Genomic DNA, 57,062 nt, shown 5'->3' with positions numbered 1-57,062 from the left:
AAAGGATTAATTGGACTTTTTGCTAGTACAGGATTAAGCCATTATTTATTAAATTATATATATCCTAATAGTGACAATTTAAAAGATATTAATCCTTTACAAATTATTTTAGGTAATGAAAAAGATTATCTACCTACATATGTTTCATATAAATTGAATTTAAGAGGTCCAAGTCTTGCTGTTCAGACTTCTTGTTCATCGTCGTTAGTATCTGTACATTTAGCTTGTGAATCTTTATTGACCTATGCTTCAGATATGGCATTAGCAGGAGGTGTTAATATCACTGTACCTCAGGCAGAAGGCTATACTTATTTAGATGGAGGTCTATTATCAAGAGATGGTCATTGCCGTTCCTTTGATAATCAGGCTAGTGGTACTGTATACAATGACGGTGTGGGAATTGTGTTATTAAAGAGAATGGAAGATGCACTGAAAGATGGGGATTATATATACGCAACGATTAAAGGGTCAGCCATGAATAATGATGGAGCTGTCCGAGCAGGTTATATGGCACCAAGTGTAGACGGGCAAAGAGAAGTGATATTGCGTGCTTTATCTCATTCAGATGTCCCACCTGAAACCATTAGTTATATTGAAACACATGGGACGGCTACACCATTAGGTGATGCCATTGAATTAGAGGCTCTTTTGCAAGCCTATGGAGCACAATCAAATAAAAAAGGTGTCTGTGCATTAGGTTCTGTTAAACCTAATATTGGACATACAGGTGTTGTATCGGGTGTTGCAGGACTTATAAAAGTTGCACTAGCATTAAAAAACAAAATACTACCACCATCCCTTAATTTTGAAGAACCTAATGAACAAGTTAGGTTGGAAGATAGCTTTTTTTATGTAAATACTCAACTAATACCATGGAATGCTATCCAACCGTTAAGAGCAGGTTTAAGCTCTTTTGGACTTGGTGGTACGAATGTTCATATGGTGTTAGAAGAAGCACCTAGGATAAAATCTGATGACTCTAATAAAAAATGGCATTTAATTCCGTTGTCTGCTAAGTCGCAAACAGCTTTACAGAATAAGATAATCCAATTAAATAAATACATGATAAACCATACTTCATGTAATATAGCTGATATAGCCTATACTTTGCAAGTAGGTAGAGAAAGTTATGATTATCGTTATTATGTTATATGTAATAAAAATTATGTACCATCAAACAAATTAAATAGCATCTATTCGGATACAGAGACAAGAAGCTGTTTAGTGGATAATGAAAAAACAGTTCAATTCGTTTTTCCAAATACCATATATGGTGAAAGGAATATTTACGTAACACTCTACCATGAAGAACCTCTATTTAGAGAATCTATTGATTTATGTGCTGAGAAAATATCAATAGTATTAAATAATGATATGAGAGCTATAGACATGTTGACTAAATGGCAGAGTAAACAAGAAGAAGTCTATGAGAATCTTATGACTATGATGATAACATATAGCTTAGGAAAGTTATGGTGCCAATGGGGAGTTCATTACAAAAGTGTTAGTGGTATTGGTATTGGTGAAATTACTAAAGCTCTTTTTATTAAAGATATAACTTTAGATGAAGCAATAAGATGTATTCTAGACAGTACAACACTAAATGAAAAAGGAATAGTACTAACAAAACAGAAGAATATCTTATCCAAAGAATCAATAGATGATTCAACAATTATACTAATAATAAATTCTGGTGATTACTTAAACTATATAGACGAAGAAATAGTTGAAAAAGTAACTATCATAGGATCCATAGATATTAAGGATATAACATCACATGATATAACATATGCTTTGATACATACATTAGGACAATTATGGTCAATGGGTGTTCCAATAGAATGGGGAAATTATTATAGGCAAGAAAAACGCTTAAGAATATCTCTTCCTACGTATCCTTTTGAAAGAGAGAGATATTGGATAGATAATAAAGTGAGTAAAGAAAAGGTAGTAGAAAAGACAGAAAAAACTGATGTTGCTTCTGGGTCAGTTATCGTATCTCATGATGATGTACAAGAAACATTAGTCAATCTATGGAAACAACAATTTGGCTTATCGTCTATAGCCATAGATGATAATTTTTTTGAGTTAGGTGGTTATTCTCTTATGGGTACATCTCTTGTAAATCAGATAAATAAAATATTTGGTTTAGATATGTATCTTAGAGAATTATTTGAGAATCCAACCATAGAAGAATTAACTGATATAGTTATGAATGCTTATCTTATGAAAATTGATGATAAAACCTTTAAAGAGTTACTTCAGGATATTGAATAGAGTGAAGGAGCAGAGTATGAATAATTTATATCCACCTTTAAGAAGAAGGAAGCAGGATAATAATATATATCCCCTTTCTTTTGGACAGAAACGATTATGGCTTATTAATCAACTGAATATAGAGGGTACAGAGTATAATCTACTAAAAGGAACGATTATAAAAGGTAAAATAGATATATCAATACTTAAAAGAAGTATAGAGATTATTATTAATAGGCATGATATACTTCGTACTATTTTTAGTAATTATGGTGAAGAAGTGAGGCAACATGTTTTACCTGCAATAAAATTACCATTAACTATTATATATAATCAAGGAACTTCAATAGAGGCACATAGTACATTAGATAATATTATAGAAGAAGAAAGACAGCATGTTTTTGATTTATCTCAAGGACCTTTGTTTAACATGCATTTTATCCAAATGCAAGAAAAAGAGTATGTGTTTCTTTTCAATATTCATCATATTGTATCTGATGCATGGTCCATTCAATTGTTTTTAAAAGAAGTTCTAGAAGTTTATCTTATATTGATAAAAGGTAGGAACATAGAAGAGAGTGAAAACAGGCTTCAATATGGTGATTATACTTTGTGGCAGCATGAGTGTTATGAGATGGGGTTATATAATAAGGATATTGATTATTGGTATAAGCAATTAGAACATATACCATTATTAGAGATGCCCTATGAAAGTTCTAAATCAAGTAATAATAGTCATCAAATAACATATACCTTCGAAAAAGAAATTATAGATAAAATGACATCATTATGTAAGAAAAAAAAAGTGACAAGTTTCATATTCTTGCTGACTTGCTTCAATATACTTATTAAGGGGTATACGAGTCAAGAAGATATAGCAATAGCATCACCTGTATTAGGAAGACAAGAATATGAAATGGAGTCTATGATGGGTTTCTTTACTAATACTGTTATTCTTAGAAATAAAATTACTTCTGGTATGTCCTTTTATCAATTACTTAATCAAGTGGCTGCAACTGTATTAGATGCCTACGATTATCAAAAAGTGGATTTAGGATTGATAATGAATAGTCTGTCAAAGGAGCAAAGTAAGTCTGTAAATTCTATATTACAGATTTTCTTTAGCTATTATCATAGACAATTAGAAAATATTCACATAGGACAACTTTCATTAGAATCAATGGATATAGATGTTAAGACATCTAAATTTCCTTTTAGTGTAGAAATAGAAGAGTATAATGGAAACTTGGATATGCATATAGCATACAATGAAGATACATTTACAATGACCACTGTTGATAATATGGCAAAGCAATATAAACATATTATAGAACAAATTGTAGATAATCCAGATACGAACATAGATGAAATTTCACTATTGAATCAAGTGGAGATAGAAGAAATAATAGAAAAATGGAATGATACTTATACACCTATAGATGAGAATAAAATGATATATGAATTGTTTGAGGACAGGGTAAAAGATGACGGAACCAAAATAGCTGTTATACAGGGTGATAAGAAGCTTAACTATAGAGATCTTAATAATCAATCTAATAAAATAGCTTCATTCCTTACAAATCAAGGAACGAAAAATGAGGAACCTATTATCGTTTGTTTAGAATCTAATATAAATCTTATAGCTGTATTAATAGGTATATTAAAAGCAGGATGCTGTTATGTGCCTCTAGATCCTGAGCTGCCTTTTAATAGGATGAATAAAATAATAGAAGATGTATCACCTAGGTTCATTGTCACAAGTAAGGAGCAATATAATATTTTCTCAGATATCCAATCAGCTTCTGTTATCACAGTAGATGAGATGAATAAAAACAATGGTTTTAAATATCTTAACAGAAGTAAGGTTAGTTCTGATTTGGCATATATTATGTATACTTCTGGTACTACAGGACAGCCAAAAGGAGTAGAAATAACCCATCAATCAGTGGTTAATTTTATATATTCCATGTCTCATGAACCAGGTATTCATAGAGAAGATGTTTTACTAGCTGTGACCAGTTATGGTTTTGATATTTCTGTTCTTGAAATGTTCTTACCTTTGGTTAATGGAGCATGCTTAATCATGACAAGTAGGGAAGAGGCGAGAGATGGTTATGAACTAAAAAAAATAATGGATAAATATAAGCCTACAATCATGCAGGGGACACCTGCTACTTGGAGACTACTGATTAACTCCCAATGGACAGGTGATAAGAAAAGATTAAAGATTCTCTGTGGTGGAGAAATATTGGATAAAAAGTTAGCTATGGCATTATGTCATAGGGGAAAAGAAGTATGGAATATGTATGGACCTACTGAAACAACTATCTGGTCTATGATATATAGAGTTAAGGGTTATGAAGATATGATTCCAATTGGAAAGCCTATAGCTAATACAAGGATATATATACTGGATGAACAACTTAATCCAGTACCAGTAGGGGCTATAGGTAATATATATATCAGTGGTAAAGGTGTAGCTAAGGGATATAGGAATAAACTACAGCAATCTCAAAAGCTGTTTATACCCGATAAATTTGTTAATGGATTTAGGATGTATAATACAGGTGATAAAGGTAAATATAGTGAAGATGGTGTGATATATTACTGTGGTAGAACAGATTCCCAATTTAAAATAAGAGGTCATCGTATTGAAGCAAGAGAAATAGAACATACTGTACTAAAATACAATGGTATAAGCTGTTGTATTATTGCTGAATACATGGATATGGCAGGTGAAAAAAACTTAGCTCTCTATATGGAATTAGAACATGATAAGCATATTTCTCTAGAATCATTACAGAACTATTTAAGGCAGCATTTACCATATTATATGTTGCCCTCTTACTATACAATTATGGACAAGTTACCTGTAACAACTAATGGAAAAATTGATAGAAAAAGCTTACCACAACCACAAAAAAGAATGCTGAATGAAGGAGATATATACCAAGCACCTACGAATGATTATGAGAAAAAACTGGTTCAGATATGGGAAGATGTTCTGAAGGTTCAACCTATTAGTGTTAAAGATAATTTTTTCGCACTTGGTGGTCACTCCCTGTTGGGTTCAATTATATTGACCCATATTAATAAAGCCTATGATTGTACTATCACATTAAAAGACATATTTGAAAATCCTACTATAGCACAGCTTGCAGAGGTAATTGTTAAGGAACAAATGAGCCAATTAGGTGACAGCGAATTTGAAGAATTAATCAATGAAATGAATTAATATAAAGGTAATGAAATGAGGTAAAGAGTTGATAGACAATAATCGATTAGAAATAATCAATAAACTTCCAGAAGAAAAAAGAAAAGAGTTCTATAGAAAATTACAAAAAAAAATAGCTAATCAAAAAACCGAGGTTACATTAAGAAAATATGATCGCAGCGAGCTCATACCTTTATCAACAATACAAGAACAGATATGGTTTTATGAGCAGATTATACCTGAAAATGCTGCATATAATGTACCTATCGCCTTACATTTAAAAGGATATATACATAAAGATTTATTGCAGCAAGTTATGGAAGATATAACTAAGAGACATGAAATACTAAGAACTACTTTTAAAATGGTAGAAGGTGTGCCTTACCAATTCATACAAGATGAGATAAAACCAGAAATACAGATTATAAATATAGATGATTATCATGAGGATAAACGTGAATATGCGATGAAATTAGTATCTGAATATGCTAAGTTAAGCTTTGATCTGTCAGTTTGTCCATTGTTTAGAATGGTACTTTTTCAATTAGATGAGAACGACCAAATCTTATTATTTGTTATACATCATCTTTTATGTGATAATTGGTCATTACGGCTCTTGATAAATGAAATAGTAACGTTATACAAAAATAAATTAGATGGGAACACTAAATCTTTAGGTATACCATCTATTCAATATGCTGATTATTGTTTCTGGGAAAGAGATATCATGAAGAATTCAGCATTTATTGAAAAGGCTGACTACATGAAAACTAAATTAAAAGATAAAATAAGAGAATTACCTCTGCCATATGACCATAAACGAGGTGATATCAATAAATGGAAGTCAAAAAGTTTATCTTTCCAATTAGGAGACGTCCAGAGAGAGAAGATAAAAGAATTAACTATAAATGAGAATAAAACAACCTATATGGTACTTTTTAGCGTATATAGTATCTTAATCTATCGTTATACAAGGGTAAGAGATATTTTGATAGGAACATCTTTTTCTAATCGACCTAATGTGAATAGTGAATTTGTTCTGGGACCTTTTATTAATATATTAATGATGGTGACAGAGATAGAGAAAGGTTGTACGTTTAGAGAGGTTCTAAACAAGGTTAGGGATAATGTATTGGATTATCATGAACATAGAAAAATACCTATGTATTCCATCATCAAAGACTTAAATATTGAGAGAAATGCTAATACTTTATCAATGTTTCAAGTTTTTTTTGATTTCCTTAATTTTGATCTTGAAGAATGGGTTATAGAAGCACCAAAGGATCTAAAAATGGAGTTTTATATACATTATGATATACTTAATGACCTTAATACACCAAAATTTGATTTAGATCTTACCATGTGGGAAACCAAGGATAAAATTGGAGGTAATATTGAATATGCTATAGATGTATTCGAGGACGAAACAATTCAAGAAATGGTAAAACATTTTAAAATTCTTCTTGACGCCATGTTAACTAATCTGGATGAAAAAATAGATAATATACCACTTTTTCAAGGTTATAATCAGTCTTATGAAAAGCTTATACAAGAAACAGATTTTAATTTCTAGCCATATGCAAAGTGCTAATGAGAGGAGATAAGAATGAGTACACAAGTAACTAGTATTTTTAACCAAAAAATGTATTGGAGAGAAATGGCAAAAATACCTACAATGGAAACAACAATCTTACTAGATTATAAACGCTCAAATATATGGTCAGATAATTATGATCAGGTGTGCTTAGAGATTAATGGTGAAGAGTATAAGAGGTTATGTGAACTAGTAAAAGAATCAGATTTAAAACTATTTATTACTTTAACAAGTATTGTTACACTTGTACTTCACAAACACACCATGAATAAATATATAGCTGTAGGTATACCCACATATCCCATACGTGCAGATAAAGTTCCATCAATACTTCCAGTTAATATAGGTATAGAAGAAATGGATTCCTTTAAAACGTTATTAGTGAATATGCGTAATCTCATATGTGGTGCTTATAGTAATAATGAATTATCGTTTGATGAGATTATGGAATTATTTGATATTACCAAAGAGACAAATCGTTGTCCTATGATAGATGTTATAGTTGGATTAACTAATCTACATGGAGAAATAAATATCCCACATCATAAAAATGATATAGGTTTCATATTCCATAAATGTGACAATTGTGTAACATTATCTCTAGAATATAATGCATCCCTATATAAGAAATCAACTATAGAAAATCTTAAAAATCATTTTAAGTTTGCTTTAACAACTGTGATGGATAATCTTGAAAATACTATTGAAAAAATTTCGTTACTAAGCCTTAACGAGAAAGCAAAGATATTTACATTTAATAATACACAAAAAAATTTTTCTATAACTGTGAGCACTATAAGATTGTTTGAACAACAAGTAAAAGCTAATCCTAATGCAATAGCTGTTGAACATAGAGGAGATACATTAACTTACTATCAATTGAATCAAGAATCTAATCGCTTAGCAAGATTGCTATATGATCTGAACGTAGAAAAAGGTCAATATGTTGCAATACTAGAAGAGCGTGGAATTAATTTTTTAATAGCTATGTTGGCAGTATTAAAGACAGGTGCTGCATTTGTACCTATTGATTCCATGTATCCAAAAGACAGAATTGATTATGTGTTAAATAATAGCCAAGTAAGTAAAATAATTACATCAAGTTTATTTATACAAGAAATAGATATTAATAAGAGTCAATTAACGACGATTATCTGTTTGGACAATCCTATAGATGAGACATTAAATCTTTTTATAGAGCAGAACCACCATATAACCATATGTAAGAAGGATCAATATATGTGTATGCCTAATGATAATCTAGATGTTCCTATTAGTTTATCAGATCCAATATATATGATGTATACATCTGGCTCAACAGGTCTTCCAAAAGGAGCTATTAATCGTCATGATGGTGTACTTAATCATATATATGCAGAGCTGGATATGATTAATTTACATGGTCCTATTAATTTCTTGCAAAGTGCTCCTACTTCAACAGATATATCTATTTGGCAATTTTTAACAGGTATTTTATTAGGTGGACAGACTACAATAATTGATTATCATGATTTTTGCAGTATTAATATTTTATTGTCTTTTCTAGAACATAGAGCTATTACCATAATGGAAGTAGTTCCATCTTTTATGAATGCAATGATTCATTATCTTAGTCAATTACCTATAGAAAAACGTAGACTAACCAACTTAAAATGCCTTATTGTGACAGGAGAAGTTGTTTCAGTGGATATGATTAACAGTTGGTTAAAGTTATTTCCAGATATACCTGTTGCTAATGCTTATGGACCAACAGAAGCATCTGATGATATAACACAGTACATGATTAGAAAACCTCTATCAGATAATATGATGAGAGTACCTATAGGTAAGCCGTTAGCGAATCTCAATATTTATATATTTGATTCTAAAATGAATTTATTACCTATGGGTGTTCCTGGAGAAATCGGAGTTTCGGGTATAGGAGTTGGTAACGGTTATTGGGAGAATAAGACATTAACTGATAAGGCTTTTGTTCCTAATTGCTTTGCAAAAGAGAGAGGAGATATCATCTATAAAACAGGTGATATTGGTAGATGGTTACCTGATGGTAATATTGAGATTATAGGAAGAAAAGATGACCAGGTCAAGATTAGAGGATACCGTATAGAATTAGACGAAATAAAATGTCGATTGTTAGAATATGAGGGTATTAGTGAAGTAGTACTAATAGCAAAAGAAAATGAAAAAGGTGATAAGTATATCTGTGCATATATTGTCGCTAATTCCAATACCCAAAATACAAAAATTAATCAACAGGATATAAAAAAATGGTTAAAAGACAAATTACCTATTCATATGATTCCACAGCATATTATAGAAGTAGATAAGATTCCTTTATTATTGAATGGAAAAATAGATAAAAAAAATCTGCCAGAACCTGTGAGGAATAAAAAGTTAATACCACCAGAGACGAATGTACAAAAGAAACTTATATCAATATGGTCATCTGTGTTAGCAATAGAAGAAAAATATATCGGTATAGATTCTAATTTCTTTGATCTTGGAGGTACATCCATTAGTACAATTGAGGTAAAGTCAAGGATTAAACAAAAATTTTCTTTAGATATCTCAATAGTTGATTTATTCAGATATGTTTCTATAAGAGAACTTGCAACAGTTATGGCGCAAGAAGATACACCATCTTCAATAATAACCGAAACAATATTGCAAGATTCTGTGGATACAATTGATGAAACATTGCATTTATTGGAGGCGATAGGAGATGAATGATAACGCCTATTCAGGATTAGAAGTAGCTGTCATTGGAATGGCTTGCCGTTTTCCACAAGCACGTAATACGCAAGAGTTCTGGGAGATCATTCAACAGGGAAAAGAAACAGTTACATCTATTTCTCATGATGAATTAATTAAGAATAATGTGGATGAAAGTATTATTAGTGACCCTAATTATGTCACATATGGTAGTTACTTAGAGGATAAACAATATTTTGATGCTTCCTTTTTTAATTATTTACCCAGTGAAGCTAAAATAATGGATCCACAAATGCGTATATTTCATGAATGTGTTTGGGAAGGGCTAGAAGATGCAGGTTGTAATCCATCCACTTATAAGGGTGTTATTGGGTTATTTGCTGGAGCAGGTAATAATTATAATTGGCAATCCTTATCCTTAATTGAACAAGAAAAAGGTGATGTGGATACTTTTAGTGCCAAACACTTAACTAATAGAGATTTCATGAATTCTAAGATTGCTTATAAACTTAATTTAAATGGTCCTGTGGTCAATATCCAGACAGCATGTTCTACTTCTCTTGTGTCGATTCACTTAGCGTCTAGAAGTCTTCTGCTTGGTGAATGTAATGTTGCTGTAGCTGGTGGAGTAACCCTTCTAAGTACACTAAAAACAGGTTATATGTATAGAGAAGGAATGATTCTTTCTTCAGATGGTCATTGTCGGGCTTTTGATGAAAATGCCAATGGTACAGTATTTGGAGAAGGAGCAGGAGTTGTTGTACTTAAGCGTCTAAAGAATGCTATAGCAGATGGTGATGTAATTCATGCCATTATTAAAGGATCAGCTATTAATAATGATGGTACTAGAAAGATTGGTTATACAGCACCAAGCATAGATGGCCAAGTAGAAGTTATGCAGAGAGCTCAGAAAATATCAAAAGTTCTACCAAGTACGATTGGGTATATTGAAGCTCATGGTACCGGAACAGTACTTGGAGATCCTATAGAGTTTGAAGCATTAAAACAAGCCTATGGTAAAGATAGAACTATTACATGCAGTATTGGATCAGTGAAAGCTAATATAGGTCATCTTGATAATGCAGCAGGAGTAGCATCGTTCATTAAAACAGTTTTAATTCTCAAACACAAAAAGATACCACCATTAGTTAACTTTGTAAAACCTAATCCTAAAATGATTGTTCAAGGAAGTGCATTTTATTTTAACAGGGAATTAAAAGATTGGTATGCACAAGAGGTGCCACGAAGAGCGGCAGTAAGCTCTTTAGGTATAGGAGGAACCAATGCACATATGATATTGGAAGAGTATTCTTTGCCTCCAAGCCAACCAAGTTATCGTAAATATCAATTAATAATCTTGTCAGCTATGACAAAGAATGCACTTGAGAATATGATATATAGAATGAGCAGTTGTATGGTCAACATGAACAATAATGATTTAGGTAATACAGCTTATACATTGGCAACTGGAAGAAAAGATTTTGCTTATCGTAGATTTATGGTATGTCAAAATAAAGAGAATGCTGTAGAATCACTGCAAAGTGGTCTAGAAACCTATAGAGATACTATGAATAATAAAAAGATTATTTTCATGTTTCCTGGGCAGGGTTCACAATATAAGGATATGGGACGTGAACTATACAATACTGAAATATTGTTCAGAAAAGAAATAGATAAATGTATTTCATATATTTACAAAATTTATGGTATAACTTCTAATGACAAAATAAGTTCAGAAGAAGCTTTATACCAATTTTTAAATAACCCGCAATATGTACAAATAGCTATATTTACTTTTGAATATGCGCTAGGTAGGTATCTTATCAATTTGGGTATTAAGCCAGATGTAATGATAGGTCATAGTCTTGGTGAGTATGTGGCTGCATGTATAAGTGGTGTATTTACTTTTGAAGATGCTATAAGACTTTTAAAAGAAAGAGTTCGGTTGGTTGAAACTCTACCAAAGGGAAATATGCTTAGTGTAAGTATGACAAGAGATGAAATAGACTCTATTCTAGATAAATTTAATGTTTCTCTAGCTGCTATAAATGGTGAGTGTGCCTACGTCTTTTCAGGTAAACCTGAAGTGATAGCAGCCGTTAAGAAAGATCTAGATGATATGAATATACCCTGTAATATACTACCCATTGACTATGCATACCATTCCCATATTATGAAAGATATATTTATTGGTTTTAGAACAGTATTAAAACAAATTAATTTCAATAATCCTACCATACCCTACCTATCAAACGTAACGGGTGATTATATTCAGTCAGATGAATCATATGAAGATTATTGGTGTAAGCATATGTATTATCCAGTCAATTATTTAGGAGATATTGATAAGTTATTAGAACACAAAGAGAATATATGGATCGAAGTTGGACCAGGAAAGATTCTTAGCCATTTGGTAAAACAACGTATAATCAATAATAAAGAATTAAAAGTAACCAATAAATTAATTAATTTAACAAGACATCCTTATGAAGATATTAATGATCAACAGCATTTATTACATTCTCTTGGAAAGCTTTGGGCTAGTGGAATAGATATAAATTGGGAGATTTTCTATAGTCATGAAACAAGAAAAGTAATATCGTTACCAACTTATTCTTTTGAAAAGATTGCATATCCCGCTTGTGGTGATCCTTATATATGGCTTTCAAAACGTATGAAAATGAAAGAATTAGGCAAGCAACAAGAAATCTCCAAGTGGTTTTATAGGCCTTCTTGGGAAAGTAAAACATTAATTCCACATAGTCAGCAATTATCTAAGAAAGTTAATATGCTTTTTGGGGAAGATAATAGCTTGAGTAAGGGTTTAATAGATAGGCTGAGAAAGAATGGTGAGAAAGTAATTCATATTGTACCTGGTCAAAAATACAAGCGTATATCTCAGGAAAAGTATGCTATTAATACATCCATAAAAGATGACTATTCAAAATTAATAGATGATATGTATTTATCTCAAAATATACCAGACAGAATCATTCATTTAGGCAACACTTATAGTGATACGAATAGAAATATATATGAAAAAATAAGAACAGGGTTCTATTCATTAATAAACTTGGTTCTTGAAATGGATAATAAACATATATTAGCAGGTAGAGAAATAGTCATTGTAACAAGTGACTTGCATAAGGTATGGGGAACTGAACAAGTAAATCCAGTGAAAGGGTTAACACTAGGTTATATAAAAGTACTCGCTCAAGAATATCCCTCTGTCAATACTTATAATGTGGATATCTCACTAGATGATAATCATGAACTTATAGTAAGTAATATTTATCATGAAATTAAGTATAATTTAGATGATAAAGTAATAGCCTACCGATATGGAAAACGCTGGGTACAAAATTATCAACCATTCGTTTTAAATGGAGGAATGAATAAGCCTGGACGTTTGGAAGAAAGAGGTAATTACATCATTATAGGTGGTCTAGGTAGGCTAGGTTTTATATTAGCAAAGCATTTAATGACTTCATATCAGAGTAGAGTTATATTATTTGGGCGTACGCCGTTGAGTGATTTAGATGAAAAGAAGAAAAAGAGGTTAAATCAGTTAAGGGAGCTAGGAAAAGAGAGTGTTATCTACCAGTGTGGTGATATATCTAAAATAGAAGATATTAAAAAATGTATGGATATGGTAACAGATAAGTTTACTACTATTAATGGTATTATCCATGGAGGAGGTGTAGTAGAGGGTCAATCTATAAATAAAATAAATAAACTAGAAGAAGATGCCTATGAAGAACAGTTTAGTGCTAAGTTGTATGGATTAATGAATCTTAGAGAAGCTGTATCCAATAGAGAAGTTGATTTTTGTCTTATTGTTTCTTCTCTTGCTTCTGTATTAGGGGGATTGGGTTATGGTGCATATGCAGCGACTAATACTTTTATTGATTATGCCATGCAAGCTATTGATGAAGATCACTTTATAGGCATTAATCTCGAAGGACTATATTTTGGTATGGATTCAGTAAATTCTGAGGGGTATATGATCAATGAAAATGAAGTCATCAATGTAATGGACATGGTTATGAATAGTGGTATAGGACCTCAAATTATAGTATCGTCAGGAAGTTTAGAAGAAAGAGTCAATAAATGGGTTAAACAGACTGAAGTGTTTCAAAAACCAGACCAACAACCTGAGATGATACAAGAAAGACCAGATTTATCGGTAGATTATAATCCTCCTATTAGTCATTATGAAATAGAATTACATAAGATTTGGAAAAGCTTCTTTGCCATTGAACAAATAGGTATAGATGATGATTTTTTTGAATTAGGTGGAGATTCATTAAAAGCTATGACACTATCTAAGAGTATATATCATCAGCTTGGTATAGAGATTCCATTAGATCAATTTTTTAATCATCCAACAATTAAAGAATTGGCATACTATATTCAACATACTACCATACCAAAAGATATAGTGAAAGTAGAAGAGAGAAAGCTTCAATATTTTAATGCAGATGATGAACAGTATATTCAAGAAATGATACAGAATGATATGAATATTGAAGCTGTCTATCCATTATCCCATATGCAACTAACAGCACTGAACTATAATATGATGTACTCTAATAAAGAAAATAGTCTTCAATTAGTTAGCTGGATAATGGAAGATTTGGACATTGAACGTTTACAAAATGCATGGGATCAAGTTATTGATAAACATGCTATCCTTCGTACACAATTTATATGGCGTAAGGTAACATCTCCTATACAAGTAATATATAAAACAGTTAATTGGACTCTAGATTTACAGGATATTAGAGAAGTAGAGGAGGATATTGAAAAGAAGATAGGAGAATATACACAAAAAATAATTAAAAGAGGATTTAAAAAAATACCTTATATGGATTTAGTCGTTATGCAAGTGAATGACAGAAAATATAAGGTAATATGGTGGTATAAAAACCTATTATTTGATGGATTTAGTAAGAGTATAATTTTAAATGATGTCATGCATTATTATAATAAAGATAACAAGAAGATGTTATATCCAAAAGAAAGCTTAGCTTATGGTCAATACATAGAATGGATGTATAGGCAGCCAGAGGAAGAAGCAGAGGTATATTGGCAGGAACATATGAAAGGCTATAAAGCAACAGAAATAATTAATAAGCAAAATAATCATAAAGTAACACAAGAAGCTAAACTGTATCACTATACATTGACCCAGGAAGAAAAAAACAAGGTACAATTATTTGCAAAAGAGAATAAATTATCTCTTAATACACTATTAACAGCTTCATGGGCTATTCTACATAGCGAACATTTAGCACAACATGATATATTAATTGGCATGTTAACTTCAGGACGTCCACTAACTCTAGAAGGAGCTAATAATATGGTGGGGTTATTTACAAACATATTGCCGATTCGTGTACAAGTACCTGAAAAGATATCTTTGTCATGGTTAAGTGATTTTCAAGAAAAATTACTTCAAAGTAAAAAATATGAATATGTATCTATTCAGAATATTTCAAAATGGGGTGATATTCCTAATCGTGTATTGCAAGAAGCTATTTATGAAAGAACCATTGTATATGTAGATTATCCATCTCTTAATACGGTAGCTGTAAATAACGTAAGTGACTATATATCCTATAGTGGACTCATAGTACCTATTCGCTGTATCTTAGACGGAGAACTAAATATATGCATAAAGTATGATGGAACATTATATACAACAAAAAAAGTAGAATCTATATCACATAAATTAGTTATGATTCTTAAGCAAATAATAAAATTGTAAATTCGACCTTAATAATTAGAAAAGTTAAGAATAGAGGAGAGAAATGATGGATAAAACAATTGAACAACGTTTTAAAGATGTATTAAAAAGTACTCTAGAGGACAGTGCAATAATTGATAACATTAAATTAGAAGATAGCTTAGTTGATTATGATATGAATTCAATTAGTTTTATTAAAATAGTTGTTGCATTAGAGAAGGAGTTTGATATTGAATTCGATGATGAACAACTAAATGCTGAACAGTTTGCAACATTTGAAGATATTGTTAATAACATTGCAAGTAAAATTAATGAGTCATAAATATTAATATTAAGAATGGAGTAAAATTATGAAAATATGTTTAATTGAACCGCCGGTTCCTTTTGCACAACCAGAAGAACAGTCTTATGAACAAAATAAATATTTATTTCCCAATATAAGTATGGGATATATTGGGGCAGTATTAGAAAAAGAAAAATATGATGTAGATATTATTGAATGTCCAGGTCAGAATATTAGTTCCAAGAAATTATATCAAATAATTGAAGAAAAACAATATGATATGATAGGTTTTATTACATATTATTTTGATGCTGAATTTGCTCTTATTAATTTATCAAGGGTTATCCAGAAGATAAAGAAAAGAGCACCTCTTGCTTATATATTCGCAGGAGGTTATCTCGCTTCATTATGCCCAGAAAAACTTCTAAATGAGATAGTTGGTATAGATTGCTGTGTTATAGGAGAAGCTGAGATGACATGTCTTGAACTTGTTCAACATATTGAGCAAGGTAAGAATACTCAGGATGTCTTAGGTATAGCCTATAAAAACCAAGAACAAATAATAATAAATGAACCTAGACATTATATTGAAAATCTAGATGAATTACCTTTTCCAAAACGAGCATTTATTCATGAAAAATATCCAGTAGCTACGATTATATCTTCAAGAGGTTGTTATGGAAAATGTAAGTTCTGTGTAGATAGAGAATTATATTCTAAGAATAATTGTTATAAAATAAGATATAGAAGCCCACAGAATGTTGTAGCTGAAATAGAGTATTTAGTAAAAAATCATCAAATTAAGAAAATACTTTTCTGCGATGATAACTTTTTGGGAAATTCTATCTTGAAGAAACAGTGGCTAAAGGATTTTTGTGATTTAATGAAAGAAAAACAGATGAATATTACATTTAGAATTGATTCAAGAGCTAATGATGTCATTGCATGTAAAGACAATATTAATCTACTGAAGGAAGTTGGTCTTGTATGTATTTATGTTGGTGTGGAAACATTTTTACAAGAACAATTAGATTATTATGGAAAAGGTGTTACTGTAGAACAGAATATTAAGGCTATCGAAATAGTTAGAGATGCTAATTTACAACTCAAATATGGCTTTATCATGCTGCAACCTTATACAACATTAGAAGAAATAAGTAAAAATATACGTATTTTAAAAGAATTAGAAATATACAAGTATTCTCATCCATGTCAAGATTTACATTTGGCAGGTATTAGGCGATTATTTGCACCTCCTGGCATAGAGCTGAATACTCAATTAAAAGAGCAGCAGCTGGAATCTGAAAACAAATTCCATTATGATTTTGTAGATGAGAAAGTAAGCTTATTCTATACAATTGCGCTAGAATGGAAGGAGAGATTCAATAAATATATACCACTATATTATTTATATAATAAGGCAGAATTAAACGGAACAAAAGATGTAGTGAAACAGCTTATTAATGGGAATGAAGAAGTTAAAAAGTTGGATCTTATGTTTACAGAGGAATTGTGTCAAAAGATATTAAATAATGAAATAAGCTCTAAAAATGATAGCTACAACCTATTAGTTACATGGGAAGATATGATAAAAGATATATTTTATAGCTATGATGCAATTAGGTCTCTTGCCATGTAACTCACTATTATAAACATAGGTTTCAGCAAAATATTTAGGCAGAAGGCATATTACTTATTATGTTCCACATATTTAATTGAGTTATTATTCTAAATAGTTATTAAAATGGCAAGAATTGTTAAGTAATTCATGTATTTTTATGATATATTTTATTTGCAGATATAAAACCTTTAGAGCCTAGGAAAGAGGGATATTATACTATGCAGAAAATAGAAAGTGTGATGAGAGCTGTAAAATACATTGATGAACATTATACTGAGGAATTAGATTTTAAAAAAGTCGCATCAAAATTCTATATATCACCCTATTATTTCCACAGAATTTTTTCAAGTATTGTTGGTATGACTGTAACAGAATATATCAAAGAAAGACGATTGTATGAAGCAGGTATATATTTATCTACCACTAATAAATCAATAATAGATATATGTTATGAATGCGGTTTTAGATCATCCCAATCATTTACTAGAACTTTTAAGAATTTCTTTCAAATGTCCCCTAGTAGGTATCGCAAGCTTGGTGATATACCAGTTTTTATATCTGTTAATAATAGAATAAGCCAATTCAAAAAGAATATTGAAGGAGGGATTAATGTGGAACCAAGAATAATTGAATGTGGAGACTTAATAATAGCAGGTGTAACAGGAAATGGTAGCGAAACACATAAACTATGGGAAGAATTTGAGACATTAATAAGTAAAATAGATATTAAAAACAAAAAAACAGAAGATTGCTATGAAATAAGATTTTACGGAGAAAATATTAATCAATGTCATATAGGTTATGAAGTATCATCTATAGATAATACAGATCGTTACTCTTTTATGGAGTTACCCGCTTCAAAATATGCTGCTTTTGAGATCTATGTATCAAAAGGGTATGATAGTAGTAATGAGGCGATAGATAAGTGGTTAGAGGATAATAAAAATAAGTACATTGAAATACTAGCTAAAGATGGATCGAATTATGCAATTGAATTCTATGATGATAGATTTAAAGGTGAAGATGAAGAATCCATTGTTGAGTTATGGATACCTATCAAAGAAATCTCGTAATTTAGTAACTGAGATAACCAGCGTTATAGATCTGTACAGATGGGTAGAATGGTTATATTTTGGGTCTCATCAGCTTAAATGGTAATACGAAAGTAAGTTATGCTCCCGTTGTGATAAAGATAAAATAAAACATTTATCACAAGCAGGAGCATATTTTTATGAAATGAATAGGAAGTAAATCGTTTTGTTAAATTTGGAGGTGAATAAATGCAATTATCATTAACAACCAAAAATATTCAAGGCTATAACTGTTTAGAAAATCTAATTATACCTATTTCTACCTATTGGGATAGAGACCACGAACTCATGTTTCTGGAATCTTGGGATTTTATTTATCGCAAATCAACTGAGTTAGGCAAAATAGGAACTATAGAATATAATGATCCATCTAAAGCTCTATCTTATCTCCAAGAGTATCATGGAATAGGATTTTGTCAACATGAAATGGATACCCCTGAAAACGCTTATAAAATAATTAAACAGGAACTATCAGACAAAAGACCTATTATTATTCATATGGACAGCTATTGGTGTAATTGGTTTACGCCAAATTATCAGAAGATACATAGTAGTCATTTTGGCTTAGTTACAGGCTTTGACTCAATTAATAAAGATTTATTTGTTATAGATTCTCAGTTTGCCACATCTGGTACTACATTAACCTATGATCACTTCTGCAAAGGTCTAGGTTTTGTATTGTCAATACAGATTATGGATAACCAGCAATCAGACTATGATTGGAAAAAGCTTATAATGAATTCTTTGGAAAAGCTTATGGATCCTTCACGTTCATCCAATGCTTTTGATGATATACGTGAATATGCAAAGGATGTTAAGCATGTTAACTTTGAAAATGAAATAGCTAACTTCCATCATAATCCATTTAAAGCACCTATCTTTAATTGTTTAATTAGAATAAAAGAATATAGATATCAATATGCCATTGCCCTAAATTATTTGGCTAAAAAATACAGTATAGATAGTATATTACAGTTTGCAAATAGGATGAAATCTATAGGTGACAATTGGTCCTCTATATTCGGATTACTCTGTAAAGCCTACTATCTACATAACGACTCTCGTCTTCTTGAGAGATTATCAAATAAAATATCAAATTTGGCAGATGTGGAGGAAAAACTCTATAATGATCTACTAACAAGTTGCTGTGTAAAAGAAGAAGTAACACATCATACCATTCAACCCACAATGCAACACCATAATATGGTTATAACAGAATTTACATATATAGATGTACAGTCCCATTTTAATAATAAGGGATTTGGGAGTACTTTGGATTATCAATGTAAAGCTGAGCTATCGAATGAAGGTAAATATTATTACATGGAAGGATTACCAAAAGACGATATATGGCAAGTAGAAAATATGTCGTTTCAAGTCTCCATGCATAAGGACTTACCCTATGATAATATTTCATGTATGGGACAAGTAATTAATATATATGAAACTCCATGTGATTGTATTATGTTTCTTGGTTGTTCTGAACTAGGTAATCACTCAGAAAATATTATGATTGAGTTTTCTGATCTTAGCAAGGAAAAAATTCCTCTTCAATTGACCAATTGGGCACATGAGGATAGCAACTATAATGACATCATAGCTTGGACTGGAAAAGGGGTCAGTCGCAGTTCGGATAGGATAATCATCTATCCATTTCCTACTTTTTTACATGCTAATTGTTATGCCATTAAAACAAAAAAGGCAATAAAAGCATTGTATTTACCATATTGTCCTAACCTTCATATCTTTTCTATTACACTAGGTAATAAATAACAATAGATTAACCATTAAATATATTATGGGCAAATTAGGAGAATAAAAAACGAGCATCAGCTCGTTTTTTTGTGCAACAAATTAAAGAACAAGATTACTCATGTATTTAATAGTATAATCTACTCCTTTGTCTCCTAATTCGCCTTTCCAAGTAGCTGAATGAGGTTCAATACTTAGATTACTATCGTAACCTACTTTGTATAGGATTGCCATGATAGAGTGCCAATCTAGTTGATCCATTCCAGCTGGTGGGTCGTCGTAACGTTTACCATCTACTTTTAGAGCTCCTTTTATATGGAAATGATAAAAACGATTACCCCATTTTGCGATTTCACTTAAATAATTGTCATTATCATCATAATAGCTGTGGGAAGGATCATATTTGATTCCTAATTCATCTAGCTGTCCATGTATAATATTCCAAGCCTTTTCGCTATAAACAAAGTTGTTCCAACGACAATTATAAGTAGCTATCTTAATTCCAAGCTTTTTACCATAAGATAGAAGTTTCTCAAAGAAATTGATGGCTGCTTGACAATTCTCTAGATAACTTAAACTTTCCTGTTCATTACATCCACATACATATACGCCACAGCCTAATTTTTTACAGGCATCAATAAGTTTATATTCTTTTTCTAGTTCATCTTGACATATGTTACCCTTTTCATCAATACGATTAGAGCCCCATCGTCCAATTGAACCAATTTTAATATTATAGATACTAGTCCATTCGATGATTTGATCTACGCTACTTATAAATTCATCTACATCTACATTAATATTAATACATAATTCAATGAAATCAAGTCCCTTGTTTTTAGCCATTATAAAACTTTCTTCTGTAGGATCTGCAATAATTCCTAAGTTCATTTCTATATCCTCCTATAAGTAATAATAAAAATATTTATCTAGGTAAATATTCTTAATAAGAAATAAAATGTAACGGATTACATTTATTGTCGTAATTAAATTATAACATCTTATGAATTAAATTCAACTAAAATAATAAATTTATTATCATTAATGATATAATAGCCAATAAGAAATAAATAACTACAAGTAAGGAGTTAGAATATGGGAGCATTTCGTCAGGAACATATTGTGGACAAAGATTTTCCTTTCTTATTATTTTCTCATGAAGATAATATTACATTTCCTCCCCATTGGCACGATGAAATTGAACTTATATATATGTTGGATGGTGAATGTGAAGTATGGTTGAACAATACGTTATACAAATTGAATAAAGGTAATCTATTAATTATTGGAAGCAGAGAAATACATCATTTCTCAAATAATAAAAAGAGCAGGAAGATATTTATTCAATTCAATCTATGTTTGGTAAGTAACATATATAATGATTTGAATAAGCTAAAGTTCATTAATCCTGTATTTGAAAGTGATAAAATATCAGATGAACATTATAAGATGGAATTAGAACGACAGATTCTAGATCTGAAACAAGAATTCATTCAAAAGAAACCAGCCTATAAATTGAATCTTATGGCTGGGCTTTATAGAATAATAGCAGTACTGCTAAGATTTACACCTATAGAGTATTATTCAAAAGGTGAAAAAACCAAGCAGAATCAACGAATCAATTTGTTGAGGAGAATATATAAGTATGTTGAATATCATTATAATGAGAATATATCCCTTGACCAAATAGCTAAGGTGGCTAATTTTAGTACATATCATTTTACTAGATTTTTTAAAAAGAGTACAGGTATTACATTTCTAAGTTACCTTCACTTATACAGGGTGGAAAAATCCAAGAACCTCTTAGAATCCTCATCCAAAAAAATTATTGAAATAGCTATGCTAAGCGGTTTTGATAACATTAAGACCTATAATAGAGTATTTAAAGATTATACAGGGATGACACCATCGGAATATAGAAAGAATATAGAGAAAATTCAAGATAGCAATATTTGAGAAGTATTAAGCAACTTTTGACAGGACTATCTAAACATGATTATGTAGAATGAAGCTATCATAATGAAATGGAGGTAGTTCTTGTGAAAAAAGCGTTAATTATTTATGGAGGCTGGGAAGGTCATGACCCAGATGGTATTGCTAAGGTATTTGAGAATACTTTGATTGACTGCAATTTTGAAGTAGAGGTTTTTGATACATTAGAGATTCTCCTAGATACTGAAAGATTGAAGACATATCATATAATAATTCCTATATGGACAATGGGATCAATTACTGATAAGCAAATGAAATCCATATCTGAAGCAGTTGCTCATGGAGTTGGACTTGCAGGTTGTCATGGAGGAATGTGTGATGCATTTAGAGATAATGTTGATTGGCAGTTCATGACAGGTGGAAATTGGGTATCTCATCCAGGTGGTGATTTGGTAGAATATGAAGTCAATATCAAGAATAGTTCTAGTAAGATAGTCGAAGGTATTCAGGATTTCAGTGTTAAGAGTGAACAATACTATCTTCATGTAGATCCTGCTATTGAGGTATTAGCTACTACTCGTTTCCCCATTGCTGATGGTTTGCATTTCTTGAATGGATATGTTGATATGCCGGTCGTATGGACAAAAAGATGGGGGGAAGGCAGAGTATTTTACAATTCCTTAGGTCATCAATCAGATATTTTTAATATTCCAGAAGCAATCGAGTTGATGAAAAGAGGTTTCATGTGGGTAGCTGAAGGTAAGGATAAATGTATAAATGAATATAAGGATTGTGGGGTATAGATTATGAGAAAAGTTAAAATCGGTATAGTAGGTTGCGGTAACATAAGTGATATATATCTAAAAAACTGTACAGAAATTTTTGATAATCTAGAAGTTGTTGGCTGTGCAGATTTAATAATAGAACGTGCAAGGGAAAAGGCAAAAAAGTATAATATAAAAACCTACTCAGTCCAAGAACTAATAAATCATGAAGATATAGAGATAATAGTAAATCTAACCATACCTAAGGCTCATAAAGAAGTTTCCATGGCTGCTCTAGAAGCTGGTAAACACACCTACATGGAAAAACCTTTAGCTTTAACAAGAGAAGACGGTAAAGCATTGATAAATAAAGCAAAAGAAAAAGGATTAAAAATAGGTGGTGCACCAGATACTTTTCTAGGTGGTGGCATCCAAACATGTATAGAACTTATTAACAAAGGTGAAATTGGTACTCCTATTGGAGCCACAGCTTTTATGACTTGTCATGGGCATGAGAGTTGGCATCCAGACCCTGAATTTTATTACAAGATAGGCGGGGGACCTATGTTTGATATGGGACCATACTATTTAACCGCACTAATTGCAATGTTAGGCTCTGTCAAACGTGTATCAGGTTCAACCAAAATATCTTTTCCTGAAAGAATGATTACAAGTGAACCTAAAAAAGGTGAAATCATAAAAGTTGATGTACCCACTCATATCTCCGGATTATTGGATTTTGAAAACGGTGCTGTTGGTACAATTATCACTAGTTTTGACGTATGGGGCAGCAATCTACCAATTATTGAAATATACGGTACAGAAGGAACACTGAGTGTCCCCGACCCAAATACATTCGCAGGTCCAGTAAATATTAAAAAAAGTTATGATAAAGAATTCCATGAAGTTGTAATAAATAAAAAATATACTGACAATAGCAGAGGATTAGGCATATCAGATATGGCAAAGGGCATTATACATAATAATGAACATAGAGCCAACGGAGATTTAATATACCATGTCCTAGATATAATGCACGCCTTCCATGATTCATCTATCACAGGTAAACATATTACTCTACAAAGTTCCTACAAAAGTCTTTAAAATGGCTATTAATCACTTATAGGCTAAATTTATTCTTTAACTGTCTTAAACGTGGCAAAAAATAAATAAACCATAGATAGTGATAGTGATAATAACGACTTTTACGGCTTGTTGTATACCTCATACACAGATAAAAACAACAAACGTAACGAGAGTTATTATCACTATCGCTATCTATGGTTCAAATATATAACCGTTGTCTATAATCGTCTTATAACTTGAAGAAATAATCTTACCAATTATCTCTTCTTCCTATTTAAAATAAAATTAACCTCATTTAAATTAATACTACCCGTCAATAGCAGAAGCGGAATACATATTATCATAAATAAACAAATATTAATTAATGTATTTACCAATAATGAAAATGGTAAAGTAATATATCTACTCAGTAAATCAATTGACGAAACAGATGCTAAACAAACTAAAATTGGTTTGACCAACCAGTTCCCTACTTTAAAATTAATAGATGTTATTCGTACAAGATGTATAATATTAAGTGTAGAAACAATAACAAAACTACATAGTAATCCCCAAAGATATCCCTTTAATCCGTACATAGGAATCAATATAAAAATAAAAGCAATTCTAATACTAAGACCTATTACATTATTTCTAAAAACAATCAATTGCTTATTAAGTCCATTCAAGATACTTCCTAGAGTAGTTTGTAGGTAAATAAATGGACATAACCAAGCTAGTATAGTTAATAAAACTCCTACATACTCTTCTTTATATACTATAACTCCCAATGTTTTGCCAAAAGACAAAAATAAAAATGTGCTTAAAATACCAATAAGAATGGTAAATTTCATTGTTTTTGTGGTAGTGAAGTTGATCATTGATTTATTTTTGTTAGCAGAAGCTGCTGATACCGTTGGTAATAACATAAGGGATATGGAGTTAGTAAACACACTAGGAAAAAGGATTAGTGGTAAAGCCATACCAGTTAAAATACCATATGTCCCTAAAGCACTAGAATGAGTTAAGCCGAATAATTGTAATTGTGTTGGAATAAGAATAGTCTCAATGCTAGTCAATATAGTAGTAATCAATCTATTAGAAGTTATTGGTACTGCAATAGCAGATATTTTTTTAAATATTATAAAATAACTTTGAGGTGAACTTGATCTTTCCTTCAATGAATTAAATTTGTAGGCTACTGCTACTATTATGAAAGATACTATTTCTCCACCTACCATCCCAATTATAGCCATCGCACAAGCATAAGTAAGTCCTTTTGGTATGAATAATGATGATAAGAAATATATTATTGTAATTCTAGTAATCTGTTCTATAATCTGAGAAACTGCAGGTACAGTAGGATATTTCAGTCCGTAGAAATAGCCTTTAATACATGATATTATAGCTGTAAAAGGTATTGATATTGCCATGATTTTAATTGCTAGAGCTGTTCGTGGTTCATTGATTAATTTGCTGCTAATTAATTCAGCGTTGAAAATAAGTACTAACATCAAGATAACGGCTAAAGTAAAAGCTATAATTGAAGAGGAACGAATAATCCTTTTTAGGTTAGAATAATTGTTTTTGGCTTTTTCTTCAGCTACAAGTTTTGAAACAGCTGTAAAGATACCTGAACAACATATAGTATAGCATATCATATATATAGGAAACACAAGTTGGTAGAGTCCCATACCTTCAGCACCAATTAAATTACTTAAGTATATTCTATTAGCGAATCCTAATACTCTAGTAATTAGTGCAGCTACAGTCAATATTATGGTTCCTTTTATTACTGAACTTCTTTTCATTATTCTTTCAATCCTTTCATTGTATGTAATAATATATATTTGTTTTTTCTATAGATATGTACTTGTTTTTTTCCAATTAAATATCTCTTCTTGATTAAAAACATATAAGTATGATAGATAATTAGTGATAAGCCTAAAGTAATATATTCTTTTATGCTTTTCAATATTCATCTTATTTGCTATAATAAACAAATGTGGAAAGGAGGTTATAATGAGATATCTAATTATTACGCCATTATGTTTTTTTATTGATCAGATTTGTAAGATGAAAGCAGTTAATGAAATGGATCATACAACTAGTAAACCAATATTAAATAATAATATATTTTTGAAATTTAATTATAATGAAGGTGCTTTTTTAGGTTTTCTTAAAAATAAAAAAAGTTTTTTGTTAGTAGTTAATATTGTTTCCGTGTTAGTATTATTAGGTCTTAGTATAAGTTATGCTTTTATAAAGGGTAATAGTATTTTAAGGATAGGATTAGCTTTTTTAACAGGTGGAGCATTAAGTAATGTATTTGACAGAATACGGATTAAAAAAGTTATAGACTACTTTTCATTTAAATGGAAACCAGATTTGATTTTCAACTTAGCTGATATGTTCGTTTTCATAGGTTGCATTTTATTAATTATAAGTGAAGTGAAAACTAGTTCATAAATATTAACTATTTTATAATTTGAAAATACAAAAATTAATTGCAGAAAATATTATTAGATATTAAATAATTTACTAGATGAGACAGAAATATTGATAAACAATGAGGAGAAATAAATTTTATGAATAAGGTTAAGAGTTTTATTAGTGTAATTGTAGTTGTTATATTATTCCAGAGTTTATTACTAGCTGGTTGTAGCAACAAGGATAAAGATAATAATACAAATAATAACGATACTAATCAGATAAAACAGGAAAGTAATAATGATAAGGTTGACAATGAAACCCAGAATATAATTCAAGATAAAGAAATTGAAATTTCCGAATATAACTTGGGTCAAAGTGAGATTAAACAGAATTCAGGTATAATTATGCCTTATGATATGGTAGGTACTATTGCCGCACCAAAAGAAGGAGATAATTATCCTGTTGTATTTATAATGCATGGTAATCATATGATAGAAGACTATAATAAAGATAGATATGATCTGGGATTTAAATATCTCCTAGAAGCACTAGCAAAGAAAGGGTTTGTTGCTATTGCTTTTAATATTAATGCACAGTATCAATTAGAATTTGGTGAACCTATAGCACATGAGAGATTGATTACTATTTTTAATGAGCACTTTGGCAAACTAGAATCAGCAATAAAAGGTGAGAGCAATGATTTCGGTATACAATTGAAGAATAAAGGGGATTTATCCAAGATTGGTATGATAGGTCATTCAAGAGGTGGCGGAAGCTTGGATGCCATAATTAATGACCAAAAGGATAAAGGCAATAATAATGTTTTTGGTATTATTAAAGTAGCCCCATCAAATTTAATATTAATAGAAAATAATAATCCAGATATTCCAACAGGTATAATATTACCTCAATATGATGGAGATGTATCTTTTCAGGATGGACAATCAACTTTTGATGAATTAAAGGGAAATCCGTTAAGAAAATCTTTTGCTTCTGTAGTATTTTTAAAAGGAGCAGGTCATAATTTATTTAACGATAATGTTAAACAGGATGATAGAGAAAATAATAGAAATCTAACAGATGATGATAGAAAGATATTTTTAACAAGAGAACAACAAAAACAGTTTTTAATAGATTATTCTGTAGATTTTCTTAATAAAGCATTAGGCAAAGAAGTTGATACCAATTTATTTGATGCTAGTAAGCCTACAACTAATACAGCATATGGTTTACAAGCGAAAACTTCTTTAATTACAGGAAATAGAACAGAGATATTATTAGCCGACAGTGAAGACAAGGTTAATAAGAATGAATTTGGTGGCAATAATAAATCTGAGGATTTGGAAGTAAAATATTTGATTGAAAGTTATATTCCAAACAATGACCAACTATTAAACTTTGATCATCCGACTAAATATGAAAAGTATGGAGTATTTAGAATTAATTATACTAATAAAAATGCAAAATTTACAATGGAAATACCTAAGGATAAGCAAGATATAAGTAACTATGAAGCTTTATCTTTATATTTAGCTTTATATCCAGGTAGTGATTTGAATAAAGCAAGAGAAAACCAAGCATTATCTATTGTTATTAGGGATAGTAATGGTAAAGAAGCTAAAGTTATTCTGGATGACAAAACTGCAGCATTAGAATTTCCAGAAGGAAAATCTGTAACTAATGAATTTACTACTTTCTGGTCTTTAAAGACTCCTTTGTCAGAAGCAAGGATTCCTTTTAAAGAATTCAAAGATATTAACTTTAGCGATATATCTAGTATAACACTCCAATTCGATCAAAAAGAAAGTGGAAGCATATTGTTAAGAGATATATCATTAATGAAATAAATACAAGGATTGTAAGGTTGATATATTAATTATATAAACCTATAAGTGCATATTTTGAAATAAAAACAGTGGATTAGTAACTTGATTCACTGTTTTTTATTGGTGTGCCCAGCATGGGCACAATCTAATGGGTTAGAGTCCCTAACGCGAACTAGTAGTGGTAAGCGTATAGCCAATGACAAGGGTGTCCTTGGTGACAAGAAATCTGAAGGAAGTCGGAGAGCAAATCTCTGGTCTGACGAACAGAAATCATATCAGGCAGTTGCTATGGATAAGGCTGCCAAACAAGTCAAATTCCAATAACTACTCGGAGATAGTAACTGTATATATGGCAGATATATGGAGAGGAAGATTGTGTTCTTACCAGGGGAGATCTTACGGACATAAGACAAACGATATAACATTCGTAGTTATGGTTGAAACAAGATTTACCGTAAGAAGTCAGCAGAAATCATAGTACTTTAACAGTTGCAAATGTTAGAGGAAGGATGGAACTTTAGGAGAGATGAGTAAATGAAAGTAACTAATCATGGAGCTAAAAACAGAAAACTTCATAAGAAAGACTATCTACAAATGGTATCGACGGAATCGAAAGAGTATGTAGAAGTGTTGATTCATGAGAAGATTGCTGAAAACAACCATCTTATCACAGATTTTCAAGACGCGGAATTGCTAGAGAAGATTTTAGAACGAAATAACCTAAATAAGGCATATAAGAAAGTGAAATCAAATAAAGGTAGTGGAGGAATTGATAAGATGAGCGTAGATGAACTTCTAACGTTTCTTAAAGATAACAAAACAGCCTTAATCAAGCAAATAAGAGAAGGTAAATATAAGCCTAATCCAGTCCGTAGAGTAGAAATACCAAAAGAAGAAAAGGGTAAAGTAAGAAAACTAGGAATACCAACAGTAGTAGATAGAGTAATACAACAAGCAATAACAGGGGTATTATCACCAATCTATGAAAAGCAGTTTTCAGAAAACAGCTATGGATTCAGACCTAATAAAAGTGCTCATGGAGCACTAAAGAAATGCTGTAAAAATGTAGATGAGGGATACACATACGTGGTAGACATGGACTTAGAGAAATTTTTTGACATGGTATGCCAAAGTAAACTAATTGAAATATTATCAAGAACAATAAAAGATAATAAGATAATATCGCTTATACATAAATATCTAAATGCAGGAGTAATAAATAATGGAATGTTTGAGAAAACAGAAAAAGGAGTACCACAAGGTGGACCACTCAGTCCATTACTAAGTAATATAATGCTAAATGAGTTGGATAAAGAATTAACTAAAAGAGGGCATCGATACGTAAGATATGCAGATGACCTAATGATATTTTGTAAAAGTAAACGAGGAGCTACGAGAGTACTAAAATCGATAATAGTATTTATAGAAAAGAAGCTATTCTTGAAAGTAAATACAGATAAAACAGTAGTGGCACATGTGAGCAAAGTAAAATTTTTAGGATATACATTTTATAGATACAAAGGAAAGTGTAGGTTAAGAGTACACAAGAAAAGCATAAATAAAATGAAACAAAGACTCAAAGAACTGACAAAGAAAAGTAATGGTTGGGGAAATGAGTACAGAATCCTAAAATTAAAACAATATATAATTGGTTGGTTGAATTACTATAGACTAGCAGATATGAAAGGAATCCTCAAAAGAACAGATGAATGGTTAAGGAGAAGAATCCGAGCAATCTACTGGAAACAATGGAAGAGAGTAAAAACTAGATATAGAATGATAAGAAAATATAACTTACCCTTATGGAAAGTACATGAAATGGCTAATTGTAGGAAAGGGACATGGCGTTCAACAATGATGCTAAATAGTGTGCTTACAAACAAAGAAATAGTAAATCTAGGTTATATGACCATGACTCACTATTACTTGAAAATATGTGAAAACTAGAGAACCGCCGTATACTGAACGGTACGTACGGTGGTGTGAGAGGTCGGAATATCAATTAATGATATTCCTCCTACTCGATAGAGTTTTTAACTTACCAATTACCTTTTTCCTTTTTAAATATCGATTATTAGAAAAAATATATCGAAAAACAATAAAAAAATATTGAATTACATATAAAGTTGTGATAATATTATTTCTGACTGGGAATATTATATATAAATTGGAGGAATATTATTATGAAATTTATTAACAGCAAAACATTGTCTACTTTTTTGAATTTCTTTATGGTAGTTATGTTGGGATTTACTATTATTACGCTGATAGGATTACCTTGGATAATAAGACGATATATGAGTTTTATATGCTCTGAATCATTTCCACAATTTGATTATTACTCAATCTTAGCTATTTTATATGTAGCTGGTATTTTTGCGGCGGTAATTCTTAATGCTCTTAGAAAGATATTTTCTACATGTAAATTGGATAATCCATTTATCCACGATAATGTTAAAAATCTTAGAGTAATAAGTTTGGCTTCTTGTATCATCGGAATAACATTTATATTCAAAACATTTATAATTAATTCTTTAATGACCATAGTAGTTATTTTTATATTTATAGTTGCATCCTTATTTGCTTTGATTCTTTCAGAGGTTTTTGAAAAAGCGGTTAAGTACAAAGAAGACAGTGATTATACCATATGATAATAATTGTTAAGAAAGGAAAGATGTAATGGGAATCATAGTTAATTTAGATGTAATGATGGCTAAGAGGAAAATAGGTCTGTCAGAACTTGCTACAAAAGTTGGAATAACTAATGCTAATTTATCTATTTTAAAAAATAATAAAGCAAAAGCTATAAGATTCAGTACGTTAGAGGCTATTTGCAGAGAGTTGGATTGTCAGCCGGGAGATTTATTAGAATATCTAGATGAGGGAAAAAAGTGAAATATCAATTATTTTAATAGTAAATGATATTTGAATTTGGAGGTAAATAAAAATGCTAAAAATTAATCATGTCAAGATATTAGGGATTCTTAGTATTATACTAGGGGTGTTATTTGTAATATTCTTTTATGAACAAAAAATAGGTATTTCATATACTATTTATACTATAGTATTAGTTGCATATCATTATTTTGCTTTGCGTACTAAAAAAGAATTCAGGAGCAAAGTTTATTTTGGCGGAATAATATATATTGTTCTATTATCAACAATATATCTAAGAAGTGATTTTCTCTTATTTAGAGCACTTAATTTTATAGCTGTTCCTGTATTGTTATGCGTGAATCTTATGTTATGTTTAGATGTAGATATTAAACTTATAGCAGGTAATACCTTGGGAATAATATTTGTTCCTATTAGTAAAATGCACAAATTGTTTATTGAGTTATTCAGTAACAGAAGAAAGGAAAGTAATAATAAAAATTCTCAAGTACTTGTAAAAGTATTATTGGGAATTACTATATCCATACCTGCATTATTTATAATAATAAATCTTTTAACTTCGGCAGATGTAGTTTTTGCAGATAAACTTTCCCATATCTTAAGTGGTTTAGAAGATGTTTTAAAAGCTGATATGGTAATAAAGATTTTATTAGCTATCATTGTTTCAACATATATTTTCGGGCAGATATATTATCTTTATGACAATAAAAACAGAAAAAGCGTTGTTATACCAGAAGAAAAGGAATCTAGTACTAGCTTTAAAGGATTTGATAGAATAATTACAATAACTTTCATGGCAATACTGGATATTGTTTATCTAGCATTCACTATGATTCAGTTTGTATATTTATTTGGTGGTAATAATAATTTGCCTGTTGGATATACTTATGCAGAATATGCCAGGGAAGGATTTTTTCAGTTGGTATTTTTGAGTGTTATAAATATCGTACTTATTTTTATAATTAATAAATTGTATCTAGGGATAAAAATCAATGAAGATATTTCTAATGAAAATCATAATTATAGAAAAGATATTATTGTTGATAGTTTGCTGTCTATAATGGTCATATGTACTTTTGTCTTGATTATATCATCTATATACAGATTAGGCTTATATGAAGAGGCATATGGTTATACAAGACTTAGATTATTAGTGTATTTATTCATAGCATTTGAAACTGTAATAATGATATTAGTTGCGATTAATATATGGTACAAAAAATTACCTATAATTAGAATAGGAATAATTGTTTCATTGGCAAGTTACTTAATCATAAACTTTATTAACATTGATGGAATAGTTGCAAGAGAGAATATAAATCGATATGTTGCAATAGGAAAAATTGACTTTCAGTATTTAGTTGATTTATCAACAGATGCTGCAGGTGAAATGTCACGATTGAAAAATATTGATAAGAAAATGTATAGTGAATATAGTGAATATTTAAATACGTATGAACTGGAAAATACACAGTGGCAATCTTTTAATTTATCACAATATAATGCAAAAAAATTAATAGAGTAAATTTCTATCTCTTGCAATTAGTGTTTTACTCCATTATAATTGGATTTGAGGAGTAATTGTAAGGGGGGAAGGTATTAAGGTGAAATATTTAATATGGTTATGGATTTTAGTGATAGTGATACTCACAGGATGTTCAAATAAAACAGATGTATCTACAGATGTTATCAAATCCGTTAATAATGATAATATTACTTGTGACCGCCAACAGGATAATGAAGAAATAGACTTAAACAAAGACCAACAAGATGATGACAGTATTAGTGATGAAATGAATATTTTTATAGGTGATTGGAAAGTTAAAGCGATTTTTCAAGAAGATTTTTTCATTACAGAGGAATTATCATGTCAAGATAATGGTATAGGTATCTACAAAGACCATATGATAATCTATGCTAGTGAAGTAAATGATTATATTATTTGTAAATATGATATTATAGAAGTTAATGACATTTCTATGCTTATTAGAATAACAAAAAGAGAAACTCTGACAGGAAGAAAAAGAAAAGATAATACAAAACTATTCTTGTCATTAGATGGTGAAAACAGTGACATAATGAAATGCACTTTTACATATGAAACAGCCGAAGGTAATTATAATAATACATATATATATCAGAAAGACCAGCAAGGGATTTTAAGTAATTATTATCTAAGTAAACAAAATAGTAATACTAGTATAGATGATGCTGCATTGGATTCTATTTCTAATAAAATTAAAAATGAGTGGTTTAAGGATTATGATGATGTTAGAGAAAATGAATTCTTGAGATTTAATGATTATAGTGGTATAAAATCTTACGATATTAAAGATGGTTCTATACTATCTAAACATTATGATCTTAAGGGTAATCTTTCGTGGAAATCAGGAGAAGAGACTTATAGAATTAATTCAATCACAGATGATACAGTGGTTTTGGAAGTAGTAAGTGAACAGGGGAAACAGAGTAATATTATAGGATTATATTACTTATTACAATTACAAGGGAAAAAAGCAGTAATAAAAAAATATGATTATCTTAGTAATAACATGTATCAATTTCATAATGAAAAAGTGGTAAAAGATTCTTTGGAATCAGTACTTACTTTAGTTAGTAATAAGAATAATTTATATACTTATGATGAAGAGCAGGTAGAGTTTTTCAATAAGGTAATTGGAAAATGGGGAACTATGAAGGATAAAATATATGATGAGTATATTTATAATCTTATAATTGACAACTATTGCATAGATTTTTACGAATATGCCACAGGATTTATGGAAGCTATAAATTATAAAGTCCTAGATATAAACGTGGATAAAAAAGAAGTCCTTATAGGTGCCATTCAATATTCATGGTGGGATGAAGTTGATAGTGAGACAAAATATGTAGATAATACTATTAGAATAAATCTTAATGAGGAAGGTACCAAATTGACCTTTAATATACAACATAATACTAATGATGAAGGTATTTTCTTTGATATGGGCAAGGATTATATTGGTGAAGTGCAATTCGAAAAAATTTTAGACTGATCATAACTGATTTTAAATAAAAGGGCCAAGGTAGCCCAGTAAGATAGACTACTCTGTTTAGCGCTAAGCGAAGACATGGATGGCGTAAGCGCAGACCTTTTAAACAGGCTTCTATCTTACGGGCTGATTACCTTAGAAGAATTAATAATTAAATCTCAGATTCTTTGATATCTTTTAACAAAGTAGCCATTTCAGATTCGATTTGTGCTGATTCAGCTTCTAGTTTAGCTATCTTGACATCATAAGATTCGACTCTTTTTAGATACATACTGACTAAATCTTGATTTTTGGTTTCGTTGGCTTTATCTAGTTTTTGATTTAGAGCTTCTCTTTTAGCATTAGCTTTATCAATTTGTTTTTGGATTTTTTTATATTTTTCAAGTAGTTCAGCGTATTTTTGCATTTTGCTATTAATATCATTCAAGTCAGAGGTTTTCTTATCCATTAATTTCATGAAATCTTTACCGAATTTATCACTCATTTCATCTGTATTAATAGAATCTTTTAGCTCATTTAATTTATCAATATCCTTATTGATCTTTTTAGTATATGATAAAATCGTATTCATTAAATCAGAAGATGATATAATATCATCAGGTGAATTCTCTATAAGCATGTCTCTTAGCTTTTTCATTTTATCACTGATTTTATTTGTATAATCAAACATATCAGTTACTTTTGTAAAAGTGCTATAAGTCTTAAAATCCCCAGATTCAATATTACCTATCTTATTACTTATATAATTGTCCAATTGTTGTTTTGAGCCATCTACAAAATAATCTTTTGTGGCATTTGCAATCTTAGAGAAAAGCTCTCTAAAAGATTCTTTATCTAATGAGCATTCCATATCACTGTCCAAAAAACATTTTTCAATTTTATGAATCATTTTATTACATTCATCACCTACAGCTTTTTGAAAAGCTGAGTCTAATTTATCTAAATATGCTGTGCGTTTATTCTCTGGAGCATTTTCCATGATTTTGTTGTATACTTCAGCGTATTTCTTGCCATATTCTTTGATAATATCATTAGTAGTATAAATTTCATTGGAATTATTAGTTTCCATATTATCAGAAATGGTATCAAACACACCTTCATCAAAATATTTATTTACAGCATCTTCAGATATATCAATAGTTGCACTAATGTTATTTTCATCAATTTTCTCAGCTGCATATTTCTTATTTATTAAATGTATGTTTTTAAGTGGGTCAGCAATGATATTATTTGTTCGTAAGTCGTTATAGTTGATTCTCAATTAAATTTCCCCCTTATTAGTTTGATTCTTACTATAAAAATTATAATTTAATTAAAAATTACCTATACTATATATCGGTATAATTTTAAAATAATTAATTAATTTTTTAAGGTAATTATTACAACTTAATTTAGGAATAATAGATGACTATATAAGAGAAAATAATTATAAGGAGGGATAAGATGGGTAAAATTAAAAGAAGAGATTTCAGACATTATCATACCAAAATTATAACAAGGAATATTCTTGGAAATTCATTTAATTATGAAATAGGTACAATGCTACCTGAAAAATTTATTGAATCCAATAGAGATATAGAAGAGGAATATTTGGATGCAAGTGATATAATAAAAAATGACCTTAATGGTACAAAATATTTGGATTAGTAATAAAGGGGCTGTTGGATGTATTATCTGACAGCCCCAAGTAAATTGATTAATATTGATTGTCTCCAACAGGTATTAGGTATACAACCATAGTCATGATTACAAATAATAAAGTAGTTAAAATTCCCCCTTCTAAGCCAAACTCTCCACCTGTCAACAGATTATCATGAATTATCCTAACGGGATATACGGAATCCCACAATGTGGAACCACTAACATTAAAACCAAAAAAACCACCTTGAAAAAAATTCCATGTAATGTGATAACCAATAGCCATTAAAATATTTTGTGTTTTCAAGGTCATATAAGTAAACAAAATTCCTATGAGCACAATATTGATAAGTCCAACCACACTAACATTAGGATTAAGTAAATGTAGTGCTGAAAATATCACCGCAGGAATAATGTAAACTACATATTTGTTGTTATATCTGTGAAGGGTATGTACTATGTAGCCTCTAACCAATAATTCTTCATCAATTCCGACTAGGATAAATATTATCAATACATAAATAAGATTAAAAGAAAAAATTGGTTCATCAAAACTGTATGTAAGTGTAGCATTATCAGTTGCAAATAATAATAATGCTATAATTGTAATTGATAATGCACCAAGTACTAAACCTATCAATAGGTGCTTTAAGGATTGTTTGGAAATAATTACTCCAAATTTCCTTGGGGATCTTTTTTCCAGTTTATAGACTAATATAAATGCAATTATTAATGCAACAACGGATAGAGATTTGATAAGAATATATACTGTATAATAATTAGTGAAATCTAGTGGATTGAAGAGTGAAGAAGCTGCTTTCTGAAAGGTAAAATAAAATGCAATAATAAGTGTGATTTTGATACCAGAATAAATCTTGTTATGTTTATTCTTAAAAAGATTCATTAGCATTACCCCTTATATAAAATTTTATTAGACTTTTAAGTAGTTATCTCTATAATAGTTATAAATCAATTATCAAATTTTATCAGTAATTTATTGCAAGCATGTTTTGTGGATATTTTAAAAGTGATAATAATAATAATTAAAGATATAGCATCAATAATTACTATCCACATTAAGTCTATCATATTAAATAAATAATATGTAAAGAAATAAGTTCCTAATAGAAATGCCAATGTTATTACTGAACATACTATTTTCCCAGCAATAGATGTTGTTTTAATGATATAAGGAGCAACAATATTAAAACATAGTAACATCATGAAATAAGTCAGCAATATAACTAGCAGATTGCTGGGACTGGTACTATCCATTATGATTATAAGAAATACAAGGTTAATAAGTATTACTACGCCATTAGTAATATATACAGTGTAATACCAACTATGAATGATTTCACTTATTTCTAGTGGTAAGGAACGTTGCAACAAAAAAGTATTATCAAGATAATCCGTTTGTGGAAAAAAAACACTCATGTATGTATAGAAGTAAGAAAGAGTTATCATTAAGGATATGATATAAACATATGATGAGTCCCTAACCACTAAAGCTATAATATTAAAGAGTGTTACGAATAATAGGATATATATAATCCCTGTATTTTTAAGATTAGATAATATTAATTTCTTCATTTCTAATGTCCCTTTCCGCTAATCATTAAAATCTCTTTTATTAACCACAATCAATGATATTAAATAGAACAATGGAATTAGTAATATTCCTGTGTATATGTATATGTTTATATAATGACTACAAAAAATATGATTAACATTTATAATTGATGATAAATAAAAACTAATGAAATATACTATATATATTAAAGGTTTGAATAATTTTGTTGCAAAAAATATCATTAGATATAATGAACCTGTAACTCCGATTGTATATAATATAATAAAAAACAATAGTAGAAAATAATTCCAAACCATAGGAGCCCCACTGATTAGGATAGTTATTAAGCAAAATAAAAATATGTTGGTTAAAACTATAAGCATATATATTATTAGTTTTAGGTAATGACTTGTAACATATTCTTTTCTGCTAATAGGAAAGCTGAGTGTAAATATACTATAGCTGCTAGAGTTATATTGTTTGGGAGCTATAAAGGGTGTTCCTGTCAAGAAAAAAGTAGTTATAAATAAAAATAATGTGATTGGTATAGTTGGCAGATCTATAAAATCAGTATTTGAAATATATTTATGTGTATAGATTATAGAAATTACTGCAACATATATTAACATTAATATTTGTATAATTAAATAAAATTTATTTTGAAAAGTGTATTTAAAGTTACTTTTTATCAAATGAAACATAGCAAAATCATCCCTTTTACTTCTTTATATGGAACACCATAATATCTTCAAGGTTAGCATTATCAATAATAATTGAGTCTTGATATGATTCTATTAACTCTCTAGAATGAGTTGTCAAGGCCTCAAAACCATATCTATTCTTGTTAATTCCTATTAAATGATCTTTATTAATCATTGATAATAATTCCCTATTACCTTTAACGATTTTATAGCTGTCATTAATAATATCTGTTGATTTTGAGAAAACTATTTTGCCTTTATTAATAAAAGTGATGTAATCAGCTATCTTATCTAAATCGGATGTTATGTGAGTAGAAAAGAATATGCTTTTGTTTTCGTCTTGAATAAGTTCATAAAGAATATCCAATAATTCTCTTCTAAAAATAGGGTCAAGACCTCCAGTAGGTTCATCCATTATTAACAAATCAGCATTGTGAGATAAAGCAATAGCAATGGCAAATTTAGTTTTCATACCTTTTGATAGTTTACGTATTCTCTTATTAGGATTTAATTCAAATCTTTTCAAGTATGAGTTAAATAAATCATGGTTCCATTCTTTGTAGAAAGAAGATATAATCTTCTCATTACTTTTTATAGTAAGATTATCGAAGAAACAACAATCATCATAGACAAATCCTATTTTTGATTTGATTTCTTTGTCATGTTTTGTGTTATTCATACCAAATATATTTATCTCACCAGATTCTTTTTGAATTAAATTCATAATTAATTTTATGGTGGTACTTTTTCCGGCTCCATTAGGTCCAATAAAACCTGTAATGAAACCTTTCTTAATATCTATGTTAATGTTATCAAGTTTGAAATCAGGATAACTCTTAGTTACATTTTTAATTTCGATTATATTTTCCATATTAAATGCCTCCAAGTATATTAGAGTAGTATAAGCAGATTATATCATATAAACCAAGTTTTTACATTACTCGTATAGTAACTTGATTATTTCAATCAATTCATCAATACTTAACCCAAGCATTTTGCTTTCATCTATTATTTTACTTAGTTTATTCTCAATCATTTGCATCTTTTTTTCTCGTATCAGATCTTTATTTTTAAGTGCAACATAGAATCCTTTTCCTCTAACTGATTCAACAAAGCCTTCTTTTTCTAATTCTTCATAAGCACGTTTGGTTGTTATAACACTAATCTGAAGTTCTTTTGCTAGTTTTCGTATAGATGGAAGAGGCTCTGTTTCTTTTAAATCACCAGTAATAATATATTTTTTTAATTGATTAGTAATCTGTAGATAGATTGGATCCGAACTAGAGTTTGATATGATTATATTCAAAATTTAACCTCCTATCCGTTAATACCGTGCATATTACATATATACACAATAAACATATATATATCATTTGTCAAGAATAATTTATCATTAAATCAAAAAAACTAACCTGAAATGAATGCTATTTCTTTGGATTGATTAGTGCAGTAATAAAATAAGCTATACTTGATAATATTATAATAGTTGCACCAGAAGGTATGTTGAAATAATAAGAGAAGACCAGACCCAAGAAGCATAAAATAATCCCCACTATTGAAGATAATATTATTATAATGTTAAAATTATATGTAATCAATTTAGATATTGCTGGTGGAACTGTTAATAGAGTTATTACTAATATGATACCAACTACTTTTATTAAAATAACTATACTTAAAGCTATGAGAATAAATAGAAAGTATTCTAAAAAAGTAGTATTAACCCCTTTGCTACTTAGAAAGACTTCATCAAATAAATAACTTTTTATATAATTAAATAATGCAAATGAACTTATAAGAATAAAAAGAGTCAAAATAACCATAAGATAAATATCCTTTACCGAAACGGTTAATATATCTCCAAATAAATAAGTAGTCATATCTGGTGGGTAACCAGGTGTAAGAGATATGAATAGTATCCCAAGTGCCATACCTAATGACCAAAGCATACCTATAATTGTATCGGAAGCAGTATTAGTCCTTCTTTTTATACTGACAATAGCAATTGCTGATATTATTGCAAACAAAAGTCCTCCTATTATAGGTTCAAACCCTAATAGAAAACCAAGACCAATACCTCCAAAAGACGCATGAGCAATCCCGCCACTCATCATCACTAATTTTTTTTCCACAACAATTGTTCCGATTATTCCACATACAATACTAGCTAAGATAATACTTATGATAGCATTTTGCATGAAACCATATTTACATATTGCTTCTAACATAACTACTTTCCTTTCGTATAAAATAAATTTTGAAAATGCCAGGGATCTATTGTTTCGTCGTTGTCATGAACATGCATTGTTTTATTAAGACATGCAAATTTTTTTACATTATGTTTTATCATACCAATATCGTGACTAACCATTATTATGGTCATTTCTTTATTCAATGTAGTCAAGATATTGTAGATTTCCTCTTTTGCGTCTGTATCTAGACTAGCTGTTGGTTCATCAAGTAATAAAATATCTGGATTGGTTACTAATGCTCTTGCTAGTAATACTTTTTGCAATTGACCACCAGATAGTTGATTGATTCTCTTATTCGCCAGATAATTGATTTTTAACTTATCTATTGCAAATTCAACTTTATTTCTATCATTTTGTTTATAACGGTAAAACAACTTATAATCTGAAGGAAGAGTACCACTCAATATCACATCAAATACTGTTATAGGAAAATCCCTGTTGAATGTTGAGAATTGAGGAACGTAACCTATAATTACATTTGGCTCTATCGCTATTTTACCTTTATCAGGAGTGATATCACCTATTATGGATTTTAGAAGAGTAGTTTTACCACTTCCATTAGGTCCGATTATTCCAATATAATCGTTTTTATTAACTTTTAAATTGATATTATCCAGTGCTAGATAATTATTATAGTAAACTGATAAATTTTTTATTTCTAATAATGCCATATTAGTCACCTTTTTAATATGAAGATACAAAAGTATCAACAATTTTTTTGTAGTTATCAATATATTCTTTTGATAAAATATCCAGAGAAATTACTTTCCCATTGATTTCATCTGCAATGACAGTTGCTTGTTTGCTATCAAATTCTTGTTGATAGAATACTACTTTTATATCATGTTCTTTTGCAAAATTAATCACGTTAGTCATAGTTTCAATAGTTGCAGTTTTACCATCTTCTTCAATGACCATCATATTCAAACCGTAGTCGTTAGCTAAATAGCCAAGTGAAGGATGATATATGATGAAATTATCTATATTAGAGTTTTTCAATGTTTCTTCTATATAAATATCCAATTTTTCTAGTTCGGCAATATATTTTTCTGCATTGTCAACATAGTAATCTTTATTCTCAGGGTCAATATCAGAAAGAGAATCCCTTATTGTATCAATCATGACCATTACTCTTTTTGGTGACATCCATATATGTGGGTCTATTACTTTACTAGTTTCTTCTTCCTCATGTTCAGTAGTTTCATCATGTTCATGTGAATGACTATCCAAATAAAGAATAGGGTATTCTTTTTCAGAAGCATCCTTAAGAGAGATGACTTCTGTATTAGTACTTACTACTTTGGGTAATATATTTTTTTCAGCAGCTACTCCAATGGTAAAATATAAGTCAGCATCACTAATATGTTCTAATTCTTTTGGTGAAGGTTGATAGTTTGCAGGACTAAAACCTGGGGGTATAACGGTAGTGACAGTGCCTTTATCACCAAGTACAGCATTAACAAATGCTTCTTCTGGTCCAATGGATACTGCTATATTAATTTTATTTTTATTTACAGATTTAACAGAACATCCAGATAATATTAATATGATGGATGCTAGTAATAATAAACTTCTTTTCATATGAATCCTCCTATATAATCCTAAATGCAAACAATTTGCATTTAAATTATACTATTTAATTATAGTATTGACAAGTACATTTTTATTAAAAAATTAATTTTATTAGTTTAAAAAGTATTTGTATATGTTATAATAAATTAACGACAAGTAATCTTCTTAGAATAAAGGTGTTTATATGGATTTTAATAAAGTTATTGAGCTATTAAAAAATAGTGGTTATAAATTGACCAATCAGAGAAAGATTATAATAGAAGCTCTTTATCATAGTGATAAACCAATATCTATGGAAGAATGGTTATTGTTAACTAAGGATAAGAATCCAGGCATTAATCTATCAACTATCTATAGAAATATTGATGTATTAGAGGATTTGGGGCTACTGGAAAAAATTAGACCCAAAGATGGTAGCATTAAGTATACTCTTAATTTAATGGAACATCATTCCCATTTTCTCATTTGTAAAAGATGTGGTAAAGCAGAAGCAATAGAATGTTGTCTTAGTAAAGAATTCAAAAAAATTATTGAGGATAAAGAATTTGATTTGATTGAACATAACTTAGAATTATATGGATACTGTAAAGAGTGTCATACTGAATTGGATAAAAAATAATAGTGGGGCTGTCGGCTAATACATTTTTAGGGATGGCTACAAGTTTTGGAAGATAGACTAGGTATAGCTATCTTCCTTGTATTGATGTTAAAATTGTATTATGCGACAACCATATTGTTAATATTATTGTGGCTCAGAATATATTTTCTTAATGTTATCAATTCTGCTGTTTACGTTTCTGAATAACATGTCAACCAAAGTAATAGCTACCATTGATTCTACAACAATTACAGCTCTTGGAACTATAATAGGATCATGCCTGCCTTTTATGTTAATATCAATGTTTTCTCCAGATTTGGTAACTGTCTTCTGTGTGGTTTTAATTGAAGGAGTAGGTTTTACTGCCGCTCTTAATACAATACGAGAACCATCACTTATGCCTCCTAATATACCACCAGCATTGTTGGACTCTTTTTCAATTACATTATTTTCATATCTATAGAAATCGTTGTTCTCAATACCTGTTAACTCAGAGGCTGAGAATCCATTACCTATTTCGAAACCTTTGATACTACCTATTGACATGACAGCTTTTGACAGTTCGGCATCTAGCCTATCAAAAACAGGTTCACCAAGACCAGATGGAAGGTTATCTACTCTACATTCTATAATTCCTCCACAAGAATTACCATCTTTAATTAAATCAAGAAGGTAGTTTTCAGTTTTCTCTACACAAGATTTATCAGGTATACATAGGTCATTTTTCCAAATTTCATTTTCATCGAAATCTTTGCTAGTGGGTATATTCCCAATAGATTTTGTATATGTTGTTAATTTTATATTAAGAGTAGATAATATTTTTTTAGCAATTGCGCCACCAGCTACACGTCCTATGGTTTCTCTACCTGAAGAACGACCTCCACCTCTATAGTCTCTAAATCCATATTTCATATCGTAAGTCATATCAGCATGTCCAGGACGATAAAATCTGGATATTTCTGAATAATCCTTTGACTTTTGATTATTATTATAAACAATTATAGATATAGGAGTACCTGTGGTTTTTCCTTCAAACACACCAGATAATATCTTAGCCTTGTCAGACTCTTTTCTAGGTGTAGAAAAAATAGATTTACCAGGTTTTCTTTTATTTAATTCAATTTGAATATCTTCTTCTGTTAATTCAACACCAGCTGGACAACCGTCGATAACTACTCCAACTCCTTCACCATGGGATTCGCCCCATGTAGATATTGTAAATAGTTTTCCAAAGTTGGAACCTGTTGACATATAATCACCTTCTATACTTTATAGCTTGCCATATATTATATACAATTCTTAACAATTAGACAAGATAATAATAATTTTTTATATTAAAACTAGTAAATAGTGTAAAAAAAGTTACATTTTTTGACATGAATATAAAAAAATATTTATAAATGTGATATAATATATTAGAATAACTGTAAAGGGTAAATTTGACAATTAAGAAAAGATATTAATTATATGGTTATGTTCAATTTTTAAATCATATTATAAACAATAATTTTACTAAGATGGGGTGTTCAAATGGAGATATCTGAAAATTTTTATTACGCCTTTATTAACAATATATTTAGTGGATATGCATATCATAAAGTAATTACAGATTATGATGGGAATCCTGTTGATTATGAATTTATAGATATTAATAATGATTATTGTAATTTAGTGGGTTTTAAAAGAGAAGATATTATTGGAAAAAGAATAACTGAAATTATTCCAAGTATGGTAGATGAATCATTTGATTGGATTAGTTTTTTTGGTAAGATAGCAATTGAGGGTAGCCATGGTTCTACTATACAATATTTTAAACCATTTGAGAAATGGTATCAGGTAAATGTGTTTAGTGATAGAAAAGGGTATTTTGCAGAAATATTTACTGATATTACTGAGATGAAGACAAAAGAATTATTACTGAAAAAAAAGAATGAACAGTTGGTCAAGTTATTTGAGGAGATGACTGTATCAGAAGAGGAACTAAGACAACAAAATGAAAAATTAGCTCAAGTATATGAAGAGATTGCTGCATCAGAAGAAGAATTAAGACAGCAGAACGAGCATATCAGTGGATTATATGAAGAACTATTGGCGTCAGAAGAAAATTTAAGTGAACAAAATAGTTTATTGCAAGAGAGCAATAGTATAATAAAAGAAAAAGAACAAATATATAGATTAATCACACAGGCATCTAACGATGGTATTTGGTACTGGAATATGAGAGATGGAAAACGGAGTATATCATATGACTGGTATAATGATCTAGGTATCAATTTGGACTTATTTTCTGACATTAAAAATTGGCACAAGATTCTTCATCCAGATGATGTTGAAAAAGCCAAAAAAAGCTTGAAGGATTGTATTGCAGGAATAACTTCAAGTTATGAAAGTACTTATAGGGTACGTACTATACGTGGTGAATATAGATGGATATTTTCTAGAGGAAAGACCTTGAATGATGCTGATGGAAAACCTTATTTGATGGCTGGTGCACATATTGATATAACCAACAAGAAAATTAGAGATGATAAGATAAAGTATTTAGCATACTATGATACTCTTACAGGTCTGCCGAATAGAGCATATCTATTAGAACAAGTTAGTAAATATTTAGAGAAAAACAGCAAAATTGCATTGATAGTAATGGATATTGATAACTTCAAGAGTGTTAATGATAGTGTTGGTTTCTCAATAGGTGATATTATCCTTAAACAAGTAGGATTAAGATTATCAAGCTCCATTGGGGAAAATGATTTTATTGCCCGTCTTGGTGGTGACGAATTTGCTGTTATCTTGAATGATGTTGATAATAATGAAGAGATAATTGAAAGAGCCAATTTGGTAAAAGATTGTTTTAATGAACCATTCATTGCTGAAAATAACATACATCAATTGAGTATTAGCTTAGGAATTGCTGTGTCTCCTTATGATGGAATTGATTCAAAAGATCTGATCAAGAATGCTGATACTGCAATGTACAAAGTTAAAAACATGTGTAAAAACAGTATATCTTTTTTTACACAAGATATGAAAGAAGAATTTTTGAAGAGAATCAATATTGAAAAACAATTGAAGAAAGCATTAGAAAATAATGAGTTCAAACTTTTTTATCAACCTCAATATGATATGAAAACAGGTGGCATAAGAGGTTTTGAAGCATTGCTTAGATGGATTAATCCAAAACTGGGATTAGTAAGTCCTATGACATTTATTCCAATAGCCGAAGAAATAGGAATAATTAATGAAATAGGAGAATGGGTATTGAAGGAAGCATGTAATCAATATAAGAAATGGAACTATGAGTATTCATTTAGTGGTATTATATCTGTTAATATTTCTCCTATTCAGTTGAAGACACATAACTTTTATTATATCGTATCTAATATCTTAAGAGAAACAGGTATCAAATCAGGCTGCTTGGAATTAGAGATAACTGAGAATTTATTTATTGATGCTCTGGACTCGGCAAAAATGTTATTGAATAAATTGATTGAATTGGGAGTTAGAATATCATTAGATGATTTTGGAACAGGGTATTCTTCATTAAGTTATCTGAAATCATTACCAATAGATACTCTTAAAATTGATAAGTCGTTTATTAAGAATACTACATATACAGGAGTAGAAAGAGAAATTACTAGATCGGTTATTGATTTAGTAAGGAAAATTGGTCTTGAAACTATAGCTGAAGGTGTGGAAAATGATAAACAACTAAACTTCCTTTATCAGTCATTATGTGATAACATACAAGGATTCTTAACAGGTAAACCAATGCCGGCAGATCAAGTAGTTGATATAATAAAAGCAGGAAAAGTAGACTTATCACAATATATAGACAAGTGAGGATTATACATATTTTAAACAGATTGTTTATGACAATTTGTCTAGATTAAGATTAAGTTAGATTGTATAATATGTCCTTGAAATGTTAATAAATTAGTTGTATACTTGGTAGACGTGTAAAAAACAAAAAATTGACGAATGGTGATTAAAGTGTATAAATTATTGAATGTAGATGGAAGAGCAAAAAGAGCTGAAGTGCACACGGTTCATGGTGTGATTCAGACACCGGTTTTTATGAATGTTGGTACTGCAGGGGCTATTAAAGGTGCAGTCTCAAGTATGGATTTAAAAGAGATTAAGTGTCAAGTTGAATTATCAAATACTTATCATCTTCATGTCAGACCTGGAGATGATGTGATTAAGAAATTAGGAGGACTTCACAAATTCATGGTATGGGATAGACCTATACTTACGGATTCAGGTGGATTTCAAGTTTTTTCACTATCTGGTCTTAGAAAAATTAAAGAAGAAGGAGTATATTTTTCTTCTCATGTAGATGGACGTAAAATATTTATGGGACCAGAAGAGAGTATGCAAATTCAATCAAACATTGCTTCAACAATAGCCATGGCATTTGATGAATGTGCCCCTTATCCAGCTACAAGAGAATATATGCAGAATTCTGTTGATAGAACAACTAGATGGCTGAAAAGATGTAAGACTGAGATGTATAGACTTAATTCCCTTGAAGATACTATCAATAAAAAACAAATGCTTTTTGGAATTAATCAAGGTGGAACTTATGAAGATATAAGGATAGAACATGCTAAGGTTATTTCCGAATTAGATTTAGATGGATATGCTGTTGGAGGACTAGCAGTAGGAGAGTCTCATGAAGAAATGTATAGAATTTTAGAAGAAGTAGTTCCACATCTTCCTCAAAATAAACCAACATACCTTATGGGGGTAGGGACACCAATCAATATCTTGGAATCAGTTGAAAGAGGAGTAGATTTCTTTGACTGTGTGTATCCAGCCAGAAACGGAAGACATGGTCATGTATATACTAATTTCGGTAAACTCAATTTATGGAATGCGAAATTTCAACTAGATGACAGACCAATTGAAGAAGGCTGCCAGTGTCCAGCATGTAAGCATTATAGCAGAGCATATATAAGACATCTTCTAAAAGCTAAAGAAATGTTGGGTATGCGATTATGTGTACTTCATAATTTGTATTTTTATAATACACTTATGGAAGAAATAAGAGACGCTATAGATAAAAATGAATACCAAGAATATAAAAATAATAAAATAGAAAATATGTTATAAAAAATTATATAAAATTTCTAACAAATATAAGGAAAATATATTGAACTAATTGAAATGGGTGTATAGATGATTAAGTTCAAATATATGGATAAAACAGTTGACAGGAAGTTATTAACAGTGTATCTTATTATATAAGAATAATGATTCTTACAAGCTACCGAATAGATAAATTTCTGTGTGAAAACAAGGAGGATAATAATTTATGTCAAGTTTATTTGTATTAGAAGCTGGAGCTGGTGCACAACCATCTACTGCTGGCAGTATAGGTGCTATGTTAATACCTATGGTAATTTTATTTGGTTTTATGTACCTAATGCTTATCAGACCTCAAAAAAAGAGACAAAGAGAAATAGACCAAATGCAGTCAAGTATTAATATTGGTGATTCTGTTATGACTAATGGTGGTTTCTATGGTAAAGTTGTTGACTCTGTAAATAATGTTCTTATAATTGAACTTGGTACTAACAAAAGCGTAAGAGTTCCTATTGAAAGAAATGCTGTTGCAGCAGTTAAAGAACCAGATTTAACAATAAATAGAGATGACTTAATCGAAGATAAAAAAGAAGACAAAGAAGAAAAGAAAGACGAAGAATAGAATTAATGGGTTTTACAGAAGGGCTGTATATGATTACAGCCCTTTATATTTTTCCTTATAAAAAGTCTACAGTCTTTTTGTTCTCTTGGCTTTGATAGCCTTAAGTATAGAATAAGGAATTTCTAGATTGCCTCTTCCTACACCAAGATCAATATTGGGTTTATTGCTTCCGTGAAAATCAGAACCGCCAGAGATTACAAGATCATATTTATCTGCGAAGTCTTTCAAATATTTTTCTTCAGATTTATTGTATAGAGAATAAAGTCCTTCAATTCCTAACAAACCTATTTTTGATAATTCACTAATAAGATTATCTAGTTGTCTTAAATCCATATTGTATAGAGTTGGATGTGCTAGAATGGGTACACCACCACATGATAAGACAAGTTTTATTGCCATTTCTGGAGTCACTTTTTCTCTCGGTACATAGCAAGGACTATCATTGCCGATATATTTAATAAAGGCTTCTCTCATAGATGAAACATAGCCTTTATTAAGCATTGCTTTAGCAAAATGAGCTCTTGTATAGACATCAGAGCTAGATGTAGCCAAAACATCTTCTAGGGAAATGTTTATTCCATGATTATTAAGTTTTTCTATCATCTTGATATTCCGTAATTCTCTAGCATCTACTATTTCATTTAATCCATTTACAAATGTTTTATCGTTTTCATCAATATATAAACCCAAAAGGTGTATTTCAGTATCATTATATCTTGTTGAAAATTCAATACCGCTAACTATCTCTACATTATATATTTTACCGCATTTCTTAGCTTCTTTAATTCCAGAGATACAGTCATGGTCAGTTATAGCAATAGCAGCTATATTTTTTTTTGAAGCATATTCAACTAATTCACATGGCTCATAAGTTCCATCAGAAGCAGTCGTATGAACATGTAAATCTATATGTTTTTTCAAATAAAATCAGTCCTTTCTACATAATATATATATGTGCAATAAATAATACTATTATTTACAAACCACAATTTAAATAAAAGCATGGCATATTTTAAATTATAGCACAGTATAATATTATATGGAACAATAAGGGGGAGGATTATGGGCAGAACATCTCGAATTTCAAAGAAACCAGACATTAACACGCAAAAAATAATAGTGAACGTGCTTAAAGCTATTATGATTGGATACATAATTACTATTTTATGTGTACTGCTTCTTTCATTCATCGTATATAAGTATGATTTGAGTAATAGTCAGATTAATATTGGAAGAGTCATTATTATAATATTGGCAACTATTATTATGGGCTTATTAATAGGAAGAAGCATAGGTAAAAATAAATGGATGTATGGCGCTATAGCCGGAGTTATTTATTTTGTCATATTTGTCATAGCATCTATAATAATTAATAAGAATAGTGGAATTTCTGGAGGTGCAATAAGTTTATTCTTCATGTGTGTTGGTGGCAGTACATTAGGAGGAATGCTAGGATAAGTTACAAGTTACTTTAAAATCTACTTTTAAAAGTGACAATCTTGTGATATAATGTTTTAAGTTAAAGTAACATGTGCTTAAAGGAGGAAAAAGCAATGAAGCATATTAAAACATTAAACTCAGCTACTCTTAAAAAGAGTTTAAAAAATGGTGGATGCGGCGAATGCCAAACATCATGCCAATCAGCATGTAAAACATCATGTACAGTTGGGAATCAAACTTGTGAAAACAAATAATTTATAAGTTTATTAAGCAGTGACATTAGTCGCTGCTTATATTAGGTTTGATGGATACTTTATTATCTGAAGTATTTTAATAATTTAGCTGTATTACATATAGTTAAGCATAAGAAAGGAAGAATAACAGTGGTACATCAATATAAAATGGGTGATATGAACATTGTTGTAGATGTTTATAGCGGTGCAATTCATGTAGTTGATGATATTGTTTATGATGTAATAGAAAGTTATGAAAAGTTATCTAGTGAGGACTTAGTAAACGAGCTTTCTTCGAAATATGATAAGGAAGTAATAATTGAATCGATTAATGAAGTAAAAGAACTTATTGATAAAGAATTACTTTTTACTGATGATACATACAAAGAAGCAATTATCAGCTTTAAAAAAAGAGAACCTGTTGTAAAAGCTTTATGTTTACATATAGCACATGATTGTAACTTGTGTTGCAAGTATTGTTTTGCAGGTGAAGGTGAATATCATGGAGACCGTTCACTTATGACTAGTGAAATAGGTAAAAAATCTATTGATTTTCTATTAGAGAATTCAGGTAATAGAAGAAACCTTGAAGTAGATTTCTTCGGTGGAGAACCATTGATGAATTTTGAAGTAGTAAAAGATATTGTAAAATATGCTAAATCTAAAGAAGAAGAATATAATAAGAACTTTAGATTTACTATAACAACTAATGGAATATTACTTGATGATGATATCATGGAATTTGTTAATGAAAACATGTATAATGTAGTACTTAGTATAGATGGAAGAAAAGAAGTAAATGATAGAATGAGATCATCCCAAAATGGCAAGGGTAGTTATGATATTATTATGCCTAAGTTTGAGAGAATGGCTGAAAGTAGAAATCAAGAGAATTATTATGTAAGAGGAACTTTCACTCATTTTAATCTTGATTTTTCACAAGATGTGTTACATCTAGCTGACCAAGGCTTCAAACAAATATCTATAGAACCTGTTGTGGCGCCAGCTGATATGCCATATGCTCTTAGGAAACAAGATATACCGTATCTATGTGAGCAATACGATATATTAGCAAAAGAAATGATTAAGAGAAGAGAAGAAGGTAGAGATTTCAATTTCTTCCACTTCATGATTGATTTATCACAAGGACCATGTGTCATAAAAAGACTTTCAGGTTGCGGTTCAGGAACTGAATACCTAGCTGTTACACCATGGGGGGATTTGTACCCATGTCATCAGTTTGTTGGAATAGATGAATTCAAGCTTGGAACAGTTGATGAAGGAATAACTAATCTAGAAAGACGTAAAGAATTCAAAGACTGTTGTGTATATTCAAAAGATAAATGTCAAAATTGTTGGGCAAAATTCTATTGCAGTGGTGGATGTACAGCTAATGCATATCAATTCCACGGTAATATATATGATACATATGAAATAGGATGTGAGCTAGAGAAAAAACGAGTTGAATGTGCTATTTATATGAAAGCAAATGAAATGGTGGAATAATACATTATATAAATTATCTTGACTAATTTTAAGATAATATTTATAATTTAACGTAGTATGTAAGTTATAATATATATGGATAGAAGGTCTGATATTTATTGAAGTATGACTTACAAAATAATTAATATATATTGATATCTATAGAATATATCGTAGATTCAATATACAAAAATTAGAAATTAAATATGATAATGTACAAAGGAGGATATTGTTGCAATGAAGGGGAAAAAAATTATTACCCTATTGCTTTTAGTTGTTATAATCGCATGTTCTGTATTTGTAGCAGTTAAAGGAGTAGGAAAAGATCAAATCGGTGGAGCAAACAATGTAAAATTAGGTCTTGACTTAGCTGGTGGTGTTAGTATAACATACACTACTGTCAAAGAGAAACCAACTGACAAAGAGCTAGATGACACAGTTTTTAAGATTAGAAAAAGAATAGATGGAATGGGTTATACGGAAGGACAAGTTTATAGAGAAGGTTCTGACCGTGTAAATGTTGATATTCCTAATGCAACAAATGCAGAAGAAGTATTAGAAGAACTCGGTAAACCAGGTAAACTAGAATTTTTGGATCCAGACGGAAATGTAGTATTAACAGGACAAGACGTTAAGAATGCTACTGCAAAAATGGTATCTGGAGAAGTTGACCCATATATTATCTCCCTTGAACTTAATGAAAGTGGAAAAGATAAATTCTATGAAGCTACCAAAAAATTTGTAGGTCAAAGAATAGCCATTGCTTATAATGGTGAAAACATAATGGAGCCTAAAGTTAATGAACCAATCAAAGATGGTAACGCTTCTATCAGTAATATGGGAAGTATGGAAAGAGCGGAAGATATGGCATCTAATATACGTATTGGTGCACTTCCTCTAGAGCTTGAAGAATTAAGATCAAATGTAGTAGGAGCAACACTTGGTGAAGAAGCAGTTAAGACAAGTGTAAAAGCTGGTATTATTGGTCTTGCTTTAATATTATTATTTATGATAATATTCTATAGAATACCTGGACTTGCTGCTGATATAGCACTAGTATTCTATTCTTCATTAGTAATTATCATATTAAGCATATTTAAGATTACATTAACATTACCTGGTATTGCAGGTATTATCTTATCAATTGGTATGGCTGTAGATGCCAACATAATTATATTCTCAAGGATAAAGGAAGAATTAGCACTTGAGAAAACACTTAGAGCTTCACTGAAAGCTGGATTTAAAAAAGCTACATCTGCTATTTTAGATGGTAATATTACAACATTAATAGCGTCAGCTATCCTATATCTAATGGGAACTGGACCAATAAAAGGTTTCGCTCAAACTCTTGCAATTGGTATTATTGTTTCTATGTTTACAGCTTTAGTAATAACTAGACTTATCCTTGGAGCATTTGCTGGATTAGGAATTAAGAATAAAAAATTATACGGTATTGCTCAAAAAACAAGAGCTATCAAAGTTGTTGCAAAGAGAAAAATTTGGTTTAGTATCTCAATTGTTATTATAGTTATAGGACTTCTTGCGATGCCAATATATAACGCTTCAAAGGGTACTCCTCTTAATTATGATATAGAATTTAGCGGTGGTTCTACAACTCTTGTTAACATAGGAAAAACAATGAGTAAAGCTGAAATGGATAGTGAGTTGACACCAATAGTTGTTGAAGCGACTAATGATAAGAGTCCTCAATTCCAAGCAGTTACAGATAAGAAACAAGTTATTATCAAAACTAATAAATTAGATAATGAATCAAGAACTAAATTACAAGAAAAATTGATTGAAAAATATGGTATAACTTCTGAAGATATTGAAAGTGAAAGTATAAGTCCAACAATCAGTAATGAGATGCGTAAGAGCGCTATGCTATCTATAATATTAGCTGCTATATGTATGTTAATATATATAACATTAAGATTTAAAGATTATAGATTCGGTGTTAGTGCGGTTGTTGCATTAATTCATGACGTATTTGTTGTATTAGCAGTATATTCATTATTCAGAGTACCTATCAATAATTCATTCATTGCTGCAATGTTAACAATTGTTGGTTACTCAATCAATGATACAATAGTTTTATTTGACCGTGTTCGTGAAAATCAAAAATATATGAAACGTGGAGATTTCAAAGGTGTTGTTGATACATCTATAAGTCAAACAATGTCACGTTCAATAAATACATCACTTACAACTTTTGTTATGGTTGCAATATTATATATAATTGGTGTTGCTTCAATTAGAGAATTTGCTCTACCATTAATGGTAGGTATCCTTTCAGGAACATATTCTTCTATATTTATTGCCAGTCCATTATGGTATGTATTTAAAAGAAAAGAAGAAAAGAAAATTCAACAGGCGCATCAACAAAGATAATTGAACTTACATCCCTCTAGCAAATCTTTGCTAGGGGGATTTTTTGGAGGTTGTTTATTTGGAACCAAAATACATCTGGAACTTAAAACAGAAAAATGAAAAACTTGTAGAAGAATTATCTGAAAAATACAAGATGTCTACTATAATGGCAACTATATTAGCTAACCGTAATATTGTAATAGAAAAAGATATTGTCAGGTTTCTTAATGCAGATAAAGACAAATTCTATGATCCATACTTAATGGAAGATATGGACAAGGCTGTAGAACGTATTATTACAGCAATTGATAAGAATGAGAAAATAACTATATATGGAGATTATGATGTGGATGGAATCACAAGTACATCAGTTCTATATATGTATTTGAAAGAAAATGCTGCACAGGTTGATTACTATATACCAAACAGATTAGAAGAAGGATATGGGGTTAATGATGATGCTGTAAAAAGCATACACCAAGGTGGCACAAAGCTGATTATTACTGTTGATACAGGTATTACAGCTATATCACAAGTAGATTTAGCTAATTCATTAGGCTTGGATATGGTAATAACAGACCACCATGAATGTCAAGAAAGTATACCTGATGCTGTAGCTGTAATTGATCCCAAGCGAGAAGACTGCAGATATCCATTTGATATGTTAGCAGGTGTAGGTGTAGCTTTTAAAGTAATTCATGCATTATCAATTAAATTAGGCAATATAGATTCTATATGGAAGTATTTAGATATTGTAGCTGTTGGTACAGTGGCTGATATAGTACCTTTAAAAGATGAAAATAGGATTATTACCAAGTTGGCTTTTGAAACTATGAAAGATACTTGGAATGTGGGTCTAAAATCACTAATAAAAATATCAGGAAATAAAAAAGATGATAAAATAACGGCTGGGATAATTGGATTCCGTATCGCTCCTAGATTAAATGCAGCTGGTAGACTTGGAGATGCCAAGAGAGGAATAGAATTATTTATCACAGAAGATAAGAATAAAGCAGCTGATATTGCTGAAAAACTCAACGAAGAAAATATTCTGCGTCAGCAATTGGAGCAAGAGATATTTGATGAAGCTGTACATATAATCGAAGAAAATATTGACATGGATAATACTAAAATCATAGTGGCAGCATCAAGTAATTGGCATCATGGAGTAATTGGTATTGTGGCTTCTAGAATTACTGAGAAGTATTATAAACCAAGTATACTGTTAAGTATTGAAGATGGGGTAGCTACTGGGTCAGCAAGGAGTGTAGATGGGTTTAGCATATTTGAGGCTTTATGTTCTACCAAAGAGCTATTTATGAAGTTTGGAGGACATGAGATGGCAGCTGGTATGTCATTAAAAGAAGAGAATATAGATAGACTTAGAGAAGTTCTCAATGAATATGCTGAAAATACTATGGAATCTGACACACTGATACCAAAATTAACTGCTGATATGGAAATAGATATAAAGGATATCAGCATACCTCTTATCGAAGAAATTATAAAGTTGGAACCTTATGGTGTAGGAAATCCTGAGCCCAAATTTATATGTAAAGGGAAAGTTGATGATGTTAGAAAAATAGGTAAAGAGAGTAACCATCTGAAGATGAGAGTAGATTATAACAAGAATTATTTAGATGGAATAGGATTCGGAATGGCACAGTACTATGATTATATTAATGTGACCCATGATATATCATTGTTAGGAACGTTGAATATAAATGAATGGAACGGTACTAAAAAACCTCAAATCATGTTGAAGGATATTAATCCTAATAATGAGTTTGCAGTATCAATAAAAAGGTATTATGATGAATTCAATAACATTAAAAACGCAAATTTTGACGGGAAAACCAAAGTATATTTTCAAGATGAACAAGTAATTCCTACTAGAAAAGAGTTTGAAAATATATATAGAACTCTATTGAATCTAGAAAAACAGATGAAAGAAAATATTATAATCACTAAATTTTTAAAGATACTGGGATATTCTCAACCCAATAAAATATTGACTTTATTGATTTGTCTAGAAGTATTTAGCGAACTTAGATTATTAGAATATAGAGTAGAGAATATGAGATTGATTTTTAAATTAAATAAAGGTATCAAAGTAAAGTTAGATGAATCAAGTATATATAAAAAAATAATTTAAATCGAAATATTACATATGTTCTTTAAATAATATTATAAAAAAACATACATTATATGTGCTATATTGAATTAATGTCTTAATGATATGAAAAATAATCGGTGTAATATTGAATATATTCAATAAACAAACTATAATAAAAGGGATTATATCAGAATTTATTGGAGGTCTCTTAATGAGAAGGTCTAAACGTAAATTAATTTGTGATTTAATAATAATATTGGTTTGTTTAATAGTATTCATATATCTTTTTGGCTTTGAATGTTTAGTAGCCTTTATGCCTTTTGCTTGTGGTGCTTTAATAGTTATATTGTTCATTAAATTATTAGAATTTTTTATATAGGAGATATATTTAAAAGAAAAACTTCAAAAAGCTTTGCTAGAAGCTATTAAATTTGGTATACTAATATTGTATGTTTAAGTATGTTTAAAAAGCGATAAGTTAAACATATAAATTTGATAAATAAATATCCTTTTAAGGTAGTACTATTTTTAAAAAGTAAATTAATGATATACATTATTTTCTATTATATTATGATAGTCTAATTAATTCCTTATAGGGTATTACGAAAAGGAGTAAGGAAGTATGGATCTTAAAACTCTTATAAGAGAAGTACCTGATTTCCCAAGAGAAGGTATTTTATTTTATGACATTACTACAATTTTACAAAATCCAGAAGGATTAAAGGCTTCTATCGATCAGATACAAGCTAAATTGGAAGGTATTGAATTCGATTACATAGTTGGACCAGAATCACGAGGCTTTATTTTTGGTGTACCAGTAGCTTATAATACGGGTAAAGGATTTTTACCTATCAGAAAAGCTGGTAAACTACCATATAAAACAAAAAGCAAAGAATATGCTTTAGAATATGGCACTGCGACTATTGAGATGCATATTGATGCTATTAAACCAGGTGATAAAGTTGTAATTATAGATGATTTATTAGCAACAGGTGGAACATCAAAAGCTACCGTAGAATTAATTGAAAGTTTAGGAGGAGAAGTTGTAAAGTTAGTATATTTAATCGAGCTTGACTTCCTAAAAGGCAGAGATAAATTAAAAAATTATGATGTAGATTCTATTATACATGGATAAAAATAAGACCTTTACTT

General features: G+C 29.9%; 45 protein-coding genes. 33 read left to right on the top strand and 12 right to left on the bottom strand.

What is annotated here, in order from left to right:
* The 9 genes from AACQ14_RS15340 to AACQ14_RS15300 form a co-directional block, all read left to right on the top strand.
* Positions 1–2,277, top strand: a 2,277-nt coding sequence (locus AACQ14_RS15340; protein WP_339364464.1) for a beta-ketoacyl synthase N-terminal-like domain-containing protein, incomplete at its 5' end; no start/stop codon positions are given.
* 16 nt (positions 2,278–2,293) lie between these two features.
* Complete coding sequence (locus AACQ14_RS15335; protein WP_339364463.1) at positions 2,294–5,491, top strand: non-ribosomal peptide synthetase; 3,198 nt, start codon at positions 2,294–2,296, stop codon at positions 5,489–5,491.
* 28 nt (positions 5,492–5,519) lie between these two features.
* The gene (locus tag AACQ14_RS15330; RefSeq protein WP_339364462.1) at positions 5,520–7,043 is read left to right on the top strand and encodes a condensation domain-containing protein; all 1,524 of its coding nucleotides are present in this window, start codon (positions 5,520–5,522) and stop codon (positions 7,041–7,043) included.
* Between the two features lie 33 nt (positions 7,044–7,076).
* Positions 7,077–9,794, top strand: coding sequence for a non-ribosomal peptide synthetase (locus AACQ14_RS15325; RefSeq protein WP_339364461.1), 2,718 nt, complete (start codon positions 7,077–7,079; stop codon positions 9,792–9,794).
* Positions 9,787–15,546: an SDR family NAD(P)-dependent oxidoreductase gene (locus tag AACQ14_RS15320; RefSeq protein ID WP_339364460.1), complete on the top strand. Its 5,760-nt coding sequence runs from the start codon at positions 9,787–9,789 to the stop codon at positions 15,544–15,546. Before AACQ14_RS15325 ends, AACQ14_RS15320 begins: the two co-directional genes overlap by 8 nt.
* Before the next feature lie 46 nt (positions 15,547–15,592).
* Positions 15,593–15,847 (top strand): acyl carrier protein, encoded by a 255-nt coding sequence (locus tag AACQ14_RS15315; RefSeq protein WP_339364458.1) that lies wholly within the window; start codon positions 15,593–15,595, stop codon positions 15,845–15,847.
* A gap of 28 nt (positions 15,848–15,875) precedes the next feature.
* Positions 15,876–17,447 carry a B12-binding domain-containing radical SAM protein gene (locus AACQ14_RS15310; protein ID WP_339364457.1) on the top strand — a complete coding sequence of 524 codons (1,572 nt, stop codon included), beginning with the start codon at positions 15,876–15,878 and terminating at the stop codon, positions 17,445–17,447.
* Between the two features lie 200 nt (positions 17,448–17,647).
* Positions 17,648–18,502 (top strand): AraC family transcriptional regulator, encoded by an 855-nt coding sequence (locus AACQ14_RS15305; RefSeq protein WP_339364456.1) that lies wholly within the window; start codon positions 17,648–17,650, stop codon positions 18,500–18,502.
* Positions 18,503–18,709: 207 nt separating this feature from the next.
* Positions 18,710–20,293 (top strand): BtrH N-terminal domain-containing protein, encoded by a 1,584-nt coding sequence (locus tag AACQ14_RS15300; protein ID WP_339364455.1) that lies wholly within the window; start codon positions 18,710–18,712, stop codon positions 20,291–20,293.
* 81 nt (positions 20,294–20,374) lie between these two features.
* Here AACQ14_RS15300 and AACQ14_RS15295 read toward each other — a convergent pair whose 3' ends face one another.
* The gene (locus AACQ14_RS15295) at positions 20,375–21,163 is read right to left on the bottom strand and encodes a sugar phosphate isomerase/epimerase family protein (protein WP_339364454.1); all 789 of its coding nucleotides are present in this window, start codon (positions 21,161–21,163) and stop codon (positions 20,375–20,377) included.
* A gap of 204 nt (positions 21,164–21,367) precedes the next feature.
* Between AACQ14_RS15295 and AACQ14_RS15290 the strand changes: the two genes are divergently transcribed.
* The 3 genes from AACQ14_RS15290 to AACQ14_RS15280 all read left to right on the top strand — a co-directional run bounded on the left by AACQ14_RS15290 (position 21,368) and on the right by AACQ14_RS15280 (position 24,072).
* On the top strand, positions 21,368–22,228 hold the full coding sequence (locus AACQ14_RS15290; RefSeq protein WP_339364453.1) for an AraC family transcriptional regulator: 861 nt from the start codon (positions 21,368–21,370) through the stop codon (positions 22,226–22,228).
* Between the two features lie 83 nt (positions 22,229–22,311).
* A complete protein-coding gene (locus tag AACQ14_RS15285) occupies positions 22,312–23,007 on the top strand; it encodes a ThuA domain-containing protein (RefSeq protein WP_339364452.1) in 696 nt (231 codons plus the stop codon).
* Positions 23,008–23,010: 3 nt separating this feature from the next.
* On the top strand, positions 23,011–24,072 hold the full coding sequence (locus AACQ14_RS15280) for a Gfo/Idh/MocA family protein (RefSeq protein WP_339364451.1): 1,062 nt from the start codon (positions 23,011–23,013) through the stop codon (positions 24,070–24,072).
* Positions 24,073–24,311: 239 nt separating this feature from the next.
* Here AACQ14_RS15280 and spoVB read toward each other — a convergent pair whose 3' ends face one another.
* Positions 24,312–25,844, bottom strand: coding sequence for a stage V sporulation protein B (gene spoVB / locus AACQ14_RS15275; protein ID WP_339364450.1), 1,533 nt, complete (start codon positions 25,842–25,844; stop codon positions 24,312–24,314).
* A 211-nt stretch (positions 25,845–26,055) separates the two neighbouring features.
* On the opposite strand from spoVB, the gene AACQ14_RS15270 reads away from it, so the two are divergent.
* The 9 genes from AACQ14_RS15270 to AACQ14_RS15230 all read left to right on the top strand — a co-directional run bounded on the left by AACQ14_RS15270 (position 26,056) and on the right by AACQ14_RS15230 (position 34,225).
* The gene (locus tag AACQ14_RS15270) at positions 26,056–26,502 is read left to right on the top strand and encodes a signal peptidase II (RefSeq protein ID WP_339364449.1); all 447 of its coding nucleotides are present in this window, start codon (positions 26,056–26,058) and stop codon (positions 26,500–26,502) included.
* Between the two features lie 119 nt (positions 26,503–26,621).
* Positions 26,622–28,313, top strand: coding sequence for an alpha/beta hydrolase family protein (locus AACQ14_RS15265; protein ID WP_339364448.1), 1,692 nt, complete (start codon positions 26,622–26,624; stop codon positions 28,311–28,313).
* A 102-nt stretch (positions 28,314–28,415) separates the two neighbouring features.
* Positions 28,416–28,616, top strand: a complete 201-nt coding sequence (locus tag AACQ14_RS15260) for a hypothetical protein (RefSeq protein ID WP_339364447.1) — start codon at positions 28,416–28,418, stop codon at positions 28,614–28,616.
* Positions 28,617–28,641: 25 nt separating this feature from the next.
* A complete protein-coding gene (locus AACQ14_RS15255; RefSeq protein ID WP_339364446.1) occupies positions 28,642–28,770 on the top strand; it encodes a hypothetical protein in 129 nt (42 codons plus the stop codon).
* Between the two features lie 56 nt (positions 28,771–28,826).
* Entirely contained in the window at positions 28,827–30,239 is a 1,413-nt protein-coding gene (ltrA, locus tag AACQ14_RS15250; protein WP_339364445.1) for a group II intron reverse transcriptase/maturase, read from the top strand.
* 236 nt (positions 30,240–30,475) lie between these two features.
* Positions 30,476–30,943: a DUF2975 domain-containing protein gene (locus AACQ14_RS15245; RefSeq protein WP_339364444.1), complete on the top strand. Its 468-nt coding sequence runs from the start codon at positions 30,476–30,478 to the stop codon at positions 30,941–30,943.
* 28 nt (positions 30,944–30,971) lie between these two features.
* Positions 30,972–31,187: a helix-turn-helix domain-containing protein gene (locus AACQ14_RS15240; protein WP_339364443.1), complete on the top strand. Its 216-nt coding sequence runs from the start codon at positions 30,972–30,974 to the stop codon at positions 31,185–31,187.
* Positions 31,188–31,239: 52 nt separating this feature from the next.
* Positions 31,240–32,712: a DUF4153 domain-containing protein gene (locus AACQ14_RS15235; RefSeq protein ID WP_339364442.1), complete on the top strand. Its 1,473-nt coding sequence runs from the start codon at positions 31,240–31,242 to the stop codon at positions 32,710–32,712.
* A gap of 79 nt (positions 32,713–32,791) precedes the next feature.
* On the top strand, positions 32,792–34,225 hold the full coding sequence (locus AACQ14_RS15230; protein ID WP_339364441.1) for a hypothetical protein: 1,434 nt from the start codon (positions 32,792–32,794) through the stop codon (positions 34,223–34,225).
* Positions 34,226–34,373: 148 nt separating this feature from the next.
* On the opposite strand, the gene AACQ14_RS15225 is transcribed toward AACQ14_RS15230, so the two are convergent.
* Positions 34,374–35,483 (bottom strand): coiled-coil domain-containing protein, encoded by a 1,110-nt coding sequence (locus AACQ14_RS15225; RefSeq protein WP_339364440.1) that lies wholly within the window; start codon positions 35,481–35,483, stop codon positions 34,374–34,376.
* Positions 35,484–35,665: 182 nt separating this feature from the next.
* Here AACQ14_RS15225 and AACQ14_RS15220 point away from each other — a divergent pair, with 182 nt between their 5' ends.
* A complete protein-coding gene (locus AACQ14_RS15220; RefSeq protein WP_339364439.1) occupies positions 35,666–35,869 on the top strand; it encodes a hypothetical protein in 204 nt (67 codons plus the stop codon).
* A gap of 49 nt (positions 35,870–35,918) precedes the next feature.
* Here the strand turns inward: AACQ14_RS15220 and AACQ14_RS15215 are convergent, their stop codons facing one another.
* From AACQ14_RS15215 to AACQ14_RS15185, 7 genes are all read right to left on the bottom strand, one after another.
* The gene (locus AACQ14_RS15215) at positions 35,919–36,764 is read right to left on the bottom strand and encodes a CPBP family intramembrane glutamic endopeptidase (RefSeq protein WP_339364438.1); all 846 of its coding nucleotides are present in this window, start codon (positions 36,762–36,764) and stop codon (positions 35,919–35,921) included.
* A gap of 65 nt (positions 36,765–36,829) precedes the next feature.
* A complete protein-coding gene (locus tag AACQ14_RS15210; RefSeq protein ID WP_339364437.1) occupies positions 36,830–37,453 on the bottom strand; it encodes a hypothetical protein in 624 nt (207 codons plus the stop codon).
* Between the two features lie 697 nt (positions 37,454–38,150).
* On the bottom strand, positions 38,151–39,005 hold the full coding sequence (locus tag AACQ14_RS15205; RefSeq protein WP_339364436.1) for an ABC transporter ATP-binding protein: 855 nt from the start codon (positions 39,003–39,005) through the stop codon (positions 38,151–38,153).
* Positions 39,006–39,071: 66 nt separating this feature from the next.
* Positions 39,072–39,440, bottom strand: a complete 369-nt coding sequence (locus tag AACQ14_RS15200; RefSeq protein ID WP_339364435.1) for a GntR family transcriptional regulator — start codon at positions 39,438–39,440, stop codon at positions 39,072–39,074.
* A gap of 118 nt (positions 39,441–39,558) precedes the next feature.
* Positions 39,559–40,362, bottom strand: coding sequence for a metal ABC transporter permease (locus AACQ14_RS15195; RefSeq protein WP_339364434.1), 804 nt, complete (start codon positions 40,360–40,362; stop codon positions 39,559–39,561).
* A 2-nt stretch (positions 40,363–40,364) separates the two neighbouring features.
* The gene (locus tag AACQ14_RS15190; protein WP_339364433.1) at positions 40,365–41,057 is read right to left on the bottom strand and encodes a metal ABC transporter ATP-binding protein; all 693 of its coding nucleotides are present in this window, start codon (positions 41,055–41,057) and stop codon (positions 40,365–40,367) included.
* A gap of 13 nt (positions 41,058–41,070) precedes the next feature.
* Positions 41,071–41,967, bottom strand: a complete 897-nt coding sequence (locus AACQ14_RS15185) for a metal ABC transporter solute-binding protein, Zn/Mn family (protein WP_339364432.1) — start codon at positions 41,965–41,967, stop codon at positions 41,071–41,073.
* Positions 41,968–42,142: 175 nt separating this feature from the next.
* Between AACQ14_RS15185 and AACQ14_RS15180 the strand changes: the two genes are divergently transcribed.
* Positions 42,143–42,577, top strand: coding sequence for a Fur family transcriptional regulator (locus AACQ14_RS15180; protein ID WP_339364431.1), 435 nt, complete (start codon positions 42,143–42,145; stop codon positions 42,575–42,577).
* Positions 42,578–42,700: 123 nt separating this feature from the next.
* On the opposite strand, the gene aroC is transcribed toward AACQ14_RS15180, so the two are convergent.
* The gene (aroC, locus tag AACQ14_RS15175) at positions 42,701–43,807 is read right to left on the bottom strand and encodes a chorismate synthase (RefSeq protein WP_339364430.1); all 1,107 of its coding nucleotides are present in this window, start codon (positions 43,805–43,807) and stop codon (positions 42,701–42,703) included.
* Positions 43,808–44,086: 279 nt separating this feature from the next.
* Between aroC and AACQ14_RS15170 the strand changes: the two genes are divergently transcribed.
* From AACQ14_RS15170 to yajC, 3 genes are all read left to right on the top strand, one after another.
* Positions 44,087–46,399: an EAL domain-containing protein gene (locus tag AACQ14_RS15170; protein ID WP_339364429.1), complete on the top strand. Its 2,313-nt coding sequence runs from the start codon at positions 44,087–44,089 to the stop codon at positions 46,397–46,399.
* Positions 46,400–46,537: 138 nt separating this feature from the next.
* Positions 46,538–47,671: a tRNA guanosine(34) transglycosylase Tgt gene (gene tgt, locus AACQ14_RS15165; RefSeq protein ID WP_423247997.1), complete on the top strand. Its 1,134-nt coding sequence runs from the start codon at positions 46,538–46,540 to the stop codon at positions 47,669–47,671.
* A gap of 202 nt (positions 47,672–47,873) precedes the next feature.
* Entirely contained in the window at positions 47,874–48,266 is a 393-nt protein-coding gene (gene yajC / locus AACQ14_RS15160) for a preprotein translocase subunit YajC (protein WP_304942072.1), read from the top strand.
* Positions 48,267–48,332: 66 nt separating this feature from the next.
* Here the strand turns inward: yajC and AACQ14_RS15155 are convergent, their stop codons facing one another.
* On the bottom strand, positions 48,333–49,187 hold the full coding sequence (locus AACQ14_RS15155) for a PHP domain-containing protein (RefSeq protein ID WP_339364427.1): 855 nt from the start codon (positions 49,185–49,187) through the stop codon (positions 48,333–48,335).
* 141 nt (positions 49,188–49,328) lie between these two features.
* Here AACQ14_RS15155 and AACQ14_RS15150 point away from each other — a divergent pair, with 141 nt between their 5' ends.
* From AACQ14_RS15150 to AACQ14_RS15120, 7 genes are all read left to right on the top strand, one after another.
* Positions 49,329–49,724, top strand: coding sequence for a TIGR04086 family membrane protein (locus AACQ14_RS15150; protein WP_113675542.1), 396 nt, complete (start codon positions 49,329–49,331; stop codon positions 49,722–49,724).
* 95 nt (positions 49,725–49,819) lie between these two features.
* Positions 49,820–49,960 (top strand): six-cysteine ranthipeptide SCIFF, encoded by a 141-nt coding sequence (gene scfA / locus AACQ14_RS15145; RefSeq protein ID WP_113675541.1) that lies wholly within the window; start codon positions 49,820–49,822, stop codon positions 49,958–49,960.
* 129 nt (positions 49,961–50,089) lie between these two features.
* Positions 50,090–51,445: a thioether cross-link-forming SCIFF peptide maturase gene (gene scfB, locus AACQ14_RS15140; RefSeq protein WP_339364426.1), complete on the top strand. Its 1,356-nt coding sequence runs from the start codon at positions 50,090–50,092 to the stop codon at positions 51,443–51,445.
* Between the two features lie 216 nt (positions 51,446–51,661).
* Positions 51,662–53,815, top strand: coding sequence for a protein translocase subunit SecD (secD, locus tag AACQ14_RS15135; protein WP_339364425.1), 2,154 nt, complete (start codon positions 51,662–51,664; stop codon positions 53,813–53,815).
* Between the two features lie 58 nt (positions 53,816–53,873).
* Positions 53,874–55,949: a single-stranded-DNA-specific exonuclease RecJ gene (recJ, locus tag AACQ14_RS15130; protein WP_339364424.1), complete on the top strand. Its 2,076-nt coding sequence runs from the start codon at positions 53,874–53,876 to the stop codon at positions 55,947–55,949.
* A gap of 172 nt (positions 55,950–56,121) precedes the next feature.
* Complete coding sequence (locus AACQ14_RS15125) at positions 56,122–56,289, top strand: hypothetical protein (protein ID WP_339364423.1); 168 nt, start codon at positions 56,122–56,124, stop codon at positions 56,287–56,289.
* A 243-nt stretch (positions 56,290–56,532) separates the two neighbouring features.
* The gene (locus tag AACQ14_RS15120; protein ID WP_339364422.1) at positions 56,533–57,045 is read left to right on the top strand and encodes an adenine phosphoribosyltransferase; all 513 of its coding nucleotides are present in this window, start codon (positions 56,533–56,535) and stop codon (positions 57,043–57,045) included.
* The last annotated feature ends 17 nt before the right edge of the window (positions 57,046–57,062 follow it).

It is taken from the genome of Vallitalea maricola (genome assembly GCF_036985595.1).
Classification (GTDB): Bacteria; Bacillota; Clostridia; order Lachnospirales; family Vallitaleaceae; genus Vallitalea; species Vallitalea maricola.
This window is presented reverse-complemented; position numbering and strand designations above follow the sequence as displayed.

Bases quoted from the DNA above. Each gene is read 5' to 3' on its own strand.
- AACQ14_RS15335 (WP_339364463.1), top strand. From the start codon at position 2,294: ATGAATAATTTATATCCACCTTTAAGAAGAAGGAAGCAGGATAATAAT.
- AACQ14_RS15325 (WP_339364461.1), top strand. From the start codon at position 7,077: ATGAGTACACAAGTAACTAGTATTTTTAACCAAAAAATGTATTGGAGA.
- AACQ14_RS15320 (WP_339364460.1), top strand. From the start codon at position 9,787: ATGAATGATAACGCCTATTCAGGATTAGAAGTAGCTGTCATTGGAATG.
- AACQ14_RS15315 (WP_339364458.1), top strand. From the start codon at position 15,593: ATGGATAAAACAATTGAACAACGTTTTAAAGATGTATTAAAAAGTACT.
- AACQ14_RS15310 (WP_339364457.1), top strand. From the start codon at position 15,876: ATGAAAATATGTTTAATTGAACCGCCGGTTCCTTTTGCACAACCAGAA.
- AACQ14_RS15305 (WP_339364456.1), top strand. From the start codon at position 17,648: ATGCAGAAAATAGAAAGTGTGATGAGAGCTGTAAAATACATTGATGAA.
- AACQ14_RS15300 (WP_339364455.1), top strand. From the start codon at position 18,710: ATGCAATTATCATTAACAACCAAAAATATTCAAGGCTATAACTGTTTA.
- AACQ14_RS15295 (WP_339364454.1), bottom strand. From the start codon at position 21,163: ATGAACTTAGGAATTATTGCAGATCCTACAGAAGAAAGTTTTATAATG.
- AACQ14_RS15290 (WP_339364453.1), top strand. From the start codon at position 21,368: ATGGGAGCATTTCGTCAGGAACATATTGTGGACAAAGATTTTCCTTTC.
- AACQ14_RS15280 (WP_339364451.1), top strand. From the start codon at position 23,011: ATGAGAAAAGTTAAAATCGGTATAGTAGGTTGCGGTAACATAAGTGAT.
- spoVB (WP_339364450.1), bottom strand. From the start codon at position 25,844: ATGAAAAGAAGTTCAGTAATAAAAGGAACCATAATATTGACTGTAGCT.
- AACQ14_RS15270 (WP_339364449.1), top strand. From the start codon at position 26,056: ATGAGATATCTAATTATTACGCCATTATGTTTTTTTATTGATCAGATT.
- AACQ14_RS15265 (WP_339364448.1), top strand. From the start codon at position 26,622: ATGAATAAGGTTAAGAGTTTTATTAGTGTAATTGTAGTTGTTATATTA.
- AACQ14_RS15255 (WP_339364446.1), top strand. From the start codon at position 28,642: ATGGCAGATATATGGAGAGGAAGATTGTGTTCTTACCAGGGGAGATCT.
- ltrA (WP_339364445.1), top strand. From the start codon at position 28,827: ATGAAAGTAACTAATCATGGAGCTAAAAACAGAAAACTTCATAAGAAA.
- AACQ14_RS15245 (WP_339364444.1), top strand. From the start codon at position 30,476: ATGAAATTTATTAACAGCAAAACATTGTCTACTTTTTTGAATTTCTTT.
- AACQ14_RS15240 (WP_339364443.1), top strand. From the start codon at position 30,972: ATGGGAATCATAGTTAATTTAGATGTAATGATGGCTAAGAGGAAAATA.
- AACQ14_RS15235 (WP_339364442.1), top strand. From the start codon at position 31,240: ATGCTAAAAATTAATCATGTCAAGATATTAGGGATTCTTAGTATTATA.
- AACQ14_RS15220 (WP_339364439.1), top strand. From the start codon at position 35,666: ATGGGTAAAATTAAAAGAAGAGATTTCAGACATTATCATACCAAAATT.
- AACQ14_RS15215 (WP_339364438.1), bottom strand. From the start codon at position 36,764: ATGAATCTTTTTAAGAATAAACATAACAAGATTTATTCTGGTATCAAA.
- AACQ14_RS15210 (WP_339364437.1), bottom strand. From the start codon at position 37,453: ATGAAGAAATTAATATTATCTAATCTTAAAAATACAGGGATTATATAT.
- AACQ14_RS15205 (WP_339364436.1), bottom strand. From the start codon at position 39,005: ATGGAAAATATAATCGAAATTAAAAATGTAACTAAGAGTTATCCTGAT.
- AACQ14_RS15195 (WP_339364434.1), bottom strand. From the start codon at position 40,362: ATGTTAGAAGCAATATGTAAATATGGTTTCATGCAAAATGCTATCATA.
- AACQ14_RS15190 (WP_339364433.1), bottom strand. From the start codon at position 41,057: ATGGCATTATTAGAAATAAAAAATTTATCAGTTTACTATAATAATTAT.
- AACQ14_RS15185 (WP_339364432.1), bottom strand. From the start codon at position 41,967: ATGAAAAGAAGTTTATTATTACTAGCATCCATCATATTAATATTATCT.
- AACQ14_RS15180 (WP_339364431.1), top strand. From the start codon at position 42,143: ATGGATTTTAATAAAGTTATTGAGCTATTAAAAAATAGTGGTTATAAA.
- aroC (WP_339364430.1), bottom strand. From the start codon at position 43,807: ATGTCAACAGGTTCCAACTTTGGAAAACTATTTACAATATCTACATGG.
- AACQ14_RS15170 (WP_339364429.1), top strand. From the start codon at position 44,087: ATGGAGATATCTGAAAATTTTTATTACGCCTTTATTAACAATATATTT.
- tgt (WP_423247997.1), top strand. From the start codon at position 46,538: ATGGTGATTAAAGTGTATAAATTATTGAATGTAGATGGAAGAGCAAAA.
- yajC (WP_304942072.1), top strand. From the start codon at position 47,874: ATGTCAAGTTTATTTGTATTAGAAGCTGGAGCTGGTGCACAACCATCT.
- AACQ14_RS15150 (WP_113675542.1), top strand. From the start codon at position 49,329: ATGGGCAGAACATCTCGAATTTCAAAGAAACCAGACATTAACACGCAA.
- scfA (WP_113675541.1), top strand. From the start codon at position 49,820: ATGAAGCATATTAAAACATTAAACTCAGCTACTCTTAAAAAGAGTTTA.
- secD (WP_339364425.1), top strand. From the start codon at position 51,662: ATGAAGGGGAAAAAAATTATTACCCTATTGCTTTTAGTTGTTATAATC.
- AACQ14_RS15125 (WP_339364423.1), top strand. From the start codon at position 56,122: ATGAGAAGGTCTAAACGTAAATTAATTTGTGATTTAATAATAATATTG.
- AACQ14_RS15120 (WP_339364422.1), top strand. From the start codon at position 56,533: ATGGATCTTAAAACTCTTATAAGAGAAGTACCTGATTTCCCAAGAGAA.